This is a genomic window from Nocardioides sp. NPDC023903, from assembly GCF_040639295.1.
Taxonomy (GTDB): domain Bacteria; phylum Actinomycetota; class Actinomycetes; order Propionibacteriales; family Nocardioidaceae; genus Nocardioides.
Window position 1 is genome coordinate 170,033 of the sequence record NZ_JBEZZS010000002.1, and the last position, 56,482, is coordinate 226,514.

A 56,482-nucleotide genomic window follows, 5' to 3' on the forward strand; every position below is an offset into this window, starting at 1 on the left:
TCGATGTGCGCCTGGTCGTAGACGCCGCGCTCCTCCATGACCTCGACGAGGTTCTGGTTGGCCCGCGGCATCTCGCCGGCCGAGGTGGTCTGGTTCCAGACGTTGGCGACGTACGGCTCGATGCCCTGGCTGGTGCCGCCGACGATCACCGCGGTGCTCATCGTCGGGGCGATCGCCATCAGGTGGGAGTTGCGCCGCCCGACGCACCACTCTGGGATGCCCGCGACCGAGCCCATCCACCGCGACGCGGCGTCGGCGTGCGACGAGATCCGCTCGAAGATGTCCTTGTTGAGTGCCGCCGCCTTGTCCGACTCGAACGGCACCCGCTGCTTCTGCAGGTAGTCGTGGTAGCCCATCACGCCCAGGCCCAGGCTGCGGGCCTTCTCGGTGTAGCGCACCGCCCGCTCCAGGCCGCGGATCGTGCGGGCCTTGCGCAGGAACGCCTCGGCGACCGCGTCGAGGAAGACGGTGGCGACGTACGCCGTGTCCTGGTCTTTCCACTCGTCATAGGTCGAGAGGTTCAGCGAGGAGAGCACGCAGGTGTAGGAGTGGTCCTCGTCGCTGAAGAGGGTGATCTCCGAGCACAGGTTGGAGGCCTTGTTGGCCAGCCCGTTGGCCTTGTAGGACTCGGTCTGCGCGGCGTTGACCGTGTCGACCTTCCAGATGTAGCCCTTGCCCAGCACGACCCGGATCTTCAGCACCCGCTGATAGCGCTCCAGGGCGTCCTTGTCGCCGGCCAGCATCCGGTCGATGAACGCCTGGCTGAAGATCCAGCCGATGTTCTTGTTGGCGGGCTCGCGGAAGATCAGGTCGGCGAGCTCGAAGAAGTCCGGGTGGTCCACCGGCAGGTAGCCCGCCCAGGAGCCGCGGCGGGTGGCGCCCTGGCTGATCTGGTTGGTCATCTCCACGAAGTTGCAGAAGACCGGGACCACGCCGTTGGCCTTGCCGTTGTCGCTGAACTTCGCGCCACGGGGCCGGACGTCGCCGAGGTACGCCGAGGTCCCGAACCCGTTCTGGGAGAGGATCGCCGCCTCCTTGAGGGTCTCGTAGAAGCCCCAGACCGAGTCCTCGACGTACGACCCCTCGCACGAGACCGGCAGACCCCGGTCGGTGCCGAGGTTGGACAGCACCGGCGTCGACGGGGAGAGCCAGCCGTTCCAGATGGCCTCGAAGAACCGCTCCGTCCAGGAGACGCCGTCCTCGCGGGGGTACATCTCGTCGGCGAGGTCGCCGGCGGTGCTGGCGATGGTCTCGTAGCGCTCCCGGACGCTCTGCTCGGCGACGGTGTACTTGGCCTTGAACATGGCGTAGCCCGCCGTGGTCATGAAGGCGGGCACGATGCCCTCGGCCTGCAGGGCCTTGCGCTCGGCAGAGAGCGCCTCCCAGTTGCTGTTGCTCATTAGAAGCTGAACTCCGTCTCGCCGATGTTGCGGTTGTATTCGTTGCCGGTGACCTGGAAGAAGTCGTGGAACTGGGTGCCGTTGATGCCGCTGTAGAACCACTCGGCGATCGGGTTGACCTCGACGTTGAACAGCGGCTCCATCCGCATGTTCTCCAGGGTCATGTCGATGCGGGACCTCACGAAGGTCTCCAGGTCGGCCTGATCGATGCCGGCGATCGGCCCGTGGTCGAAGAGCATCTCCACGATCCGGGCCTCGTGGGCGTAGAGGTGCTCGGCGACGCCGCGGACCCGGGCGAAGAGCTCGTCGCGTTCGGCCTCGAACTTGTCGGCCGGGACGGTGGCGGCGTACTCCTCGAGGGTGGTGTTGAACAGCCAGGCGCCGCCGGTGGCGTGCAGGTTCTCGTCGCGGGCGGAGAAGTTGATGCCGCTGATCACGTTCTGCAGCAGGTTCTTCCCACCGGACTGGAAGTGCTTGAGGAAGGCGAAGTTGGAGTAGAGGACGCAGTTCTCCATCAGCGTGAAGACGCTCAGCGCGTAGAGCAGGTCCTCGTCGGCGATCGCGTCCCACACGAACTGGATCCGCTCGGCCAGCACCGGGTCGTTCTTGTAGGAGTCGTAGAACTCCTCGGTGTCGATCATCAGGACCTTGTTGAGCTTCGCGTAGAACGGCGCGTGCATGTTCAGCTCGGCGAACGAGAAGGCGTTGGCCATCATCTGGACCTCCGGACGCGGGAACGCGTGGAAGATCCGGTCGCCCCACACCTCGCCGCCGAGGATCAGCTCGTAGATGGTGAACAGCTTCAGCGTGGTCTTGACCGCGGCCTGCTCGGCGTCGGTCATGTTGACCAGGAAGTCCTGCTTGTCGTTCTCGACCGGGATCTCCTCGGCGGTCCAGAAGATGCTCCGCTGCTTCTTGGCCAGGTCCTCGGCCATCGGGTAGTCGAAGACGTACGCCGACTTCTCGGTGCGGATCGGTAGACCCTCGGTGTCGATCATGTCCGTGCCCTTCTCACGCGGGCCCCCGGCCCGCTGGATGTCTCGTGCATCCGTGCCGGGGCAGGGAGGACGGCGGCAGCGCGCCGGGCGGACCCGGTCACGTGGTGCTCGCTCGATCCCCTGACCTTCCCTCGAGGTCGCGGACCCCACCATGAGGTGGGCACTGGCAGGTCTTCGGACTCGTGGGCGTGATCGTGCTCGGTCCTAGTGGCCGTCGCTTCCCAGGAGCCGGCTTGCTCCCAGTGCTTCGTGACGGCGGTCGTTCCCACTCACCGCTGCGGGGCAGTCCCGGGCTCACACCGGGTTCCCTCTTGCCTCTCCCGCCCCGTCGCCGAGGAGGAAGAACCAGCTGCGAGGACCACTATATGCGGGAATTACACCAATGCAACTTCCTAGATCTTGTGTCTGATCGTGTCGCCGGCAACGCCGCGTACGCGGTCTGGAGCACCGTGCTAGCGTGTCGCCCGAGTCGAACGCATCCTGATGGATGCCAGGGAACTCCGGTGTGAATCCGGGACTGGCGCGCAGCGGTGAGGGCGACGGCGACGCTAGGCGCCACTGGGACGTGAGTTCCTGGGAAGGCAGCGTCGCCGGTTGAACCCGAGTCCGAAAACCTGTCGACTCAGATGTACGTCAACGGGCCTCGCGATCAGGCTCCAGGAGACCTGAGAGGCCGACAGCCGTGCAAGCGTCCTGCCGCGATGCGCACCACCCGCACGCCGGAGGGCCGTCGTGAAACGCGCCGCCGGCGCGAACCGCAGAGTGCCCTTCGTACCGCTGGTCCTCGGCCTGCTGATCGCCTCGGTCCTCAGCGTCGTGGTCTCCCTCGCCTTCGGCTCTGAGCGGATCCCGGTCACCGACGTCGTCGCGGCGGTCCGGGACCGGCTCCAGGGTGCTGCGCCGGGGCAGTGGGACGTGATCGTGTGGGAGCTTCGTCTTCCCCGGGCGCTGATGGCGCTGGTCGTGGGCGCGGGCCTCGCGGTGTCCGGGGCCGGGATGCAGACCCTGGTCCGCAACCCGCTCGCCGACCCGTTCCTCCTCGGGATCAGCTCCGGCGCCTCGGTGGGGGCGACGGCGGCGATCACCACCGGGGCGCTGGCCGGCTTCGGCATCTACGCAGTCTCCACCGGAGCCCTGCTCGGGGCGATCGGCGCGGCGCTGCTGGTCTGGCTCGTGGCGACCGCACAGGGCGGGCTCACCCCGATCCGGCTGGTGCTCTCCGGGGTCGTGCTCTCCTCGGGGCTCTCCGCGATCGCCTCGTTCCTGGTCTTCATGAGCGATGACCCTCGCGCCGCCAACTCGGTGATGTTCTGGATGCTCGGCAGCGTCGGCGGCGCCAGCTGGGAGAAGCTGTGGCTGCCCGCGGCCCTCAGCCTCGTCCTGTGCCTGGCGATGCTGGCGCTGCATCGCTGGCTGGACGCGCTCGCCGCCGGCCCGGAGACCGCCGCCGCCCTCGGCGTGAACGTCGCGGCCCTGCGTACGGCTCTGTTCGTCGGGTTGGCGGTCCTGGTCGGGGTCCTGGTCGCGGTCAGCGGCGGGATCGGGTTCGTCGGGCTGATCGTGCCGCACGCGGCCCGGCTGCTCGTGGGCGCGCGGCACCGGGTCGTCCTCCCGGTCGCGGCACTGGGCGGTGGGCTGTTCCTGCTGTGGGTCGACGTCCTGGCGCGACTGGTGGCGCGACCGCAGGAGATCCCGCTGGGCGTGGTCACCGGTGTCGTCGGGGCGCCGCTGTTCCTCCTGCTGCTGGGTCGCGGCAGGTATCGGTTCGGAGGTGGGGGATGAGCGGTCAGGAGGTCGGCCCGGTGCTGCGGCTACGCGGGGTCGGCGCGCGACTGGGCGAGCGCGAGGTGCTTCGCGACATCGACCTCGACGTGCCCGCGGGCACCAGTCTCGGGATCGTCGGGGTGAACGGAGTCGGGAAGTCGACGCTGCTGCGCATCCTCGCCGGAGTGCTGCGGCCGAGCGCAGGCCACACCTACCTCGCCGACACCTCCGGCGTCCTCCGCGAGACCGGTCAGATCAACTCGCGCGAGCGCGCCCGCCTGCTGGCGTACGTCCCTCAGGAAGAGGTCGCCTCGACCGAGCTGCTCGTCGGCGAGATGGTCGCACTCGGCCGGGTGCCGCGCACCCGGCCATGGTCTCGAGGCGGAACGCAGGAGCGCGAGATCGTCCGCGCGGCGCTCGATGCGGTCGGGCTGGCCGATCGGATCGACGACCCGTGCGACCGTCTCTCCGGCGGCGAGCGGCGCCGGGCGGTGATGGCTCGCGGACTCGCCCAGGAGTGCCCGGTGATGCTACTGGACGAGCCCACCAACCATCTCGACGTCGCCTGGCAGCTGCGGCTGCTGGAGACCGTCGCCGACCGGGCCGAGACCCTGGTCGCGACGATCCACGACCTCGACCTGGCACTCCGCTCCTTCGACCGGCTGGCGGTTCTCGGCAGGCCTCGGGACAGCGACCCCGACACCGGCCCGGCGACCGTCGTGGCGCATGGTCCGCCCGCCGAGGTCCTCGACGCCATCAGCGTCGACCTCCACTTCGGCGTCGGCTCCGTCCAGGTGTCTCATCCACACCTCGCCCAGCACCACCTGCTCATCCATCCCCGGAAGGACCACTCGGCATGACCTCACGCCTTGCCTGCCTCGCTGCGCTCGCGCTCGGCTCCGCGCTCCTCACCGCCTGCGGCGCCGAGGCGACCGGCTCAAGTGCTGTAGGTGACTCCGCGATCACCGTCGAGAACTGTGGCGAGAAGGTGACGGTCGACGAACCGGTCACCGAGCTCTATGCGTACGACGGCGGGATCATCTCGATCGCGCTCGCCGCGGGCGCGCGTGACGAGCTCGTCGCCGTCACCGGGCTGGCGCGCGACAAGCAGCTGCTCGAGCTCGCCTACCCGCAGGACCGTGTCGACGAGCTCCGGGTGGTCGGCGATGACCAGCCGACCCTGGAGACCGTGCTGGCGGTCAAGCCGCAGATGATGTTCGCGGGCTGGGGCTACGGGTTCAGCGAGTCGCGCAACCTGCTGCCCGAGACGCTGCACGAGCAGGACATCGACACCTACCTGCTCAGCGAGACCTGCCGGCAGGAGGACGGCGACCGCGGCACCATGGCGGCCTGGACGGCGCTGCGTACGGACCTGCTCAACATCGGCGAGCTGACCGGGCACGCGGAGACCGCGAATAAGGTCGTGGCCGACATCGAGGAGCGTCGCGAGGCCCTGGAGAGCGCGCCGAAGCCGGAGGAGGCGCCGACCGCGTTCCTCTTCGACTCCGGAAGCGACGCGATCTTCACCTCGGGCTCCTTCGGTGGGCCGCAGGCGATCTTCGACACCGCCGGGGTGACCAATGCGACCGCCGACGTCGAGGACACCTGGACCGAGGTCGGCTGGGAGCGCTTCGCCGCCGCCAAGCCCGACATCATCTACTTCGTGGACTACCCCGGACAGTCGTACGAGGAGAAGGTCAAGATCCTCGAGGCCAACCCCGCCTCCCGCGACCTGCCCGCGGTCAAGGAGAAGCGGTTCGTGAACCTGCCGTACGCGATGTGGGTCTCCGGACCGCTCAACATCGACGCCGCCGAGTGGGTGCGCCGGTCCCTGGAGCACTTCGGTCTCGCGCCCGATTCCGGGATCGATCCGACGCTCGACATCACCGATCTCACCAACCTCGACGGCAACGAGTGGCTCCGCTGAGATCCCGCTATAGTGCAACGCAACGGACATGAGGAAGCCGGTGTAACTCCGGCACAGTCGCGCTACTGTGACACCGCCTCGCGGCGGTGGAGTCAGACCCGAGTGTCCGTCCAACCCCAACGAACAGGGACGCAGGTATCCCTGAGGAGGACATATGTCGCAGCACGCTGTGGCGCCCGTCGCCGGCGCCGATCTGCCCACCATCCCGCTTCGTGAGCTGGCCCCCTGGGCGCTCTTCTTCGGTCTGCTCGGTCTCCTGGTGCTCTTCTTCATCAGCGCCGACCAGGGCGCCGTCTCGATCCCGTCCGGCACCCTGATCCACGAGTGGGTCCACGACGGTCGTCACCTGCTCGGCTACCCCTGCCACTGATGAGCCCGCGTGCATTTCTCGTACGCGGCCTGCTAGCTGGACTCCTCGCCGGCGTCGTCACCTTCCTGGTGGCGTACGCCGTCGGTGAGCCGCAGGTCGGTGCTGCCATCGCGCTGGAAGAGTCGGCCGGTGCCGACGGGCATGCGCACTCGCATGCCGCCGAAGGCGGCGAGGGTGGTGAGGAGGCCGCCGAGGTCTCCCGCACCAACCAGAGCACCTGGGGCCTGCTCACCGGCACCCTGGCTGTCGGCGTCGCGCTCGGGGGCATCCTCGGGCTGGTCGCCGCATTCGCTCTCGGGCGGATCGGGCGGCTCACGCCGGGACAGTCGACGGCGCTCGTCACCCTGATCGGGTTCGTCGCGGTCACGCTGGTGCCCTTCCTCAAGTACCCAGCGACCCCACCGGCGGTCGGCAGCGGCGACACCATCGGCGTCCGCACCGCGGTCTACTTCGCCTTCCAGGCCCTCTCGGTCGTGGCGGCCGTGGTCGTGACGTACGCCGGCGTGCGGCTGCGCGGGCGGTTCGGCACCTATCTCGCCGTGGTCGGCGCGATCGCGGCCTACCTGGTCGTGATGGTCGTCGCCGGAGAGCTGTTCACGACGGTCAACGAGGTCGGGGACTTCCCTGCCGACACGCTGTGGTTCTTCCGCCGGGCCTCGCTGATCACGCTCGCCACCATGTGGGGCGTGATCGGAGTGGCGCTGACCGGCCTGGTGATCAGGCTGCACGCGGCGGAGCGCGCCGTCGCGGAGCGAAAGGCCCTTGCCGCGAGCCTGTGACCGGCCCACGAGAAGGTTCAGCAGCGGGGGAGGCGGTAGGCCTCCACGGGGCGGCCGCCGGCCAGGTGATCACGCACGATCACCCGGGCGGCGGCCGCTTCCACGTTGCCGTACCAGACATCGTCGGGCTGGACGCTGAGCACCGGCGCCTGGTTGCACGGGAACTGGCACCCGGTGTGGGTGATCAACAGGTCGTCGTCCCCGAGACCTGCCTCCATCGCGCCCAGGATCACGGCCCTGGCGGTCTCCTCCGAGCCCTTCGCGGTGCAGCGCGGGCCGCGGCAGATCAGGACCTGGCGTACGTGTTCGGGGACTCGCTCCCAGGCGGGCGAGGTCAGCCCGGGCTCGGTGCCGGTGACCGGTCGGGTCTCGACGAACGCGTCGGCGAGCTCGTCGCGCGTGGTCGCCAGACGGGTCGCGACCTGGATCTCGGGGCGGTGGCCGGCCCGCTCACGCCACCAGTGGGCCGCGATCCGGCGCAGCCAGGAGTGGCCGGGGGCGAGCGGGCCGAGGCTGACCCCGGCCAGCGTGATCGTCCCGGTGCCGGAGTCGGCGATCCGGGTCAGCTCGGCGGAGAGCGACGGACCGCCCATCTGCAGGAACGCGAGGCTCGCGCCGAGCTCGTCGGCCCAGGCGAGCAGGTCCTGGCGCCGGTCGACGTCGGTCACCGACATACCGACGAGGACGCGGACGCTCACCGGAGCCCCTTGACCCAGGCGATCGCGTCGGCGACATCGTTGACCGTCTGGACCTCGCCAGATCCGCCGGGTCGGCGGACGACGACCACCTTCACGCCCAGCTCGGCCGCCGCGTCCATCTTCGGCCTGGTGTAGGTGCCGCCGGAGTCCTTGGTGATGAGGACGTCGGTGCGGTGCTCTCGCATCAGCTCTCGCTCGCCCTCGAGGTGGTAGGGCCCCCGGCTGGTCAGCAGCGTCCACGGCTCAGGCAGGTCGAGGTCGGGCCGGTCGACCACGCGGGCGAGCGCGGCGTGCCCGCCCAGTGCAGGTACGAAGCGCCCGAGCTCTTGGCGGCCGACCGTGATGAACGGTCGATCGCCGAGGCCGGCAGCGAGATCCGCGGCCTGGTCGTGACTGTCGGCGTAGACCCAGGACGGGTCAGGCGTCCAGCCCGGCCGCTCCAGCCGGAGCAGCGGATGGCCGGTCAGCTCGCAGGCCGCGGCCGCGTTGGCCGACATTCCGCGAGCGAAGGGATGGGTCGCGTCCACAACTGCATCGAACTCCGCCAGAGCCGCCTGCAGCCCCTCGACCCCGCCGAACCCACCGATCCGCACCGCGCCAACCGGCAGTCGCGGACGTGCCACCCGGCCGGCCAGCGAGGAGGTGACGTCGACACCCTCGTCCAGCAGCCGCGCCGCCAGGCCCCGCGCCTCCCCGGTCCCGCCCAGGATCAGAAGTTTCATCGTTCGACTCTCCCGCTGGCCGAGCCGCTGCCCTCACCGGTCGAGCCGTCTCCCTCGCTGGTCGAGCCGCCGGAGCCGCTAGGCGGAGGCGTGTCGAGACCAACACGGTTTGCTGCGCGCGAGGGGACTGTGTTGGTCTCGACACGACGTCGCTCGTCCCTCACGACGTCGGCTCGACCAGCGGAGTCAGCGAGGGCGAGGTCGAGCAACGCGTCGATGTCGAGGTGCTCCTCGACGAGGTCGCCGATCAGGTCCAGGCGGCGTTCGCGGGCGGCCGGGAAGGAGACGGTGGACGGCTCGCGGCCCAGCGTCGCGGCGAGGAACGCGCCGCGCAGCGCGTCGCCCTCCAGGCTGCCGTGCCACATCGTCCCGAAGACCTGCCCCGAACGAGCGCCGCCGAGGAACTCCGAAACCCCGTCGCCGCGGGTGATCCGGCCGTGGTGGATCTCGTAGCCGCTCGCCTCGACCCCGAGCGCCGACCCGGTGGGCAGGCGGAGGTTCTTGGCAGGGGTGAAGTCGGTGCGTACGTCGAGCAGGCCCAGCCCCTCGACCTCAGCGACCGACCCCTCGACGCCGTCGGGATCCGCGATCACACCGCCGAGCATCTGGAAGCCGCCGCAGATCCCGAGGAGCGGGCGGCCGCGGCGTACGTGCTCGGTCAGGGCTGCGTCGAGGCCGCGCGAGCGCAGCCAAGCGAGGTCGCTGATCGTGGACCGGGTGCCGGGCAGGACGACCAGGTCGGCATCGGCGACGTCGGCCGGTGAGGAGGCGAAGACGACGTCGAGGTCCGGCTCCAGCCCGAGCGCGTCGACGTCGGTGAAGTTGGAGATGCGGGGGAGGCGTACGACCGCGACCTTGCGGGTGGCGCCGGCTGCCGAACGGCGTCCGTCGAGGTCGAGCGCGTCCTCGGAGTCGAGCCACAGCGACGGCTCCCACGGCAGCACCCCGAAGACCGGGCGCTGGGTGAGCGACTCCAGCGAGTCGAGTCCGGGCTTGAGCAGCCCGGCGTCGCCACGGAACTTGTTGACCACAAAACCGCTGATCAGAGCCTGGTCCTCGGGCTCGAGGAGGGCCAGGGTGCCGTACATCGCCGCGAACACCCCGCCCCGGTCGATGTCGCCGACGACCACGGTCGGCAGCCCGGCATGCCGCGCCAGCCCCATGTTGACGTAGTCCCCGGCCCGCAGGTTGATCTCGGCCGGGCTCCCCGCGCCCTCAGCGACGATGACCTCGAAGCGCGAGGCCAGATCGTCGTACGCAGCATGGGCCGCGGTCGCCAGATGCCGGCGCCCCGCCTCCCAGTCGTGCGAGGACACCTCGCCCGCGGGATGCCCCATCAGGACCACGTGGCTGCGGCGGTCGGAGCCGGGCTTGAGCAGCACCGGGTTCATCGACGGCTCTGGGGTGACTCGAGCCGCCAGCGCCTGCACCCACTGCGCCCGGCCGATCTCGGCGGTCGTCCCGTCGGGCGCCTGGCAGACCATCGAGTTGTTGGACATGTTCTGGGCCTTGTAGGGCGCGACCTTGACGCCGCGACGGGCGAACGCCCGGCACAGCCCGGTCGTCACGACCGACTTGCCGGCGTCCGAGGTGGTGCCGGCGACCAGCAGCCCGCTCATCGGCGGGGTGCTCGCAGGAGGTAGATGTCCATCACCCAGCCGGACTTCTCACGCAGCCGGGTCCGAGCCTCCTCGATCGCGGGGACGACCTCGCCGACCGTGCCGGCGACGAGCTCCTCCTCACGCGTGCCGAGGTTGCCGCCCCACCAGATCCGCCAGTCCTCGAGCCCGGGAAGGTCGACGACTCGGTTGAGCATCACCACGAGGTTGTCGTGCCCGGCCTCGACGGCGTCGAGCACGGCGCGGCCGGTGGTGACGTAGAGCGGACGCCCGACGTCATGGAGCACGAGCCGGTGCCGGGCGGCGAGCAGCTGCACCGAGGAGATCCCGGGGATGACGTCGACCTCGACGTCGAGCTGCTCGGCGATCTGGTCGACGACCCGAATCGTGGAGTCGTAGAAGGCAGGGTCGCCCCAGACCAGGAAGCCGACGTCGCCGGGGTGCTCGGCCAGCACGGCGAGATACCGCTCGACCCGGGCCCGGTGCCAGGCGGCAACCGCCGCCCGGTACTCCGCGTCGGTCCCGGTGAACTCCTCACGCCGCTCACGGGGCGCGTCGGCGACCTTGACCACCCGGGCGGGCTGATCGAGATGGCGGTCGAGCAGTTCCTCGCGGGCCCGCACCAGCGGGTCGGGCATGCCCTGCTTGACCGTGCCCGACTTGTCGGTGACCAGGAAGAAGTCGACCGACCGCATCGCGGCCACGGCCTCGAGGGTGACCTGGTCGGGGTCACCGGGGCCGACGCCGATGATCTTGATCTGACGCGTCACTCTTCCTCCAGGTCACCTTCGATGTCGAGGTAGATCTCCTGCATCTGCGCGACGAGCTCGGGGTCGGGCTCCTCCCACAGGCCGCGCTCGGCCGCCTCGTGCAGCCGCTCGACGATGCCGCGCAGCGCCCACGGGTTCGAGGATCGCATGAACTCCTGGTTGGTCTCGTCCAGGACGTACTCGCGGGCGAGCTTCTCGTACATCCAGTCCTGCACCACACCGGCGGTCGCGTCGAAGCCGAAGAGGTAGTCGACGGTCGCGGCCAGCTCGAACGCGCCCTTGTAGCCGTGGCGCTGCATCGCCGAGATCCAGCGCGGGTTGACCACCCGGGCCCGGAAGACGCGGTTGGTCTCCTCCTGCAGCGTGCGGGTCTTGATGGCGTCGGGGGAGGTGGAGTCGCCGACGTACGCCTTCGGCTCGCTGCCGGTCAGCGCGCGGACGGTCGCGACCATGCCGCCGTGGTACTGGAAGTAGTCGTCGGAGTCGGCGATGTCGTGCTCGGCGGAGTCGACGTTCTTGGCGGCGACCTTGATCCGGCGGTAGTTGGCGCGCATGTCGTCGGCCGCCGGGGCGCCGTCGAGGTCGCGGCCGTAGGCGAAGCCGCCCCACGCCGCATAGACGTCGGCGAGGTCCTGGTCGGAGCGCCAGTTGCCGGCCTCGATGACCTGCAGGATCCCGGCGCCGTACGAACCGGGCTTGGAGCCGAAGATCCGGGACGTCGCGCGGCGCTGGTCGCCGTGATCGGCGAGGTCCTCGAGGGTGTGCGCGCGGACGAAGTTGTCCTCGGCCGGCTCGTCGAGGTCGGCCACCATCCGGACCGCGTCGTCGAGCATCGAGACGACGTGCGGGAACGCGTCGCGGAAGAACCCGGAGATGCGTACGGTCACGTCGATCCGGGGCCTGCCGAGCTCGGCGAGCGGGATGACGTCGAGGTGCGTGATCCGGCGGGAGGCCTCGTCCCACTCGGGGCGCACCCCGAGCAGCGCGAGCACCTCGGCGACATCGTCGCCGGACGTACGCATCGCGGAGGTGCCCCACACGGACAGCCCGACGCTTGTGGGGTAGTCGCCCGTCTCGTCCAGGTAGCGCTGCAGCAGCGAGTCAGCCATCGCCTGCCCGGTCTGCCACGCCAGCCGCGACGGCACCGCGCGCGGGTCGACGGTGTAGAAGTTGCGCCCGGTCGGGAGTACGTTGACGAGCCCTCGCAGCGGCGAGCCCGACGGCCCCGCGGGGACGAAGCCACCGTCCAGCGCGTGCAGGACGGCGGACAGCTCGTCGGTCGTCCCGTTCAACCGCGGCACCACCTGCTCGGCGGCGAAGACGAGCACCTGCCGCACGGCCGGGTCGTCGTGGAGCGTCTCGGCGACCGCCGGGTCCCAGCCGGCTGCGTCCATGCGCTGCACCAGATCCTTCGCCTGGGCCTCGATCTCGTCGACCGCCCGGGTGTCGGCGCCCTCCTTGAGACCGAGCGCAGCCCGTAGCCCGGGCACGGCACCGCCGACGCCGCCCCACACCTGCGCGGCGCGCAGGATCGAGAGCACCAGGTTGACCCGCGCCTCGCCCTCGGGCGCGGCACCCAGGATGTGCAGACCGTCGCGGATCTGGGCGTCCTTGATCTCGCAGAGCCAGCCGTCGATGTGGAGCATGAAGTCGTCGAAGTCGTCGTCCTCGGGCCGCTCCTCCATGCCGAGGTCGCGGTGGAGCTCGGCGGCCTTCATCAGCTGCCAGATCTCGCCGCGGATGGCGGGCAGCTTGGCCGGGTCCATGGAGGAGATCCGGTCGTACTCCTCCATCAGCCCTTCCAGCCGCGCGATGTCGCCGTAGGACTCCGCACGCGCCATCGGCGGCACCAGGTGGTCGATGATCGTGGCGTGCGCACGGCGCTTCGCCTGGGCACCCTCGCCCGGGTCGTTGACCAGGAACGGGTAGATCAGCGGCATGTTGCCAATGGCCGCGTCCGGGCCGCAGGACGCCGAGAGCGCGGCGTTCTTGCCGGGCAGCCACTCCATCGAGCCGTGCTTGCCGAGATGGACGACGGCGTCGGCGCGGAAGCCGTTCTCGAGCCAGCGGTAGGCACCGAGGTAGTGGTGCGACGGTGGCAGGTCCGGGTCGTGGTAGATCGCGACCGGGTTCTCCCCGAACCCGCGCGGCGGCTGGATCAGGATGACGATGTTGCCGGCCTGGAGCGTGGCCAGCACGAGCTCGTTGTTGTCGTTGACGAAGAGCTTGCCCGGCGTCGGTCCCCAGGTCTCGACCATCTGTTCGCGCAGGTCAGCGGGGAGATCCGTGGTCCACTTGTCGTAGTCGGCCTTGGAGATGCGGACGTGGGCGTCGGTGAGCTGGGCGTTGGTCAGCCACTCCTCGTCCTGGCCGCCGGCGGCGATCAGGGCGTGGATCAGCGCGTCACCGGCGGCGGTGTCGCCCTCCTCGGCGGCGACGGAGTCGAGGATGCGTACGACCTCGTTGTCCTGCCCCAGGTCATAGCCCTCCTCGCGGAGCCGGCGCAGCATCCGGATCGCGGAGACCGGGGTGTCCAGGCCGACCGCGTTGCCGATCCGGGAGTGCTTGGTCGGGTAGGCGGAGAGCACCAGCGCGAGGCGCTTGTCCGGGTTGGCCGTGTGCCGCAGGCGCGCGTGGTTGACCGCGATCCGGGCGACCCGCGCGGTGCGCTCGGGGTCGGCGACGTAGTGGGGGAGACCCTGCTCGTCGAGCTCCTTGAAGGAGAACGGGGCGGTGATGATCCGCCCGTCGAACTCGGGGATCGCGATCTGGTTGGCCGAGTCGAGCGGCGTGACGCCGTCGTCGGAGGCCTCCCACTCCGCGCGCGAGCTGGTCAGGCACAGTCCCTGGAGCACCGGGATGTCGAGCGCCGCCATCCGCTCCACGTCCCAGGCCTCGTCCTCGCCGCCGGCGCTGGCCGAGGCGGGCACCGAGCCGCCGGCCGCGAGCACGGTCACGATCAGTGCGTCGAGGGTGCCGAGCGCCTCGTAGAGATCGTCGGGGGCCGAGCGCAGCGAGCCCGCGAAGACGGGTACGCCGGTGGCCGCACCGGTCGCGTCGATGGCATCGGCCAGCGCGTGGGCGAACGCGGTGTTCCCGCTGGTCTCGTGGGCGCGGTAGTAGAGCACCCCGATGCGAGGACGAGTCGCGTCGGCCGGCGCGGGTCGCTCCGCGAAACCCCAGGCGGGGACGGTCGCGGGCGGCTCGAACCCGAAGCCGGTCAGCAGGACCGTGTCGGAGAGGAACGCGTGCAGTTGGGCGAGGTTGCCCGGCCCACCCTCGGCGAGATAGCGGTGCGCCTCGGCGGCGACACCCATCGGGACGGTGGAGTGCTCCATCAGCTCGGCGCTCGGCTGCTGCTCGCCGCCGAGGACGACGACCGGGGTGCCGCGCTCCTTGACGGCGCTCAGGCCGTCCCACAGATCGTTGGGCGAGCCGAGGAGCCGGAAGACGACCAGGTCGGCATCGGCCACGACCTGCTCGAGATCGGTCGCTCGCGACGGGTTCGCCCAGGCGTAGTCGGCGCCGCTGGCACGGGCCGAGAGCAGGTCGGTGTCCGAGGTGGACAGAAGGGCGATGCGTACGCGTGCAGAGTCGGCCATGCCGAGTTCCTCCTAGGGGTTCTCGCCCCGTCGATCGGTCGGATAGCCCGCGGCCAGTGTCTGGCTGTGTCCGTGCCCAGATGCTGTACGGACGTCACAGTGGCGGAACCGCCCCGGACTTGCACCGGGTTCCTGCGCCACGAGCGTGCTCGCAGCCTACCCCGCGCGCCGCTCGAGCCAGGTCTCGCGGGTGATCTCGTACTCGACCTCTCCATCGGCGTGACCGGCGAGCGGTTCCGCGAAGTCCTCGTGGAAGGAGCGTACGAAGGTCATCCCGACCGACACCATCGTTGCTCGGGAGGCCTCGTTGACCGCCATCGTCTGCGCGATCACCCGATCGATCCCGAGCTCCTCGAACCCGTGACGGAGCAGCTCCAGCGAGCCCTCCTTCGCGTAGCCCTTGCGCCAGTGGCGCTGCGGGAGCCGGTAGCCGAGCTCGGCGGCATCGGTGCGCGGCGGGTTGTCGGGTGGCTCGAACATGTAGAGCCCGACGGCCTCACCGGCCGAAAACCCGATCCACTTGCCCAGCGCCTCCGTCTCCTTCGCCATCCGGATCCACTTGTGCATCCGCTCCTCGGTCTCCTCCGGCGTGAGCGCGCGGGTGAACAGATGGCGGAGCACCACCGGGTCCGAGTTGAGCTCGACCAGAAACGGCAGATGCTCCTCGCTGAGCGGGACCAGCTCGAGGCGCTCGGTACGCAGACGGGCTTGCGGCATGGGCCAGACGTTAGCCAGGCCGTACGCCGCCGGCACCTGGTTTCTGGGACGGTCCGGTCAATTGACAAATCCGTTTGTCAATTGCATCCTGGATCTTGTGAGCAACGGCATCATCTACGTCGACGAGCCGGACCGAGTGGCCGCGGCGCTGTCGCCTATTCGTCGGCAGCTGCTCGGACATCTGCAGGAGCCCACGTCGGCGACCCAGCTCGCCGCCGTGCTCGAGCTGCCTCGCCAGCGGGTGAACTACCATCTGCGGGCGCTCGAGTCGGCCGGGTTGGTGGAGCTGGTCGAGGAGCGGAAGCGCCGCGGATTCGTCGAGCGGATCGTCCGTGCGAAGCCGGGTGCGTTCGTGGTCGACCCATCGGTGATGGGCCGCGGACCCGAGTCCGCTGAGAGCGCGGGGCGGATCATGGACCAGTTCGCCGCCGACCACCTTGTCGGGGTCGCCGCAGCCACCGTGCGGGATGTGGCCCGCATGCAGGTCAAGGCAGACGAGCAGGGCAAGCGCCTGCTCACGTTCACGATCGAGGCCGCCGTGCGCTTCGCCGACGCCGCCGACGTGCACAGATTCACCGAGGAGCTGACCGAAGCGCTGCGACGCACGGCAGAGGGCTTCGACAGCCCGACCGGTCGGCAGTACCGCGTCGTCATCGGTGGGCATCCCGCCCCAGCAGCGGTGACCGACCCGTCCGAACAGGAGCAGAGCGATGAATGACAACCAGAGCGGCGAGACGCCGCGGATCGAGGTCACCGCGGCGGCCTCGGCCGAGGCCGCTTGGCAGGCCCTGCGGGACCCGGGCGCCATCCGACAGTGGCACGGCTGGGACGCGGATGAGATCGAGGCCGAGATCGACTCGATCTACTTCACCGATGTCGTCGAGGAGGCCGACCGGCGCACCCTGGTCGCCAACGGCGGCGACAGGTTCGACATCCAGCCGAACGGCGACGGCGTCCAAATCACGCTGACTCGTGCGCCGTTGTCCGGCAACCCGGACTGGGACGCCTACTACGACGACGTCACCGAGGGTTGGACGTCGTTCCTGCATCAGCTTCGATTCGCGCTCGAGCGCCGCCCCGGCATGACACGACGCACGTTGTACTTCGCCGATCGCGGCACCTACTCGGGCACCGTCATCGACCGGCTCGGCCTCGACGCTGTCGCCGGCCAGCCCCGGGGCAGCCGCTACACAGCGACGATCGCCGGTGAGGACGTGGCCGGCGAGGTCTGGTTCCGCTCGGCGCACCAGCTGGGCGTGACGGTCGACGCATGGGGCGAGGGCCTGCTGGTGATCGCCGGCACGGCGCCGTCGGACGCCGACCCGGCCGGCACGTCGATGGCCATCCTCAGCACGTACGGCCTCGAGAACGCCGATTTCGGGCAGCTCGACACGAGGTGGGCCGGCTGGTGGGCCGATCACCGGGCGGGGGAGTGATCCTCCGCGGTTAGGTGGCGGAGAGCTCGATGGGCGGCGTGGTAGCCGCACATGCCGTGGACGCCGGCGCCGGGCGGGGTGGCGGCGGAGCAGAGGAACATCCCGGGGATGCCGGTGTCGTAGCCGGCGAGGGTGGGGCGGACGATGAGCTGGCGAAGAGTGTTGGCGCCGGTGGAGATGTCACCCCCGACGTAGTTGAGGTTGTACGCCGCGTAGTCGGCCGGTGTGGTGACATGCGTCGCCACGATCTGGTCGCGGAAGCCGGGGGCGAAGCGCTCGATCTGGGCCAGCACCGCGTCGGTGGCGTCGCCCTCGTAGGCATGCGGGACATGTGCGTAGGCCCAGACCGGGTTGAGGTCTCCGACCGAGCGGGACGGGTCCGCGACGTACTGCTGCCCGAGCAGTACGAAGGGACGCTCGGGCATCCGGCCCGCCGCCATCTCCCGCTCGCTGGCCGCCACGTCCGCGATCGTCCCGCCGAGATGGACGGTCCCGGCGCGGCCTACCTCCGGGTCACGCCACGGGATCGGACCGCGGACCGCCAGATCGAGCTTGTACGCCGCGGGACCGTGCTGCCAGCGCCGCATCGCCCGGCGCGGCCGCTCGGGGAGGGCGGCGCCGGCGATGTCGGCGAAGCCGCCGGGGCTGGTGTCGAACAAGGTGACATCGGAGTCCGGAAGGTCGGCGAGGTTGCGGACGGTGGTGCCGGTGACGACGGTGCCGCCCAGTTCCTCGAGCAGCTCCGCCATCGCGAGGGTGATCGCGTGGGAACCGCCCTCCGCGACCGGCCATCCGTAGCGATGTCCGCTGGCCACCAGCATGGTGCCCACGGCGGCCGTGCCGGGGCGGTCCAGCGGTTGGAACGCGTGCGCCGCGCACCCGGCGAAGAGCCCCTTCGCCGCCTCCTCGCGGAAGGCTCGCGCGAGCGCGGCGGCCGGTGGGGCGGCGCGCATCCCGAAGCCGGCCAGGCGGAACGGATGCCGGGGGAGTCGCAGCATCGGACCGAGGACGTGGTCCGAGATCGCGTCCCAGCCGCGTACGACCGGGCCGAACACCTGCCGCCAGCGCTGTCCGTCGGCGCCCAACCCCGCGGCTGTCTCATCGACTGAGCGATGCAGGAGCGCGGCCGGGCCCTCGTCGAGCGGATGGGCGAGCTCTAGCTCGGGAAAACGCCAGGTCAGGCCGTACTTCTCCAGCTCGAGGCCACCGAGGAACGGTGAGGCCAGGCCGAGCGGATGGATTGCCGAGCAGATGTCGTGGCGCAGCCCGGGCAGGGTCAGCTCGGCGGTGCGCGTGCCACCGCCGACGGTCTCCGCGGCCTCGAGGACCGTCACCTTCACGCCCTGCTGAGCGAGCACGATCGCAGCCGCCAGCCCGTTGGGGCCGGCGCCGACGACGGTCGCTGAATGCGGCTTCATGGGACCAATCCAACCAGCGGGGCCGGTCAATCGTTCAGGCTCCGTCGTTCAAGACCCGGTTGGCGACGGCGAAGGCGGTGTTCGCGGCGGGTACGCCGACGTAGATCGAGGTCTGCAGGAGCACCTCGATGATCTCCTCGCGGGTCAGCCCGTTGGTGAGCGCGGCGCGGAGGTGGAACTCGAGCTCCTCGAAGTGGCGCCCGGCGACCAAGGCGGTGAGCACGCCGATCGAGCGGTCCCGGCGGGCGAGGCCGGGGCGGGTCCAGATCGTGCCCCAGGCATAGCGCGTGATCAGGTCCTGGTAGTCGCGGTTGACGTCGGTGATCGCAGCGGTGGCCCGGTCGACGTGGGGGTCACCGAGCACCTGGCGGCGTACGTTCATCCCGGCCGCGGAGGCCGGGTCCGACGCGGTCACGTGAGAGGTGATCAGGGTGGAGACGGCGTGCGGCGCCTCGGCGGGAGCGAGGTGACCGACGGCGTCGAGGGCGACGAGCCGCCCGTTGCGCACCCCGACGGCGATCTCCTCGAGCGAGGAGGGCGGGGTCGGGGCGTCGTCGACACCAGCGACCGCCAGAACCGGAGCGGCGACCTCGGCGAGCCGGCCGCGGACGTCGTACGCCGCCAGCGCCTCGCAAACCAGCGCATAGCTCTCCGCGTCGGCGTCGCGCAGCGAGTGGAGCAGCGCGCCGCCCCGAGCGGGCTCGCGCTCGAGGAAGCCGGGGGCGAACCAGCGCTGAGTCGAGCCGGCGATCTGTGAGGCGGTGCCGGCGGCGCGTACGGTCTTCGCGCGGTCGTTCCAGCCCTCGGGCTCGCCGATCTTGGCGCCGGTGTTGGTGAGCACCGCGGCGCTCACCCGGGTGGGTGCGTCGAGCAGGAGCTGGAGGCCGACGGCCCCGCCGACCGAGTCACCGGCGTAGGCGAAGGTGCCGTGACGCTCGCCGCGGTCGGTGAGGACCCGGTCGACGCAGGCGAGCACGCCCGCGGCGAGGTCGGCCATGGAGAACGCGTCGGTGGTGGGGGCGCCGTGGCCGTGGCCCGGGAGCTCCCAGCCGATGACGTGGAAGCTCTCCGCGAGCAACTCGGCGGTGGCGGCCCAGAGCGCGGTCACCGAGGTGCCGAGGGACGGGCCGACGACCAGGAGCGGCTTGCTCGGGTCTCCGGCCAGCTCGACAGGGGTGATCCTCGGCGTCATGAAAGGTCCTTCCAGATTTCGTGGGCGCGGGCGAGCGTGGTGTCGATGAGGGCGTCGGCGGCGCCAAGATAGTCGTCGAGCCCTGCGGCGGCCTTGGTCCTGGCAAGGATCTCGCCACCGACGAACCCGGTCAGCGACCGCTGCTCGGCCAGCAGGTCCGCTCCGGCGGCTTCGGCGGTGGCGCGCATCCGGGCCGCGTCGACGCGGAGCCCGGCGAGAAGCTCGGTGGTCTGCGAGGCGGCGACGACGCTGCGGCGGGCGAGGGTCTGCAGGGTCTCCCACTCGACGTGCCAGGCGCCGTCGGGACGCTCGTCGAGGTAGGTCGCCGCGGCGGTGTGGAGCGTCGCGGCCAGCGGGGGAGCGGCCAGTGCGTGGCGGCGGACGAGGACCGAGAGCACCGGGTTGGACTTGTGCGGCATGGTCGAGGAACCGCCGCGCCCCTCACCGGCCGGCTCGGCGAGCTCGCCGATCTCGGGGCGGGTCAGCAGGGTGATGTCGGCGGCGATCCGGCCCCAGGTGTCGGCCGCGGTGACCAGCGCGTCGGCGGCCGCGTTCAGCGGGGCGCGGTTGGTGTGCCAAGGGGTTCGCGGGGTCAGTCCGAGCGTGGTCGCGGTGGTCGTGGCCGCCTCTTGGGCGGCGGCGACGGGATCGCCGAGACCGCGGAGCCGGGCCAGGCCGACGACCGCCGCCAGGGTGCCGGCCGCGCCACCGATCTGGGCGGGCAGCGACGTACGCGTCCGGCGGAGGGCCTCGGCGGCATCGCTCAGGCCGGAGAGCCAGGTCGCGGCCTTGAGCCCGAAGGTGATCGGCACCGCGTGCTGGGTCAGGGTGCGGCCGGACATCACCGTGGCGCGGTGGTCCCGGGCGAGACCGACCAGCGAAGCGGCCTGCGCGGCGAGCTCGTCCTCGACCCGGTCGAGCACATCGGCGAGGCAGAGCACGAGCGCGGTGTCGACGACGTCCTGGCTGGTCAGGCCCTTGTGGAGCCACCGGGCGGCCTCACCGTCGAGCCGGCCACGCAGCAGGTTCACGAGTCCGATGACCGGGTTGCCTCCGGCCTCCGCACCTTCGGCGAGCGCCGGGACGTCGTCCGCGGAGACCAGAGTGGCCAGCGGCGTACCTGCTTCCTCCGGGGCGATCCCAGAGGAGGCGGTCGCGGCCAGCCAGGCCTCCTCGACCCGCACCATCGCGGCGAGGTAGGCGGCCTCGGAGAAGAGATCCCCGGCGCGCTCCTCGCCTGGCCACAGCAGCGACATTCGACTCCTCAGTCGTAGGTGAGAAAGGTGGTCTCGCGGTCGCCCTGCAGGTGGATGTCGAATCGCAACCCGGTTGCGTCCGCAGTTGCCACCAGCGTCGCACGCTCGTCCTCGGACAGCGACACCAGCAGGGGGTCGCCGGCGTTGGCCGGGTGCTCGGGCAGGTAGATCCGGGTGTGCAGCTTGTCGAGCAGACCACGGGCGAAGACGGTGAGAGCGAGGAACGGCGCCGAGCCCTCCGCGGACGCACCCGGGAGCACCGTCGAGAACGTGTAGTGCCCGTTCAGGTCGGTGTCGGCGCGGCCCCAGCCGGTGAAGGTCCAGCCGTCGCGGTGCAGGGACCCTTCGGCCTGCGGGACGTTGCCCTCGGCATCGGTCTGCCAGATCTCGAGGAGCGCGTCGGGGATCGGGTTCCCGGCGCCGTCGTAGACCCGGCCGTGCAGCCGGATCGAGCCGGGGCTGCCCGGCGGGACCAGGTCGGCGTCGCCCTCGTAGGGGAGCGCATAGCCGAAGAAGGGGCCGATCGTCTGGCCTGGAGTGGGAAGTGGGGTGCTCACAGGTCGCCCTCCTCGGGCTCGGTCCAGGTGCGGCTCGGGCCGGTCAGGACGATGTCCCAGTTGTAGCCCATCGAGTATTCGGGGGTGGAGAGGTCGTGGTCGTACGTCGCCACCAGGGCGTCACGAGCCTTCTGGTCCGTGATCGACTGGTAAATCGGGTCGAGCGCGAAGAGCGGGTCGCTGGGGAAGTACATCTGCGTGATCAGCCGCTGCGTGAACGCGCGGCCGAAGAGCGAGAAGTGGATGTGCGCCGGCCGCCAGGCGTTGATGTGGTTGCCCCACGGGTAGGGGCCGGGCTTGATCGTCTGGAACCGGTAGCGCCCCTCGGCGTCGGTGATGCAGCGGCCGACGCCGGTGAAGTTGGGGTCGAGCGGCGCCGGGTGCTGCTCGCGCTTGTGGATGTAGCGGCCCGCGGAGTTGGCCTGCCAGATCTCGACGAGCTGGTTGCGTACGGGGCGCCCGTCGCCATCGGTCACGCGGCCGCTGACGGTGATCCGCTCGCCGATCGGCTCGTTGCTGCCGCCGATGGTCAGGTCCGCCTCGAGCGGGTCCACGTCGGAGTTCCCGAAGCACGGGGCCCACAGCTCGATGGTCTCGGGGTCAGCATGGCGCGGGTCCTTGGTGGGGTGGCGCAGGATGCTGGACCGGTAGGGCGGGTAGTTCAGCAGGGGCTGACGTACGTTCTGACCCGCGGAGTCGGCCTCAATGCTGAGCTTCTCGAGCTGGGCGATCTCGGCCGAGAGGTCCGCCTGGGTCTCGACTGGCTTCTTGGTGGGCGCTGTCACGGTCCGAACGCTAGGTCTCGGAGGCGTACGATGAAAGCACGGACTTCCGCTGAGCGAAAGAGGTGGACGAGATGGCAGGAGGCAGCGGAGGCCGTACGGTCGCCTCCCGCGTGCTCGGGCTCATCGGCGCCTTCGACGCCGGTCATCGCCGGCTGACGCTGAGCGAGCTCGCCGCCCGCGCGGACCTCTCCCTCCCGACCGCCCACCGGCTGGTCGCCGAGCTGGTCGAGTGGGGTGCGTTGGTGCGGGACGAGGAAGGGACGTACGCCGTCGGCCGCCGGCTCTGGGACGCCGGCCTGCTCGCCCCGGTCGCCACGGACCTGCGCTCGGTCGCGTCCCCGTTCCTCCACGACCTCTACGGCGCGACGCTGGAGACAGTCCACCTGGCCGTACGCGAGGACGACCACGTGCTCTACCTCGAGACGCTCCGTGGCACCCGCAACGTACCCATCGTCTCCTCGGTCGGCTCGCGCCTGCCGATGTACTCCACCGGCGTCGGCAAGGTGCTCCTGGCCCATGCGCCCGAGGACGTACGCAACCGGGTGCTGGCCGGCCCGCTCAGACCGTTTACCCGCCACACCATCACCACCCCCGGCCTGCTGCGGCGCCAGCTAGACCGGGTGATCACCGAGGGCTATGCGACCACCGCCGAGGAGATGACCCTCGGCGCCTGCTCGGTCGCGGTCCCGATCACCACCGGCTCCGGCGTCGTCGGCTCCCTCGGCATCGTCGTCTCCGACCTCCGCCGCAACCGCCTCCGCCTCGTCTCTGCGCTCAAGGTCGCCGCCCAGGGCGTCTCCCGCGCCCTTCCATAGCCGCCCGCTGGTCGAGCCGTCGGAGCCGCTAGGCGGAGACGTGTCGAGACCACCACAGTCGACTCGAGCGCCGCCGGAACCGTGTTGGTTTCGACACGCTCGCTGGCGCTCGCGGCTCAACCAGCGGGATCGGACGGCGACCGCGTGGGGTACCTTGCGCGGGTGACGATCCAGACCCCGAACGAAGACGTACGCCTCGCTGCCGCCGAGCGGCTGGGAGCCCTGGCCACGCCGCCGGGTGCCCTGGGCCGCCTGGGAGAGCTGGGGGTCTGGGTGGCCGCGTGCCAGGGCGAGGTGCCGCCGCGGCCGATCGAGAACGTACGACTGGTGATCTTCGCCGGTGACCACGGCGTCGCGCAGCATGGGGTCTCGGCGTTCCCGCCGGCGATCACGGGCGCGATGGTGCGTACGTTCCTGGGCGGCCGGGCCGGGGTCAGCGCGCTCGCGAAGGCGCACGGCGTCCAGGTCCGGGTGCTCGACCTCGGCGTCGACGAGGAGTTCCCAGACCTCGACGAGGTTACTCGGGAGGCGCTGACCCAGCAAAAGATCCGGCGGGGGAGCGGTGCGATCCACCTCGAGGATGCGCTGAGCGCCGAGGAGACCCGGGCCGCGCTGGAGGCAGGTGCCGCGGTGGCCCGCGAGGAGATCGCCGCCGGTGCGCAGCTGCTGATCAGCGGCGACATGGGCATCGGCAACACCACGCCCGCGGCCGCGATGGTGGCCGCGGGGCTCGGGCTGCCCGCGAGCGAGGTCACCGGTCGTGGCACCGGCATTGGTGACGACGCGCTGCGTACCAAGACCGATGTCATCACCGCGGCCCTCGACCGTGCCGGCGAGCGTGCCGGCGACCCGATCGAGACCCTCGCCGCGCTCGGCAGCGCCGACCTGGCCGCGACGACCGGCTACCTCCTCGAAGCCGCTCGCAGCGGCACCCCGGTCCTTCTCGACGGCCTGATGAGCGTCGCCTGTGCCCTCACCGCCGACCGGATCGAGCCCGGCGCCGCGACGTGGTACGCCGCCGGCCACCGCTCCACCGAGCCCGCCCAGTCGATGGCGCTGGAGAAGCTCGGCCTCGAGCCGCTGCTCGACCTCGACCTGCGCCTCGGCGAAGGCTCCGGCGCAGTCGCCGCCGTGCCGATCGTACGCAGCGCCGTCGCGCTCCTCCGCGACGTCGCCCTGCTCTCCGAGCTCGCTCCAGGAGACCCTGCCTGATGCTCATGCGGGACGCCTGGCGTCTCGCGGTCGGCACGCTGACCGCGATGCCCGTGCCTCCTCCCGAGCACGTCGATCGCCGTCGCGCCGCGGTGGCGATGGCGGCCGCGCCGTTGGCTGCGTTGCCGCTCGCACTGGGGGCTGCCGCTATCGCACTCCTGGGGCAGTTGCTCGGGCTACCGCACCTGGTCACCGCCCTGCTCGCCATCGGCGTCGTGGTGGTCGGCAACCGGGCGCTCCATATCGACGGTCTGGCCGACACGGTCGACGGCATGGCGGCCTCCTACGATCGTGAGCGCTCCCTGGCGGTCATGAAGTCCGGCACCTCCGGCCCGGCCGGTGTCACCGCGATCGTCCTCATCCTCGGTATCCAGGTGGCGGCGCTCGCCTCGCTGCTGGAAGGGGAGGTCGTACGCACCTCGGTGCTCGCAGCTGTCGCCGTCTGCGCCTCGCGCGCGGCCTTGGCGCTGTGCTGCACTCGCGGTATCAGGCCGGCACGCGAGGACGGGTTAGGGCGTACGTTCACCCAGACCCTGTCCCCCTTCGTCACTGTCCTCGTCTGGGCCGTCATCGCGGCCGTCCTCGCGGGCGCCTGCGCCTGGGCTGGACTGCCTTGGTGGCGAGGAGTCCTCGCCGCTGCCGTTGCCGCAGCCGTCGTCGGCGCGATCATCCTGCGGGCGATCCGGCGGTTCGGGGGAGTGACCGGCGACGTCTTCGGCGCGGCCGTCGAGGCCGCACTGGCGACCATCCTGGTCACCTTGAGCACCGGCTAGAGCTTCAGGACCCGTCCGGCGATGACGAGGTGCACCTCGTCGCAGGCCGCGGCCAACCGCTGGTTGACCAGCCCGAGCAGATCGCGGAACAGTCGCCCCGAGCGATGGGCCGGCACGACCCCGAGCCCGACCTCGTTGGTCACCAGCACCACGTCGCCGTTCTGCTGCTCCAGCACCGCAGCCGCGTCCTCAACGAGCGCCGAGACCGCCGCGGTCGCCTCCTCCGAGGTGGCCTCCCACAGTTGGCGGGAATCCATGACGGCCGTGAGCCAGGTACCCAAACAGTCGACCATCACCGCGTCGCCGTTGGCCAACCCTTCAGCCAGCGCCCCCGCGAGATCCTGAGACTCGACCGTACGCCACCCCTCCGGCCGCCGAGCCCGATGCGACGCCAATCGCGCAGCCCAGTCAGGATCCGGCTCCTCCTCGACCGTCGGTCCCGGAGCGACGTACGCCACCGAAGGCGCGGCCGCGAGCAGCGACTCCGCATGCCGCGACTTCCCCGAGCGCACGCCGCCTGTCACCAAGATCCTCACCGGCACAGCCTAAGCGGCTCGTTTTTCGGGGCTGGTGGCCGTCGGTGGTTGATGGCCGCCGACCCGATACGGATGGTGTTCTCGCCGAATCCCGGAGTAAAGGACGGCCTTCGGCCGCCGGCTGACGCCGGTCGCCTTCGGCGATCCTTGACACCGGGCTCCGTCGAGAATTTTGGCTGGTTATCGGGTCGGCGGCGGGGTTTGGCGCGGATCCTTTGGTTGCGTACGGGCTTGGGATTTCGGCCGGGCGGCTCGTGGCGCCAGAGGGATTCGTGGCGCTTTTACAAGACGATGACACTTTGTGAACGCTTCACAAGCCGGGCCTCGAGGCGGACTACGACAGCCCGGTTGGCATCCATGGGCCGGGATCCAGCGAGTGTGCGTTTTGTCCTGACTGGCGATGTGGCGCGGCTGCTCGCCGCGCCCTGCTCGGGACTGGGCCTGAGATGCGACGGCGGTCTACCCATGGACGCCCCACGCAGCGCTCCGTGGACTCCGCGCATTCTCAAGCTGACCTGCAAGGTGGAGCAGGGTCATCAGCCAACGTCCTGTACCCCGAAGGACTGCGGAGCGACCAGATGCACAGGCGAGGTCGGCCTGGCCCCGCTAAGAAGCAGCACGGCGCGAGGGGATGTTGAGCGACGACATGGATCGGTGAGCGTCCCATGGCGGGTGGATGCAGGGCCACCTGCGCCAGCTACCCGGCAGGATCAACCGGATCGAGTGCGTCGGGTGAACCGGATCCGCCCATCCGGAAGGCGCTCATACCCGTAGTTGGGATCGTGGATTCGGCGATGGTCGCTCGCACACAGCAGAACCATGTTGGCCAGATTCGTGAGTCCGCCTTCAGACCAGGGTTTGAGGTGATGAGCCTCGGTCCACGCTGCCGGTGCATCACAGTCTTCGGCTTGGCAACACTTATCGCGTAACCGGAGTGCACGGTGTTGGATCGGATACGCCAACCTCGCGGTGCGACCGAAGTCGAGGATCTCGGAGTCGGCGCCCAACACCACCGGGACCAGGTCTGCGTTGCAGGCCATCCGCCGGGCCTCGGCGGCGGTGATCTTCTCGCCATCGAACCCGAGGGCGGCGGTGCCGAGGTCGTTGCGGAGGTCGTCGACGCTCATGGTGATGAACACGGTGGTGCCATGGCCACCGTGGCGGGGCAGTTGGTCGGCGTCGTAGGTCTCGATGACCCGGGCGAACGCCTGGCCGAGGAGCCGGTCGTAGGGGGTTTTGCGGCCACGGTTCTCGGCTGAGAGCTTTCTGGGCTGGGCCAGGGAGTCCAACTGGGTGCGGAGCCGCAGCCCGATTGCGCGGGAGACGCGGGCGTGGATGTCGATGGTGCCGTCACCGTTGTCATGTGAGGAGAAGAAGGTGCGCCGTTGGGCGTGCTCCTCCTCCCGATGGAGGGCTTTGGCTTCGGCGGCTTCGAATCGTTCGGGGTCGATCTCGGCGAGGATCCGGCGTCCGACGATCTTCAGCTCGTTCGCGGTCAGGCGGGTCGCATGGTCGACGAGCAGCTTCTCGGCGAGGACCAGGTCCTCGGCGCTGGCGGTCGGGTCGTTCTCGATGGCATCGAGGGCCTGGGTGATCGCCCGCGCCTTGTCTTGCGACACCACACCCTCGGCCAGGCCAGCGGCAACGAGGCCGTACTTCGCGACACCAGTCGCGAGCTTGATCTGGGAGCGGGCCACGGCCTTGTCGACGAGGAGTTCGGTCCGCATCCATCCGGAGGCGTCTTTGGCACCGGTCTCCTCAGCAATGTCGCCAGCAGAGGCGAGCACCCTCAGTTTCAACGCGGCTTGTTGGGCCTGGAGCTTCTCCACTCGTTCGAGGAACTCCTTCTTCTGCCCGGTGCGCCAATAGGCAGGATCGGTCGCGAGGAGCTCTTGGAGGGCGATCTCAATGGCCGTCAAGGCAGCGTCGATCGCGTCGCCGGGGTTGGTGCCCCAGTGGTCGATGTCGCGGCCGAGACTCATCGTTCCGTCCCTTCAAATGGGTGTTGTGACGAGTCTGATTCTACGCCTCAGGCTCGTTCCTGACCATCTGTTTGTGCAGGTCAGCAACTATTTTCGCGGTCAGCGAACGACCTCGACCCTGTGGATGGTAAGTGGCCCGAAGGGCCACCCTCCACTCCCATCAACATCACCCGTCCCAAACAAGAACCCGCTGCGCCACACCCCGGCCGCCGCCCCGATAGCCAGCCAAATCTTTTCTCGATCTGGTCCGGAGTCCAGGACCGCGAAGCGGCCGGCGAAGCCGGCGGGCCGAAGGCCCGTCCTTGACGCCGGCCCAGATCGAGAAGACCCTCCAAGAAAGGGTCGGCGGCCCACCCCAACCCCGAAACAACAGTCCAAAACAACGAACCCGAAAACCTCGACCACCCCAGAACCAGCACGATCATTTAACCTGCGCCCATGACCCCAGAGCGCATAGCGCTGATCTCGGACGTACACGGCAACCTGACCGCCCTAGAAGCCGTCCTCGCAGACATCGACGCAAGAGGAATCACCCGGATCTTCAACCTGGGCGACTACGTCGGCAAGGGCCCGCGAGGCCGAGAGGTAGCAGAGATCTGCCGAGAGCGATGCGAGGTCAACATCCTCGGCAACTGGGAGGACTTCCTGCTCACCCCCGAGCCCGACTTCGGCCGCGAGTCGGTCGGGCTGAGGTGGTGGCGGCTGCAGGCGTGGGAACAGGCCGAGTGGCTGCGTACGCTCCCGTTCTCCCACGATTTCACGATGAGCGGCCGGCGGATCAGGCTCTTCCACGCCTCCGAGGAGACGGTCCACCGCCGGGTCAGGTTCGACCATGACGAGCAGGAGTTCCTGGGCCTGTTCCAGAACACCGAGGCCACAGGCTTCGACGTCCCGGAGCCGGACATGGTCGGCTACGCCGACACCCATGACCCCTACTACGAGACCGACCGCGACCGGCGCACCGTCTTCAACACCGGCAGCGTCGGCAACTGCATGAGCGACCCGACCCCGGTCTACGTCATCCTCGAGGGCGTGATGGACAGCGACCAGGAGGCGCCGTTCGGCATCCAATGGGTCCGGGTTCCCTACGACGCGGAGGCCGAGATCGCGTACGCCGCCGACGTAGGGATGCCCGAGCTCGACGAATACACCTACGAGCTGCGTACGGGCTTCTACCGCGGCAACCTCAGGAACGACGAGCAGCCGACCTACCACCGAAGGGGGTAGATCGGCTCTTCGCCATCCTTGAAGCGTTCAACTGATCTTGCGCCGGTAGACAGCCATGGCGGCGACGTACGAGACGACCAGGATGCCCACGCACCAGGCCAGTGCGACCCAGATGTCGTCACCGACCGGCTGTCCCGCGAAGAGCGCCTGGATGGTGTTGACGATCGAGGTGACCGGCTGGTTCTCGGCGAAGGCGCGCACCGGACCGGGCATCGTCTCCGTCGGCGCGAACGCCGAGCTGATGAACGGCAGGAAGATCAGCGGGTAGGAGAACCCGGTGGCCCCCTCCATGGTCTGTGCCGCCAGCCCGGGGATGACCGCGAGCCAGGTCAGCGCCAGGGTGAGTAGCGCCAGGATCCCGGCGACCGCGAGCCAGGCGCCCAGGTCCGCCGAGGTGCGGAACCCCATCACGAATGCGACGCCCAGGATGATCACCATGGTCAGCATGTTGGCCACCATCGAGGTCCCGACATGCGCCCACAGCACCGCCGAGCGGGCGATCGGCATCGATTGGAACCGCTCGAAGATACCGCTCTTCATGTCGGTGAAGAGTCGAAGGGCGGTGTACGCGATGCCCGAGGCGATCGCCATGACCATGATCCCGGGGAGCACATAGTTGACGTAGTTGTCTGTGCCGGTCCGGATTGCGCCGCCCAGCACGTAGACGAAGAGCAGCATCATCGCGATCGGCGTGAGCGCGGTGGTGATGATCGTGTCCGGGCTGCGGGTGATGTGCCGCAGCGAGCGGCCCAACAGGGTGCCGGCATCGGCGAAAGCGTGCTTGGTCATGACTGTGCTCCTCGATTGGTAGAGCCGGTGAGTGAAAGGAAGATCTCTTCGAGCGACGGCTGCTTCTCGACGTACTCGACCTTCGCCGGCGGCAGCATCGCCTTGAGCTCGGCGAGGGTGCCGTTGGCGATGATCGTCCCGCCGTGCAGGATCGCGATCCGGTCGGCGAGCTGCTCGGCCTCCTCCAGGTACTGCGTGGTGAGCAGGACGGTGGTGCCCTGCGCGGTCAACTCGCGAACGACCCGCCACACCTCCAGGCGTGCCTCCGGGTCCAGCCCGGTGGTCGGTTCGTCCAGGAAGATCACCGACGGTGAGCCGATCAGCGACATGGCGATGTCCAGCCGCCGCCGCATGCCGCCGGAGTACGTCGCGACCTTCCGGGCGCCCGCCTCGACCAGGTCGAAGCGCTTCAGCAGCCCGTCGGCGATGTCGCCGGGGGAGGGGAGATGCCTCAGCTTCGCGACCAGGATCAGGTTCTCCCGCCCGGTCAGGATCTCGTCGACCGCCGCGAACTGACCGGTCAGCGAGATCGCCTCCCGCACCCGCTGTGCCTCGTCGACGACCGATGCGCCCTCGACCAACGCGGCGCCGGCATCAGGTTTCAGGAGCGTCGAGAGGATACGTACGGCCGTGGTCTTTCCGGCCCCGTTGGACCCGAGCAGCGCGAAGATCGTGCCCCGCGCCACCTCGAAGTCGACGCCCCGCAGAACCTGGTTGTCCTTGTAGGACTTCTCCAGCCCCCGTACGGAGATGGCAGCTGTCGTGCTCATGACTCGTCCTCCTTGGTGATGTCTTCGATGGCCTCGTTGAGCCGGGCGCGTTCCTTCTTGATCCAGGCGCCCTCGGAGTAGTTCCTGGCGAACTCCTCGGCGAACTCGACCGGGTTGTCGCCGACGATCGCGCTGACCGGGGTGCCGTCGGCGGCGGCCTGCTCGAAGAGCTCGAGGAGGTCCTCGGCCATCGCCGTCACGATCGCGCCGTCGGCGATGCCGGCGGAGTACATCAGGTAGCGCTCGACCGCGTCGTGCGCCTTGCGGTGGTTCTCGGGGAGCTGCTGCTTGCGGGCCTTGAGCTGCCGCCAGCGCTTCTTCAGCTCGAGCTCGCCGACGACGGCCTCGAACATTGATCGGATCGACATGCCTTACTTCCCTTCCGTACGGAGGTTCTCCAGCCGTTCGGCCAAGAACCCCCAGGTGGTCCAGAACTCTTCGAGGTACTTCTCGCCGCTTGTGTTGAGCGAGTAGACCTTCCGCGGCGGCCCCTTCTCGGACGGCCGCTTCTCGACGTCCACCAGTCCGTTCTTCTCGATCCGGACCAGCAGCGCGTAGACCGTGCCCTCGGCGATCTCGGTGAACCCCTGGCTCCGAAGCCAGGTCGTGATCTCGTATCCGTACGCCGGGTTGCCGGTCAGGAACGCCAACACGATCCCCTCCAGCGTCCCCTTGAGCATCTCGGTCATCTGCTTGCCCATCGGGCACCTCCTTCCACTACTCAGTGTTGCTGACTACCAGTACATAGTAGCGCTGAGTAGTGGCGCCGGGTCAAGTCCTAATCGCAGGCAGAAATGCCAGCGGCGCTGGTACGACGGTTGTGGCCGTCGCACCAGCGCCGCTGGTCATGTCTCGAGATGGACTCAGCTCTTGCCGTCCACCTCGGCGGCTCGCTCAAGCGCCGTCGAGAGCAGGTCCGCGACATCAACGGATGCCTCACCACTCCCGCTGTGCGTCACTCCAACGCCGACGAGGCGTCCATCATCCGTCTCCGCGAACGCAATGCTGCCGACTTCAACAGGGCTGGACGACGTACTTGTGAACGTGAATCCCACGGCCCCGTCGGGGAGGCCGCTGATCGGCTCCGAGGTGGCCTCCCCGTAGTCGCCGTTGTCGGCATCTGCCGAGCACTCGTCGACAGCCTCCTTGATGGCAGTGAGCATCGACGCGGCATCGGGGTAGTCCCCGCCCCCGGGAACGAACACGGTGGCGCCGACGACATCCCCGTTCTCGAGCGCGTACTGGTCGCCGGTGGTCCCGTCTGCGGCGTTTGACAGCTTCGTCTCTAGATGTCCAAGGTCGTCGCACCAGCCGGTTCCCGGCGCCCCCCTGGTTCCATCAGTGGTCTCCTCGACCTGGGGGAGCGCGTCGGTGTCCAGTAGTGTCGTGTCGCCACCGCAGGCGGTCATCAGGAACGGTGTTGCACATAGCGCGGCAGCCAGGCGGAACCTACTCCTCCCGAGGATGCGGGGACTCATTTAGTCCGCTGAGACGTCGGGAGCGCGGTCGGCCGCAAGCTCGAGCAGGCGCTCGATGGAGACCGGCGAGCTGTCTCCCGTGGCGTATTCCGTTCCTACGACCAGCAGCCGATCGTCGCTTGTGACTGCGTACGCGTACTCGCTGGTGGAATTGTTCTCCGAGCCGTGGAAGCCGGTGGCATCCAAAGGCAAGTCGCTGAGTGCTTCAACCTTGCGGGACGGATCGCCGGCGATCTCCTTGATGCACTCCTCGACGTTTCCGGGGACGTCGGCGACGACTTCGGTCGCTGACGGAGGTGTCGCGGTCGGCGAGAACACTACGGCGAAGACGGAGCCGCCGCCTTCGATCCCGACGGTGGTTCCGGTCACCTTCCCCGATGCCGCGAGGTTGAGATCTTGATTGAACTCGCGAAGGGCGCGGCACGGCGGCATCCCGACGATTCCGCTGCCAGCGTCGTGCGCCTCACCTTTGGCCGCCTCGAAGTCGTCCGGCTCGATCAGTGTGGTCGGCGACTCTTCACCGCACGACGTCAGCGCAACCGCGCCGAGCGCCATGACAGCGAGAGCGCAGGTCAGCCGGTGGAGCTTTCCACGGTCAGATTCTGAAGCTCGCCGATTACTCATAGAACTCACGGAAGGCCGCGCCGTATGCGTTCTCGTAATCAATGCTGCCCATCCCATACTCGTTGAGGTACCTGTTGGAGGCGAGGTTCGCGAGGTCGCCGAGCTCCTCGTCGCTGAGCTTCGAGAGGTCGACAGGCTGTCCCTCGGGAAAGAAGCGTTCGCGGTGTTCCGGAGTGAGTTCGACGACACCGCTCTTCACCAGAGCATCCAGGGCGTTCACCTTCGACTCGTTCAGGGACGCCGCCGCCCGATCGTTGGCGTGCTCGGTTGCGGCCTCTTCGAAGTTGGCGAAGTGCCCGTCGGCCTTGTCAGTGGCAAGGTCGATCGCCTGTCCGACACCGAACTCGACCACCGTCCCAACGGCCCCCGTCCCGGGCAGCGGAACCATCCCAGCGACATCGCCGACAAGGCTGGTGAACGTCTGAATTTGCTTGTCGGTGTTCGCAGCGCCCTCGATCTCGACGCTGCCGATCGCGTGCTCTACGGCGCCGTTCAGGTAGGCAGAGTGCTTCATGACATCGCTGAGCACGTTGCCTTCGCGGTAGTCGTCCGGGTTCTGCTGAAGCTGGTACGCAGCGTTGTTGATCTGGGACTGCTGGTAGGTGCCCACGCCTTCGGCGAGGTTGACGAGCCCTTCCTGGCTGCTCGCTCCGACCTTGAGCAAGGACTCGATGTCGCTCGCGAAGAACCTCGGGCTGTTGGCGATGTCACCGAGGGCGACAGGGGTCGACGTGTAGACACCGGCTTCCCCATCTTCTCCTCGCGCATGCAGCGCGTCGTCGACCGAGTGCATGTAGTTCTTGAGGATCTCGGAGACGTACGGGGAAGCAGGTTTCGCGTCCTCAGCGTTGAACCCCTCGCTGTTCGCGACGTAGTCCACGAACCGGGAGGCGATCATCGCGGTGCCTTCAGGGTGTTGCTTGACTAGGTCGGGATCGGTGCTGATGCCGGCAGCTGCCTGCGAGATGCCCGCGTAGCCGTCCGCCTGCCAGGTCCTGTCGTTGAAGTAGAACTTCTGACGCTCCGCGTCTTCGGTGAAGAACTGGTAGCCCTGCTCCGGGTGGTCGCCGAGGTTGCCCATGATGGCGGCCATCGGGTCATCGCCCCAGCCGCCGTCGTTCCCGGTGTCGAGAGGGCTGTGGCCGGTGTGCCCGTACCAGTTCTGCGCGCCCATTGGGCCATCGGCACGCTCGAAACGGTCGAGCTCCTCGGCAGCCCCGAGCACGAGGTTGCCGTTGAGGTCGTGGTCCTTCATTAGGTAGGTGAGGACCGAGGCGCCACCGGTGCCGCCCCAGTTCGGGTAGCGGTCCCGGAGGGCATCCTGCTCATCGTCGGAGAGGTAGACCCCTGAGGGGCCGGCGTACTTCACGATGTCGTGGCCGAACTGCTCGGCGGGGAAGCCTGGGCTGTTCGAGGCCGAGGCGAGGCCGTTCCGGAGGTTGGAGGCAAGCGTGTTGAGCGAGTCCCCGTCCGGGGACTGCATGCGCAGGTATTCCTCGATCCTCGCCATGCTGGCGACGGTGCCGTCGGCGCCGAGGTCCTTGTAGAGACCGGCGGCGACGGTGTCGTCGTCGGTGTAGGCGCTCAGCATGGAGTTGAGGCGGTCGGCCTCTTCCTTGCTGAGCTTGTAGTCGTCGTCGTTGAGCGTGCTGTCGAGGCGGTCGCTGATCTCCTTGCCGAGCCGTGTCTGAGCATCCGGCGGCAGCGCGTCGATATAGCCGTCGTACTTGCCCGGATCGCTGAGCATCTTGTTGATGAGCTCTTCTTCGGGCAGGTTGCGCAGCTCGGGCGGCAGGCTGGCCTGCTCGATCGTGCCATCGCCACCGTCGTAATCGCCCTTGGTCGCGTGATTGAGGACAGCCGTCAGGTCCGCGTCAGCGGAGGCGGCGTCGGTCAGCGCATCCTGGATGGTCTGGGCGAGCTGCTGCATGGTGCCCTTGTCCTTGTCCGGGTCCTTCTCGTCCGGGCTCGGATCGGTGATCTGTACGCCGCCGGAGAAGGTGACCTTCCAGCCTCGGCCGGTGGCGTCGTCGTGGGCGTGCTTGGCGTTGTCCTTGGCCTTCTTGATGGAGGCGGCGGCCTCGTCGAGGGCGTTGATGACCTGAGACAGCGGAGCCGCCATGTCGTTGAGATCAGCGATCAGCCGGCGATGACGGTTCTCGGCACGAGTGGATGCCTCGCCGACCCAGGTGTCGGGGACCTTGCCGGCGTCCATCTCGTCCTGTTGGTCCTGGAAGCTCTTGCGGGCGGTGTTGAGCTGGTCCGCGGCGGTGTCGAGCTCTTCGGGCTTCCAGCTCTGCAGCTGCTCATAAGTGACGGCCATCAGTCTCTTCCGATCATTGCTTCGCGGTAGCGCGCCTGCTGCGCCGTGATGGTGTCGGCCTCCACGATCGCGTCGGCATCGGCGACGGTGGTCGTCTTGTGATCGCGGGCGTCCTTGACCCACTTGTCCTTGTCGCTCTTCCACTCGGTCTTGAGGCCGTTCGCGGCGCCCGCTGACGTGCTCCCCGGCAGTGCGGAGGCGACCTTGGCCATCGGGCCTTCGAGATCGAGACCGGCGACGGCTTCGGCCGCGGTCCCGATGGAACGGGCCGCGGTCTTCACCTGCGGCGCCACGATTTCGACGTTCACGAGAGGGTCCCCCAAGACGTTCGGAGCGATTGGTAACTCTCTCCTACCCCAAATTCCGGGTTTCAAACACAAATCGTCGAGAAATCTTGTACCGAGCAGCTTCCGCATCTCGACGCGTTCGCACGGGCGGATCTGCCCGTGGGGGCCAGACCTTTGGGATAACGTCTCGGGCCATATGAGGCCGTCCAGCACCGGCAGGGCGGGCGCGATCCAACTTGATGGAAAAGGGCGCGATGTCACAACCGAACGAGGCTGCAGGGACGGGACCGGTCTGGTCCGCGACGAGCGCTCCGGCATCTGCTGGTGCTCCGCGAAGCGGCGTAGGGCTCGGGCTTGCCGGGCTGGGGCTCGGGGCGGGAACGCTGGTGATCGTCGCCCTGGTGCGGGTGATCGTCGGCATCCCAGATGTTGCTCAGAGCTACTACAACGCCATTTACAGCATGGAGGATCGCCCGATCGTCTGGCTGATCCTCGGGCTGCTGATGATCGCCTCGATCATCCCGATCGCCGCCGCGGTGGTGCTGGGGCATCTCGGCCTGACCCGGGCGAAGGCAGCCGGAACGAGCGCCGCGGCCGCTGGGATCGCGCTCGGGATCGGCTACACCTTGGCGGTCTTCTGGGGCGTACGCATCATCAACGCGATCACGAACACGGCAGAGTTCAATGGCGGCATCAGGATGGTCATCGAGTACGTCGGCATCTGGGCATAGAGCGTTGGCGGGCATCACGCGATGCAGGTCGTGCCCGTCTCGTTGATGGTGAAGAAGGGCCATGTTCGATCCCCGGCGGCTGAAGAGACGGGTCCGTGTACCGCGACAAGGTTGCTGCCCATAGATGTCGTCTGGATCTCCAATTTCGACGCCCTCGCGGGCGGCCAGAGTGCGAAGTGCGTCGGGGTTGGAGATCTTGCCCTACGCGTCCCACTTCGCGACCTTGCCGAAGGTGGGCATCAGCCGATCGCACTCGGCCTGGGCGAGCGGACCCATTCGTCGATAACGAGGATGATCGCGAGCAGCATCACGAGATACGTATGCCCCGAGCCGGAGACACACGCGCACGCGGCGAACGAAAATTCGTTCGCCCGGAACGGCGCCAGCTGCGATCGGGCCGCAGCAGCGGCGTACGGCCCTTAAGGTCTACGGCGTGGTCGGGAATGAGGATCTGGGGTCGCCGTGGATGGCGACGGTGCGCCGGGTTGCTTGGACGGTGACGGGGGTGGTCAACGCCCTGATCGGGCTGGCCATCGGTGTCGGGTCGGTGGTGGCGGACGGTGGTGCGTACGGGCTCTATCTGCTGGGGGCCGGCTTCGGGATCCTGCTGTTCCTGACGGGTGTGCATGGACTGATCACCAAGGGCGTACGTCCGGCCGGGAGCGCCGCGCGCCGGATCAGGCGGCTGGGTGTGGCCGCCGGTGACGGGATCGTGATCCGGCTGAGGCGAGCGCCGGGCATCTGCGGAGAGCTGATGTTGGTGTGCTTCGTGGCGATGCTGTGCCTGGCGGCGGGGATCGCCTTTCGGGCCGACAATCTGTTCATCGGGCTGCTGTTCACACTCCTCGCGGTCTTCTTCGCCGTCGTCGTGGCCGAGCATGCGACGACGCTGGGACTGCGACGAGCAGTGCTGATCACGCCTGAGGTGCTGATCGTGGAGCTCGGCCCCGAGACGGTCTCGGTGGCGTGGGCGGACCTCCGCGTCGACCTGTTCGAGCAGGTCATGAGCCCGGAAGGGATCACTGTGAGGAACCGTTTCCTCGAGATCACGGCGCGGGGCGATGCGCCGTCGTGGACGGTGACGCGGCGTCATCGGATCCGGCTGATCCCGAAGCGCTGGCGCAAGGGCGTCGTCCGCGTCGGCTACCCGCTCCTCGACCGCCCGGAGCAGGTGCTCACGACGTTGAGGTCGCTGCAGCGGCGTACGGACGAAGGTCGCCGGGTGGTGCTGTCCAACGACACGACGCTGGCCTACCTGACCGGGGACCTCGAGATCTCGCCGTTGTCGGTGACGGGCGCAGATCAGGCGCTGTAGTGCCAGAGCTGTGACCAGGGCTGGTTCGGGGTGTCGCAGAGGTGGATCGGGGCGCCGTTCTCCTCGTTGTCGGCGCCTTCGCGGTTGTGGAGCGAGGCGACCTGCCGGCAGCCGTCGAAGAAGCGGTCGGGGTCGTCGAACCCGACCACGACGATCGGCGTCGCGTCCTGCGGCGGCTGCTCCCAGAAGCGCCACCCGTTGTGCCCGCTGTGGACGGGAGCCCCCGCGCCGTACCACTCCAGAGCCCCGGCTTCTCCGTAGTTGGTCGTGAAGACCATGGCCGTACGCCGCTGGGCCGGCGTCAGGTCGTCGACGACGGCACGGACCTGGGCGGCGTACTGGGGCCAGCCGATCGTCTCCAGCTGGTCTTCGCCGGCGGCGGTGTAGAAGGAGTTGGCGTATGTCTTGGCCGGGAGCACCGGGAGGTTGATCGGCCAGGCGGGGATGGTCAGTAGGGCCAGGCCGGCGCCGAGAAGGCCGACGGTGCGCGGTCGCAGTCGCTCGGCGATCACCACGGAGCCAGCCGCGACCAGCGGTGGGAAGAGTCCGGTCAGGTAGTAGCCCTTGCCGCCGGCAACGAGGAAGAAGCCCGCGACCAGCACGAACGCGACGGCGACCGGTTGGAAGAGCGCCCACTCGCGTCGCCGGAAGAGCGCTACCAGGCCGATGATCCAGATCGGCGTGATCACCGGGCTCAGCAGGATCAGCGCCTGGGTGACGTACCCGATCCGTCCGGACAGCCCGCCGTACTCCTCCCGGATGTCCTCGGAGAGGTCGAGCACCGGCCAGTCGTGCTCGAGCTGCCAGAGGAGGTTGGGGGTCCACAGTGCCAGGGCGATGAGTCCGGCCAACCAGGGCCATGGCGTGGTCAGGCTGCGCCGGGTCGCCGGAACGAGCGCGATGCCGAGCAGGATCGCGCCGAGGAGAAAGACCACCGAGTGCTTGTTCTCCAGTCCGATCCCGGCGACGACCCCGGCGGCCAGCCAGAACAGCCCCCGCTGCCGCCAGCCGTCGGCGATCAGCGCCCGGGCCACCAGCACCAGGATCGCGGTCCAGGCCAGCGCGTCGAACGTGGCGGTCGAGTGCCAGTGCCCGAACGTCATCGTGACCACTCCGACGGCCACGAGTCCCGCGGTCAGCACCTGCGCCGTACGTCCGCCGCCGAGCAGCCGCGCGAACTCCGCCGCCAGCAGGACCAGCCCGACCATCGCCAGCAGACTCCACAACCGCAGCACGACGAGGTTGTACGGCGCGATCTCGGTCGCGACCCGCGCCAGGAACGGTGTCAGTGCCGGCTGGTCGGGATATCCCCAAGCCAGCCGCTGACCTGCGGAGACGAAGTAGAGCTCGTCTCGATGCGGCCCATAGAACGGGCTCATCGCCAGCAGCACCACAGCCTGCGCGGCGACCACGAGCCCGACAGCGGGGGAGTACCGCGGACGGGTCACGCGAATGAGCGTAGGGGCCTCGCAGGTCACCTCGCAGGCTGTTGTCACAACTCGGGGTACCGAAGAAGCCCTACGCCTCGACCAGACCCGGCTTGCCCGACTCGGTGACGAAGCGGCCACCGACGGTGAGCGGCGCGCCGGGGGTGCTGACCTGGGCGACGTTCTTGTACGTGATCTCGGCGCCGGCAGCGTCGAGGGAGATCGTGGTGTAGCCGCGGAGGCCGTTGTAGAACTTCATGTGCGGGTTGCGCTCGAGGTACGCGGCCCAGTTGGCCGGGTGCTCGGCGCCGTTGCCGCCGGAGGTGATGGAGCTGGTGACGATCTCGGTGCCCATGATCCGCGAGGACGGGTCGTCGAAGTCGTCGTGGATGTTCAGCCCGTAGTGGACGTGTACGTCGCCGGTCAGCACCATCAGGTTCGACTGCTCGGACGCCTTCCAGCCGTCGAGGATCCGGCGCCGGGAGGCGGGGTAGCCGTCCCAGGAGTCCATCGACCGGGTGCCGTCGCCGGACGGGTTGTCGCGGCGGGAGAAGGTGACCTGCTGCGGGACGATGTTCCAGAGAGCCGAGGAGCGGCGCCAGCCGTCGATCAGCCACTGCTCCTGCTCGTTCCCGGGGAGCGTCATCGACTCGGCCTCGGACGCCGCCGACGGCACCTTCCAACCGTCGCCGTTGGCCTGGTTGGTGCGGTACTGGCGGGTGTCGAGGATGTCGAACTGCGCCAGCCGGCCCCACTGCAGCCGCCGGTAGAGCTTCAGGTCGGGACCGGACGGCTGCTGCGGGAGCCGCAGCGGCTGGTTCTCCCAGTAGGCGCGGTAGGCGGCGGCGCGGCGCACCAGGAGCTCCTCCGGCGGCACCGAGTTCTCCGGGATGTCGGCGGCGTAGTTGTTCTCGGTCTCGTGGTCGTCCCAGGTGACGATGAACGGGTGCGTCAGGTGGGCGGCGATCTGGTCCGGGTCGGACTTGTAGAGCCCGTAGCGTGCCCGGTAGTCGTCCAGCGTGACGGTCTCGTGGTTGAGGTGCGCCGGCAGCGGCTCGGTGTAGGCGCGCGTCCCGGCGGAGGCGTTCACGGCGTACTCGTAGAGATAGTCGCCCAGGTGGAAGACCGCGTCCACGTCCTCGCCGGCAAGGTGGTTGTACGCCGTGTAGTAGCCCTGGTCGTAGCGCTGGCAGGAGGCGAGGGCGAAGGTCAGCGACGTCACCGCGGCCCCCACTGCCGGAGCGGTCAGGGTCCGGCCGACCGGGCTGATCCACTGGCCGACCCTGAAGCGGTAGAAGTACTCGGTCGCCGCGTCCAGGCCGCGGACCTCGGCGTGCACGGAGTGGTTGAACTCGGTGTGCGCGGCAGCGGTGCCGCGGCGTACGACGCGGGTGAAGGCGGCGTCGCGGGCCACCTCCCAGCCGACATCGAAGCGAGCGGGCGGCATCCCGCCGGTCGGCTCCAGCGCGAGCGGCGCGAGCCGGGTCCACAGCAGCACCGAGTCGGGCAGCGGGTCGCCGGAGGCGACGGCGAGGGTGAACGGGTCCGAGGTGATGTCGGCAGGGGAGCCGGCCGGAGCGGCGAAGGCGCCCGTACGCGGCAGGCCGGTCGTGAAGGCCAACGCGGTCGCGGCGGCCGAGACGGTCAGGAAGCGGCGGCGGTCGAGGCCTCGCAGGGCACCGCGGAGATCAGGAGTGTTGCTGGGGGCAGGCATGGACGTGCTCCTGTCGATATGGGGGTTATCGACATCAGCGAAGCGGTGCCCGGTGAAGGCCCCGTGAAGTGTGGGGGAGGGGTGGGCTACGGCTTGGTGCCGGCGACGGGTTCAGAGACGGGCCGGTGCACCGGACAGCCCGGCGCGAAGGTGCCGAGGTCCTCGGTGTTGAACCCGTGGGGATAGCTCTTGACGCGGGGCATGTCCCGGACGTACGCAGGCTTCCTCCGTGCCGGCAGCAGCGCGACGACGCGCGCCCGGGCCTTCAGCGCCCCGCGCGACAGCGTCCGGGCGAGCCGCCCGGGCTCGGGGTAGTCGAACGCCTCGAGCAGGTGCGGCTCCATCAGGGACAGCGAGAAGATGCGGATGATCGGCGCCAACGGACGCGGGTAGAAGGTCGTCAGCAGCTCGAGGGTCGAGTCGGCGACGGCACGGCCGCCCTCGTCGTACGCGAAGTGCTCGGCCTCGTAGGAGTCGAGGAGCTGCTCGAACTCCTCATAGGTCGCCGGAATGTCCTTGATCCCCATCCGCTTGCCGAGCGCCTGGTAGTAGCGCAGGGCGGCGAGCTGCTCGTCGGGGGTCGACTGCCGCCAGCCGAACTCCTGGTTCCAGCGCCGCGGGATCACCACGAAGGTCGACAGGACGTAGCGCATGTCGTCGTTGGAGATGTCGTACATCTTGTGCATCTGGTTGATGCGTCGCACCGCGGCCCGGCCGCGAGGGCTGTCCAGGTCCTCGATCACCGCGTCCTCCAGCAGCAGCGCGGTGTCGTCGTAGCGCCTCTGGGTGTCCTCGGTGAACTGGTGCGTGTCGGCGAGCAACCGGCCGATCGAGGGCACCGCATAGGTCCGGAACAGGGCGAAGCTGAGCGCCTGGGTCGTGTCCCACGGGAACTCGTAGAGCCCCAGGATCCTCGACATCTCCTGGAACTCGGTCTCCGGATCAAGCCCTGCTGTGCGCGACTTCTTGGCCATGGCGCCTCCTCGCTCGATACATAACTGTATCGTGATCTGGGTCACCTGTCGTGGCTCTCACCGTAATGTCTTCGGCATGGAGAAGTCGGGAACGCAGACGCCCCTGTCCCTCGCTGCCGCCGAGGCGGTCCGAACGTACGCCGCCACCACCCGCTCCGCTCTCGGCTCCGCCGAGTCCCCGGTGATCTCTTACGCAGGTCTGTGGCTGCTCCTCGCCTCGCTGGCGCCCGCGGCGGAGACCGAGACCGACGAGATCCTGGGGCTGAACCGGGCCGACGCGCGAGCCGCCGCGTTGGCGCTGCTGGAGGCGCCGCACCCCACGATCGGGGCCGCGGTCGCCGGCTGGCTGCGCCCGGGTGTCGAGCTGACGAAGGGCCTGCCGATCGTGCTCGACCCGCTCCCGGACCAGGCCGGGCTCGACACGTGGGCCGATGAGCACACCCGCGGGCTGATCAAGGAGTTCCCGCTCGAGATCGACGCCCAGACGCTGCTCGTGCTCGCCTCCGCGCTGGTGGTCACGCCGCGCTGGAGCGAGCAACTGGAGGAGGGTGACGACGGGCTGCTGCTGCTCGAGGACGGCTTCCAGGCGGTGGTGGCCACGGAGGCCGCCGGCCCGGTCGCGGTCGCCAGCCCGCCGAGCGATGACGGCATCTCGGTCTACTCCGTGATCGCCGAAGAAGGCGTGTCCGCCGACGACGTGTGGCGGGCCGCCGACGAGGTCGTCCGGAGGATCGACGCGGGCGAGCTCCATGACCGCACGTTCGACGCCGGCCAGGAGGACGGACACGCCTGGACGGTCCGGGAGGTCACGGTCTTCGGCAACGCCCGGTCCGACCGCTGGCGCAGCCACCTGCCGGAGTGGAGCGCGGAGGACCGTCACGACCTGTCGGCCGCGCCGGGGGTCGCCGAGATCGCCCGCGGCGTGATGGCCGCGGTCGCGGAGGAGACGGAGGCCGTCTGCATCCAGAAGGCGGTCGCGTCCTACGACCGCGAGGGCTTCAAGGCGGCCGCGGTGACCGGGATGATGGTCCGTGCCGCCGCAGCGGTGCCGCGCGAGACGACGGTGCGGCAGATCGACCTGAGGTTCGACCGGCCGCACGCAGTGGTGGCGGTCGCACGCGGGGGAGCCTGGGAGGGCATCCCGCTCTTCAGCTCCTGGGTGACCCCGGCATAATTTCCGGCATGGACGAGCTTCCCCCGATCGCCGGCCGCTACCGGCTCCTCACTCTGCTCGGAGCCGGCGGCATGGGCGAGGTCTGGCGGGCGCGTGACACCGTCCTCGACCGCGATGTCGCGGTGAAGCTGATGCGGGATGTGGACGACCCCACGATGGCCGAGCGGTTTCGCCGTGAGTCGCTCTCGACCGCCCGTGTCGTCCACGACGACGTGGTCAAGATCTTCGACGCCGGCAGCGACGACAACGACGTCTTCCTGGTGATGGAGCTGCTGCCCGGTCCGACCCTGGCCGAGCCGCTGCAGCAGCGCGGCCCGATGCCGGTCGACATGGCCGTCGAATACACCCGCCAGGTCGCCGGCGCGCTCGGCGCCGCCCACCGGGCCGGCGTGGTGCACCGCGACATCAAGCCGGCCAACCTCATGTTCGACGGTGACGGCCGGCTGACCGTGCTCGACTTCGGCATCGCGTACGCCATGACCGGGGTCGACTCCGGGCTGACCCAGACGGGCCATGTGATCGGCAGCCCGTCCTATCTCTCGCCCGAGCAGGCCGCCGGCGACCCGGTCGGGCCGCCCGCGGACGTCTACTCGCTGGGCTGCGTGCTCTTCGAGATGCTCACCGGCAAGGTGCCCTACTCCGCGCCGCACCCGGTCAAGGTCCTGCACATGCACCTCAGCGACCCGGTGCCGCGCATCACCGACTTCCGGGCGCTGCCCGCGCCGCTGGCGCGGCTGGTCACCCGGATGCTCGACAAGAACCCGGCCGCCCGGCCCTCGATGGACCAGGTCGCGCACGAGCTCGGCTACGTACTCAGCGGTGCCGACCCCGACGCCACCGACCTGCTCTCCGCGGGTCAGGCCCCGCGCCCGACCCAGGCGATGGCGCCGCGCCCGCTCGACGAGCCGATGGCGCTGGCCAACTCCCGCACCGGCGTCCTGCCCAGTCCCGGCAACCCGCCTCCTGTCCGCGGGCCGCGCCCGGGATCGCTGCGGAAGTTCCCGACCGGCCGCCTCCTCGGCGCGGTGGCGATCGTGATCGCCTGCGTCTTCGCCGCCTCCTGGCTGGCCGCCTACGAGTCCGCGCCCGCCGAGGCCCAGACGTCCCAGAGCTCCGACAACACGGACAACAACGCCGACAACAACGACACCAGCGACAACGCCGACGACTCCGCTGACGAGCCCATCGACAAGTCGGACAACAAGACCCTCAACCGCCTCGACCGGCTCGACCGCTGGCGCGAGAACCTGGAGGGCTGGAACGTCATCGACGAGGGCCAGTCCCAGGAGTGGGAGGACCAGATCCAGCAGATCCGCGACCTCGTCGAGAAGGGCGAGAGTGCCAAGCGCGAGATGGAGCAGCTCCGCGAGGAGTTCAAGAGCATCAGCGAGGGCGACGGCAAGGACGGCGAGAAGATCCTCGATGGCCTGCTGAAGGGCAACTGACCCCTCGACCAACGGGGCGTGAGGGTGCAGACTTCGCGTCCATGACCCGACTCCAGCTGGCCCGGATGGCGGTCTTCGTCGCCTTCGCGGTCCAGGGACTGACCTTCGCCTCGCTGATCACCAGGCTCGAGTCGATCGCGACGAAGCTCGACCTCAGCGCCGGCGACGTCTTCGTCGTGCTGGGCGTCACCACCGCGGTCGGGGCGGTCGGCAGCGTCGTCGCAGGTCACCTCGCCACCAGGATCGGCAGCGCCGCGACCCTCTCGCTGATGCTCGGCGGGGCCTCGCTGGCCGCGGTCGCGCCCGCCTTCGCGCCGACGATGGTGACCCTGCTGGTCCTCAACGGCGTCTACGGCTTCTTCCTCGGCGGCGTCGACGCCTCCATGAACATGCAGGGCACGGCCACCCAGGACGCGTACGCCCGGCCGTTGATGAACGGCTTCCACGCGATGTGGAGCGCGGCGGCCGTCCTCGGCGCGGTCTATGCGACCGTGACGATCGCCCTCGGCGTACCTCTGGGTCTGGACATGATCCCGATCGCCGTCATCGGCCTGGCCGCCAACCTCGCCACGTTCCGGCTCCTGCTGCCGCCGGAGGCGGTCGACGCGGCCGAGAAGCGGCCCAGTACGCAGCGCAAGAAGCCCCCGCTGCCGTGGCTGCCCCTCCTCCTGGTCGCGGTGCCGACGTTCGCGATGTGGTTCATCGACTCCGCGGCCTCGGCCTGGGGCGGGATCTACGTCGTCGACGGCCTCGGCGCCGCGGCCGCGGTCGCGCCGGCGATCTATGCCGCCTACCAGCTGGTGCTCCTGGCCGTACGTCTCCCCGGCGACCGCCTCGTCGCCCACTTCGGCGCCGAGCGGGTGATCCGCACCGGCGGCATCGTCGGCGTCGGTGCCCTGGTGCTGATCGTCGTCGCCCCGCACTGGAGTGTCGCGGCCGTCGGCTTCGCCGTCCTCGGCGGCAGCCTGGCGATGGTCCCGCCGCAGTCCTTCGTCGCCGCCGCCCACATCTCCCCGGACAACGCCGAGGACGCGATCGCGCGGGTCAACCTCGCCAACTACGCTGGCTACCTCGCTGCCGCCTCCCTGATCGCCGGGGTCGCCGAGCTCTTCGGTGAGCGCTCGATGTTCCTCATTCCGCTGGCCATCTCCGTCCTGATCCCACTGATGGCCGGCCGTTTCGCGACCCGCCCCGCACCGGAGTGTCCGGAGACCGTGAAACTGGGTTGATTCACTCCAGAAATTTCCCCGCCGTTTCTTGACTCATTCAAGAATTGGCGTAGTGTCTGGGTTGTGGGGAACGCGGACTACGAACAGCTGCTGAGAGGTGCCTCCCTGCGCGTCACTCGCCCGCGAGTGGCCGTTCTGGGGGCCGTCACCGAGAACGCGCACGCCGACACCGAGACGATTCTCGGAGCGGTGCGCGAGCGGCTTCCGGACGTCTCCCATCAAGCCGTCTACGACTCCCTCGCCGCCCTCTCGGCGGCCGGGATCGTACGCCGCATCCAGCCGTCCGGCTCGGTGGCTCGTTATGAGACCCGGGTCGGGGACAACCACCACCACGTGGTCTGCCGCTCCTGCGGGGCGATCGCCGACGTCGACTGCGCTGTCGGCCATGCGCCCTGCCTGACGGCATCTGATGACAACGGCTTCACGGTCGATGAGGCCGAGGTCATCTACTGGGGCACCTGCGCGGACTGCAGCCTGTCCCAGGGGTAGAGCCCGCGCCGGCGGCGTTTGTCATCGGCCGGCGCAACACATGTGAATCACAGCGTCTGGCAGCAGCCAGTCCGATCAGAAACGGATAGGAATCTCATGTCTGAAGAGGCCGTGAGCAAGTGCCCGGTGATGAACGCAGGCCGCGTTCACCCCACCGCCGGCAGTGCCAACCAGGAGTGGTGGCCGAACAAGCTCAACCTGAAGATTCTCGCCAAGGACGCCCCTGTGAGCGACCCGATGGGCGAGGACTTCGACTATGCGAAGGCTTTCGAGTCCCTGGACCTGCCTGCCGTCAAGGCGGACATCGCCGCGGTCATGACCGACTCCAAGGACTGGTGGCCGGCTGACTTCGGTAGCTACGCCGGGCTCTTCGTCCGGATGGCGTGGCACGCCGCCGGCACCTACCGCAGCCACGACGGTCGCGGTGGCGCCGGCCGTGGCCAGCAGCGTTTCGCGCCGCTCAACTCCTGGCCGGACAACGTCTCCCTCGACAAGGCCCGTCGTCTGCTGTGGCCGGTCAAGAAGAAGTACGGCAAGAACCTCTCCTGGGCCGATCTGATGGTCCTGGCGGGCAACGTGGCGATGGAGGAGGGCGGCTTCAAGACCTTCGGCTTCTCGGGCGGTCGCGCGGACGTCTGGGAGTCCGACGATGACATCTACTGGGGCCCGGAGAAGGTCTGGCTGGACGACGAGCGCTACACCGGCGACCGCGACCTGCAGGCGCCGCTGGCCGCTGTCCAGATGGGTCTGATCTACGTCAACCCGGAGGGCCCTAACGGCGAGCCCGACCCGATGAAGTCCGCGGTGGACATCAAGGAGACCTTCCGCCGCATGGGGATGAACTCCGAGGAGACCGTCGCCCTCATCGCCGGTGGCCACACCTTCGGCAAGACCCACGGTGCCCACCCCGACGATCTGGTCGGCCCCGACCCGGAGGCCGCGCCGCTGGAGAACCAGGGCATCGGCTGGAAGAACGGCCACGGCACCGGTGTCGGCGCGGACGCACTCACCTCGGGCCTCGAGGTCACCTGGACCTACCACCCGACCCGTTGGGACAACGAGTTCTTCCACATCCTCTACGCCTACGAGTGGGAGCTGTTCGAGTCGCCGGCCGGCGCCAAGCAGTGGAAGCCGAAGAACGGCGCGGGCTCCGACATGGTCCCCGAGGCGCACGGTGAGGGCAAGCGCGAGCCGCGCATGCTCACCTCCGACCTGGCGCTGCGCATGGACCCGGAGTTCGACGAGATCTCCCGCCGGTTCAGGGACGACCAGGAGGCTTTCTCTGACGCGTACGCCCGTGCCTGGTTCAAGCTGACCCACCGCGACATGGGTCCGAAGAGCCGCTACGTCGGCTCCGAGGTCCCGGCCGAGGACCTGCTCTGGCAGGACCCGCTCCCCGCTGAGGGTGGTGCGACCGACGAGGCCGCGATCTCCGCCGCCAAGGCCGCGATCGCTGCGTCCGGTCTGAGCGTGCAGCAGCTGGTCTCCACCGCGTGGAAGGCGGCGGCCACGCACCGTACGTCCGACCACCGCGGTGGCGCCAACGGCGGTCGCATCCGTCTCGAGCCGCAGGTCTCGTGGAAGGTCAACCAGCCCGAGGAGCTCAAGCCGGTCATCGCGAAGTACGAGGAGATCGCGGCCGCGACCGGTGTCTCCTTCGCCGACGTGCTCGTCCTCGCCGGTGGCGTGGGCATCGAGCTGGCCGCCAAGGCCGCGGGCCAGGACGTCACGGTCCCGTTCTCCGCCGGCCGCGTCGACGCGACCCAGGAGCAGACCGATGCCGAGAACTTCGCCTGGCTCGAGCCGGTCGCCGACGGCTTCCGCAACTACGACTCCGGGTTCCTCAACCTCCCGACCGAGTTCCTGTTCCTCGACCGGGCGAGCCTCCTCGGCCTCTCGGCCCCCGAGGCCACGGTTCTGGTCGGCGGCCTGCGCGTGCTCGGCAACAACTGGGACGGCTCCGACCTCGGTGTCTTCACCAAGACTCCGGGCGTGCTGACGAACGACTTCTTCGTCAACCTGCTCGACTACGACCAGCAGTGGACCCCGTCCGCCGACGAGGCGACCTACACCAGCTCCAACGGCTGGACCGGTTCCCGCGTCGACCTGGTCTTCGGTGCCAACTCCGAGCTCCGCGCCCTGGCGGAGGTCTACGGTGCCGACGACGCCAAGGAGAAGTTCGTCAACGACTTCGTCAAGGCGTGGGTCAAGGTCATGGAGAACGACCGCTTCGACCTGAAGAAGTGACCTGAAGCGGTACGCCGCGGCGTACCGCCTGACAGTGGAGGCCGGCCCCTTTCGGGGTCGGCCTCCGTTGTCATACCCACCCGGGTAGGATCAACGGCCGCCGCAGTCAGTCGCCTAGGTCAGGTGGAGCAATGGAACACCGGAGCGCCGAGCCTCCGAAGGGTCCGACCGGTCCGCCGCCGTCCTGGCGACCGCCTCCACCGCCCGCCCCTCGGCCCGCCCCTCGGATCGCGGCCGAGCCACCTCGGGCCACGCCCAGCAGGCCGGGTGCGCGTCGCGCGGCACCCAAGCCGTCCTCGGCCAGTGCCTGGCTCGCGAAGGCCGAGCCCGCCAAGATCTGGGCAGCCGAGAAGTGGGCGGCGGCCAGGAGCTCGACGCCCACGGGTTCGACACCCCGGACGCCGACGAGCTGGCGACGCTGGGGGAAGGCCGCCGCGAAGGTGGCGCTGGTCGGGTTCCTGGCCATCGCCCTGATCGGCTCGGTGACCGCGATCGTGGCCTACAACCGGATCAAGGTGCCGGACCCCAACGCCGCGTTCGAGGTCGAGACCTCCTTCGTCTACTACGGCAACGGCAAGACCGAGCTCGGCCGCTACCAGGACGGCGACCAGAACCGGATCAAGCTCGACGCAGACGAGATCCCGGAGACCGTCAAGCACGCCGTGGTGGCCGCCGAGGACCGTACGTTCTACGAGAACAGCGGCGTCGACGTGAAGGGCATCGTGCGGGCCGCGTTCTCCAACACCACCGAGGGCACCTCTGGCGGCGCCTCCACGATCACCCAGCAGTACGTCAAGAACTACTACCTCAGCGCCGAGCGCTCCTACTCCCGCAAGCTGAAGGAAGCGGTCATCGCCCTGAAGCTGACCAGGCAGAAGAGCAAGGACCAGATCCTCACCGACTACCTCAACACGATCTACTTCAACCGCGGCGCCTACGGCATCGAGGCGGCCGCGAAGGCCTACTTCGCGAAGTCCACCAAGGACCTGTCGCTGCAGGAGACGGCGGCGCTCGCGGCCATCCTCAACAACCCGGCCGGCTTCGACCCCGCCAGCAGCACCTTCCGCGGGCAGGAGAAGCTGCTCGGCCGCTACCAGTACGTCCTCTCCGGCATGGTCGACCTCGGCTACCTGAAGCAGGCCGACGCCGACAAGGTGAAGGACGCGCTGCCGAAGTTCCCCGCGAAGACGGTGCCGAGCCGGCTCGGCGGCCAGCGCGGCCACGCGCTCACCATGATCAAGGCCGAGCTGCTCGGCCTCACCGACGCGCAGGGCAAGCCGCTGTTCACCGAGGAGAAGATCGACAGCGGCGGGCTTCGGATCACCGCGACACTCTCGCCCAAGGTCATGAAGGCCTCGGCGACTGCGGCCAAGACCGTGAAGCCGAAGAACCGAAAGGCGTACGTCAAGGGCGACCCCGAGCAGAAGAACGCCCTGCACGTGGCGACCGCCTCGGTGGACGTCGAGTCCGGTGCACTGCTCGGCTTCTACGGCGGCCAGGACTACCTCGACAGCCAGCACAACTGGGCCGCGACCGGTGGTCACGCCGGGTCGACGATGAAGGCCTTCGCCACCGCGGCGGCGATCGCGAAGGGCTACTCGCTGAACTCGACGTGGGCGGGCGACTCGCCGTTCACGACCTATGCCGGCTCCGAGGTGGTCAACGAGGGTGAGCAGGCCGGGATCGCCGACGGGATGGACTACGGCCAGTACATCACCATGCTCAAGGCGATGGAGCAGTCGGTGAACACGGCCTACATCGACATGACCGAGTCGATGGGTGGTCCCGAGGCGGGCCGCAAGGCGATCTACGACACCGCGGTCGCCGCGGGGGTCGCCCCGGCGAAGGCGGACCCGAAGTTTCCCGGGATCCCCAGCACCACCACTGACTTCGACCACAAGACCGACGACCGGATCGCCCTCGGCCGCGCCAACGTCAGCCCGATCAACATGGCCAATGCCTACGCCACGATCGCCAACGGCGGCTACCGCCACGACGTACACGTGGTGAAGAAGGTCCGCGACCGCGCCGGCAACGTCCTCTACAGCTGGAACGGCCGGAAGAACGCCCGGCACGCGATCTCCGAGGACATCGCCGCTGACGTGACGTACGCGATGCAGGGCGTGGTGCAGAGCGGCTCGGGCCAGAAGGCCCAGAGCATCGGCCGCCCGGTGGCCGGCAAGACCGGCACCGGCACCTGCACCAACGAGCAGTACGTCTGCTCCTCGTGGTTCGTCGGGTTCACCCCGCAGATCGCCACCGCCGTGCGCTATTCGCGCGGCAACGGCGAGGGGAAGCTCGACGGCGGCTGGATGCCGTCCTACTTCGGCGCCGACTATCCAACCGAGACCTGGGCGGCCATCATGGCGAAGGCCATGGAGGGCAAGGAGGTCGAGAACTTCCCCGAGCCCGTCTACGTCGACGGCCAGGACCCCGAGACCGGTCACGAGGAGGAGCTGATCGCTCCGCCCGCTCCGCCGGAAGAAGAGGACGACGGCGAGGATTGTGACCCGGTCTCGGAGTTCTTCGGCACCTGCGACGGCGAGGGTGATGGCGAGGACGGCTGGGGAGGCGGCGGCAACCCCTGGGAAGGCCGTCCGTGACCTGAGCTGAGGCGTACGCCTTCGCTGTTTCACGACACTTGTACATTAATCAACACGTGTCTATGATCTCGAACATGGAGTTCGAGCTGGCTGCGGCCACCCCTGCCAAGGATCGCCGCGTCCGGCGTTCGCGTGCGGCGCTGATCCAGGCCGCGATCGCGCTGGTCACCGAACGGGGCACGGCCGCGATTCCGATCTCCGACATCGCGGCGGCGGCCGACGTGAGTCGGCAGCTGGTGTACCAGCACTTCGGCGATCGTGACGCCCTGCTGCTCGAAGCCGCGCTCGACCTGGCCAGGACCGAGCTGCTGCCGCGTTTCGCGGAAGTGGCGTCGCCGGAAGGGTCGGAGCGGGCGCGTGCCCTGACTCGGCACTTCGCCGAGCATCGCGCCTTCTACCGGGCGATGCTGAACAGCTCCGGCGCCTACGCGCTGACCAAGGCGCTCAGCGGTCTGATCGCTCCGATCAACCGGCGTGCCATCGAGGCGCAGTTCGCCGAGGACGATGACTCGCAGCAGCTCGATGACCTGGCGGCCTTCGTCACCGGCGGCGGCGCCGCCGTCATCAACGCCTGGGTGACCGACGGGGAGGACCCGCTCGACCCCGACGACCTCGCCGACCGGCTCGTCGGGCTGCTCGGCATCATCACCGCCGCAGTGCGCCCGACCACTGCCTCCGACGTGCTTGAGCAGAAGACGGAGACCGACCGATGAGCCTCATGAGTCACATCATCCAGCGTCAGATGAAGCTCTCCGAGCCGCTGACGCGGAAGGTCGTCGTCGACCGCGACCTGCGCGTGCCGATGCGCGACGGCGTGGAGCTGCTGGCCGATCGCTGGACGCCGAAGGGTGGCGCGCAGGGCCTGCCGACCGCGCTCATCCGAAGCCCGTACGGCCGTTCTGGCGTCTTCGGTGCGATCATGGCCCGCCCGCTCGCCGAGCGCGGCTACCAGGTGCTGATCCAGAGCGTCCGTGGAGGCTTCGGCTCCGGTGGCGTCATGGACCCCATGCTCCAGGAGCGTGAGGACGGCCTGGACACGTTGGACTGGGTGATCGAGCAGCCCTGGTTCGGCGACTCCATGGTGCTGGTCGGCCTGAGCTACCTGGGCTATGTGCAATGGGCGGTCGCCGACAGCCTGCCACCGCAGGTCAAGGCCATGATCCCCGTGGTCACCGAGTCGGCGCTGACGAGCGAGTTCATGCGCGCCGACGGTCGTTCGTTGGAGCTGCCGGTCGAATGGGGTGCCATGGTCGCCACCCAGGAGCGCCCCTTCGCGGCGTTCCGCAGGAACGCCCAGACCAAGAAGACCGCCGGCGCCCTGCGCGTGCTGCCGCTGCGGGATGCGGACCTCGAGGCCACCGGCCGGCGCTCGCAGTACATCCAGGACGTTCTCGCTCATGGCGCCGACGATCCGCACTGGGATGGCCTCGATCATCGCCACCGGGTCGCAGGCACGAGCGTCCCGGTCAGCGCCATCGGGGGCTGGTACGACATCTTCCTGCCGGGTCAGCTGCGGGACTTCGCGACTCTTCACGAGGCCGGTAAACCCGCCCGGCTCACGGTCGGGCCCTGGACTCATACGGACACCACGATTCCTGGCGTCGCCGAAGCGGTCGACTTCGGCTTGGCACATGCGCGCGGCGAGGAGCCGGCCGAGCGGGCACCGGTGCGGTTGTTTGTGATGGGTGCGGACGCCTGGCGCGACTTCGAGTCCTGGCCGCCGAAGGGCTACGAGCCGCAGCACTTCCACCTCCAGGGTGACGGCGGTCTGTCGGTGAGCGTCCCGGGCGACTCGGATCCCGATCGCTATCGCTACGACCCAGCCGATCCGACCCCGGCGGCCGGGGGCATCAGCATCAGCAGCGGCGGCCGCGTCGACAACGGCGCCGTGGAGGCCCGGGACGACGTGCTGACCTACACCACCACGGTGCTCGATGAGGACGTCGAGGTCGTCGGCGAGGTGAGTGCCGAGATCTGGTTCCGGTCGAGCCTGGCGTACGCCGACGTCTTCGTGCGGCTCTGCGATGTCGATGAAGAGGGCCGCTCCCACAACGTCTGCGACGGGCTCACCAGTCTGACGGGCGCCGATGAGCTCACTTGCGCCACCGTGCGGCTCTGGCCCACGGCGTACCTGTTCAAGCGCGGCCATCGGATCCGCGTGCAGGTCTCCAGCGGTGCCTTCCCGCGCTATGCCCGTAATCCCGGGACCGGGGAGCCGCTCGCCACCGCCACGACGCTCCTGGCTGCCGACCAGACGGTCCATCACGATCCCGAGCATCCTTCGGCGCTGATCCTGCCGGTTCGCGCCGTTTCGACCACCTAGGCGGCGGCGCGTCCAATATATAGGACGCGCGTCCATAGTCCGAGACGTAGGCCTTGCGAGGCACCCTCCGTCTCCGGCACCATCTTCGGCGAAGGTCACGACTGTCAGCGCGAAGCCCCGGCTTGCTGGCGGGCAACCCTCCCACGCGGTGGGGTGCTCCGGGTGACGACCAGGCCCTCGCCGAGGTGGCGCGGGCAAGCGCGTGCTTCGCCGGGCGGTCCTGGGGGAGCCATGACCCGAAGGGTGCCCCCATGTCCCTGCTTCCGCTCGTCGGCTCGAACACGCAGGTCCCGCTGCTGGACGGAACGACCACGACGTACGCCAACCTCGATGTGGCCGCGTCTGCGCCGGCGCTGCAGAGCGTGGCCGACCGGGTGGCCGAGGTCCTGCCCTGGTACGCCTCGGTGCATCGCGGCGCCGGCTACCTGTCCCAGGTCTCGACCGCCCTCTACGAGGAGTCGCGGGCGACCATCGGCGCCTATGTCGGCGCCCGCGAGGATGACGTCACCGTCATCACCCGCAACACCACCGACTCGGTGAACCTGCTGGCCGGCTGTGTACCCGGCCGGGTGCTCGTCCTCGACATCGAGCACCACGCCAACCTGCTTCCGTGGCGCCGTGTCGAGGCCGGTGTGACCGTGGTCGCCGGCCGGGACACCCTCGCCGGCACCATCGACGTCCTCGCCGGTGAGCTGGCCCGGGACAGCTTCGCCCTGGTCGCGATCACCGGCGCGTCCAACGTCACCGGCGAGGCGCTGCCTGTCGGCGAGATCGTCACCCTGGCCCACGCCCACGGCGCCCGGGTCCTCGTCGACGGCGCCCAACTGCTCGCCCACCGCCACTTCTCGCTGGCCGCGACCGGCGCCGACTACGTCGTCCTCTCCGGCCACAAGCTCTACGCCCCCTACGGCGCCGGCGCCCTGGTCGGGCGCCGCGACTGGCTCGACGTCGGCACCCCCTACCTCGCCGGGGGAGGGGCCGTCGATGACGTTGAGGTGGGGGAGACCACCTGGCAGCCCGCCCCCGCGCGTCACGAGGGCGGCTCGCCCAACGTCATCGGCGCCGCGGCACTGGCCGCTGCCTGTACGACTCTCGGCGGCCTCGAGCCCGCCGAGCTGGACCGCCACGAGGCGTCACTGAGGGGGCGCCTCGTGGCCGGCCTGTCTGCGCTGGAGGGCGTCGACGTTCTGCGGCTCTGGCCCGACTCCGAGGAGCCTGTCGGCGTGGTGACGTTCACGGTCGACGGCATCGAGCCCGGCCGGGTCGCGGCCTACCTCTCCGCCGAGCACGGCTTGGGCGTACGCGACGGCCGCTTCTGCGCCCAGCCGCTCCTCAAGCGCCTCGGACTCACCGGCGGCGCGGTCCGCGCGAGCATCGGGATCGGCACCTCGGTCGCCGACGTGGACCGGCTGGTGGCCGGCGTACGTTCTCTTCTGGAGGGTGACGTCCGGGGCGACTACGTCCTCGTGGACGGGGCCTGGACGCTCGCCGAGGACCCGCGCCCGCTCGTCGGACCGGTCGGTCTGACTCGCCTGGCCGACACCGCCGGCTCGTGCGGAGCGGCCGTCTAGCCGGGATGATTCGGGGCGCTCACGGTGTTGAGAAATCGTGAGCGAAAGAGTGCATGGCGAGCGGAAGGTACGCGGCGGCAAGCTGGTCGTCGTCGACGCGACAGTCTCCGCTGACACGATCATCGACGTCGTCCTCTCGGGCGACTTCTTCCTGGAACCCGACGAGGCGTTGGGCTGGCTGACCGAGGCGTTGGAGGGGCAGCCGGTCGACGTCTCCCTCGACCAGCTGACCGCGGTGCTCGACACCGCTGCCCGTGATGCCGAGCTGGTCGGTTTCGTCACCCGCGACGTCGCCCTGACGGTGATGCGGGCGCTGGGCCGGGCCACGACCTGGGACGACCTCGAGCTCGAGATCGTCGAGACCGGGCCGCTGTCGCCGCGGATGCAGATGGCGCTCGACGAGGTCATCGTCCGCCAGGTCGCCGAGGGGCGCCGCGCCCCCAACCTGAGGTTCTGGGACTGGGCCAGCAGCGCGGTCGTGATCGGCAGTTACCAGTCGCTCTCCAACGAGGTCGACGAGGCCGCCGCCGAGCGTCACGGCATCGAGGTCGTACGCCGCATCTCAGGCGGCGGCGCCATGTTCATCGAGCCGGGCAACACGATCACCTACAGCCTCGCCGTCCCCGACACGCTCGTGGCCGGCATGTCCTTCCAGGAGTCGTACGCCTTCCTCGACGAGTGGGTGCTGCGCGGCCTGCGCAGCGTCGGCATCGAGGCCGCCTACGCCGGTCTGAACGACATCGCCTCGCCGGTCGGCAAGATCGCCGGCGCCGCGCAGAAGCGGATCCCGGGCGGCGTCCTGCACCACGTCACGATGGCTTACGACATCGACGCCGACAAGATGCTCGAGGTGCTCCGCATCGGTCGCGAGAAGATGTCCGACAAGGGCACCAGGAGCGCGGCCAAGCGGGTCGACCCGATCCGTTCCCAGACCGGGCTGAGCCGCGAGAAGGTCATCGCCGCCCTGCTGGCTGAGTTCGAGCAGAGCTTCGGGGCGGCGTACGTCGGCCTCGACCAGGCCACGATCGACGAGGCCGCGGCGCTGGTCGAGAGCAAGCACGGCACCCCGGCCTGGCGCGCGCGAGTGCCGTAGGGGCTGGTCAGCGGTCGATGAAGGCCAGCAGGTCGGCGTGGAGCCGGTCGCGATCGGTGTCCGGAAGGGCATGGCTGGAACCCTCGTAGACCTTCAGCTCCGCGCCGTCGATCAGCTCGCTCGAGCGGCGGCCACCGACCTCGATCGGCACGATCTGGTCGTCGTCGCCGTGCACGACCAGCGTCGGCACGTCGATCTTGGCCAGGTCGGGCCGGAAGTCGGTGGCGGAGAAGGCCGCGATGCACTCGTAGGCGCCACGGTGCCCCGACGCCATGCCCTGGAGCCAGAAGGCGTCACGGAAGCCCTGCGGAACATCGCCGTTCCGGTTGTTCCCGAAGAACGGCCCGTCGGCCAGGTCGCGGTAGAGCTGGGCCCGGTTGGCCAGCTCCCCGGCACGGATCTCGTCGAAGACCTCGAGGGGTAGCCCGTCGGGGTTGTCCTCGGTCCGCAGCATGAGCGGCGGCACCGCCGAGACCAGGACCAGCTTGGCGACGCGGGCGGTGCCGTGCCGCCCGACGTACCGGACGATCTCACCGCCTCCGGTCGAGTGCCCGACGAGGGTGAGGTCGTGCAGGTCGAGCGCGTCGATCAGACCGGCGAGGTCGTCGGCGTAGGTGTCCATCTCGTTGCCCGACCAGGTCTGGCTGGAGCGGCCGTGGCCCCGGCGGTCGTGGGCAATGGCTCGGTGGCCGTGCTCTGCGAGGAAGAGGGCGGTGGCCTCCCAGGCGTCGGCGTTGAGCGGCCAGCCGTGGCTGAGCAGCACGGGGCTTCCGGTGTCGCCCCAGTCCTTGTAGAAGATCTGGGCGCCGTCGTCGGCGGTGATGTAAGGCATCGGCTTCCTCCCACGGTCGGTTGGGTTCTGTCCCGACGAGCCTCGCGCGGCCACCCGCCTCCACGGACCACGTGGACCGCGTAGTCCCGGGACTACGTGTCGTACGTGGTCCGGAGGCATCGCGACCGGATGGACGATCGGAGCGTCTCAGCCCCCAGCACAGGAGCCAGATCATGTCCTTCAAACATCGAGCGGGCGGATTGCTCGCCGTTCTCGTGGCAGCGGTGCTCGCGTTCGCTCCGGCGGCCGACGCCCTCACCACGCGCGGGGTCGCCCCGGCGCCGAAGCCGACCATCGTGCTCGTGCACGGTGCCTTCGCCGACTCCTCGGGTTGGGCCGACGTCGCCGGCAAGCTGACCGGCCGCGGCTACCCGGTGCTCGCCTTCTCCAACCCGCTGCGCGGCCCGTTGTCCGATGCCGAGTACCTGCGGCTGTTCCTGGACACGGTCGACGGCCCCGTCGTGCTCGTCGGCCACTCCTACGGTGGCG

At 69.3% G+C, this 56,482-nt stretch carries 51 protein-coding genes and 5 riboswitches (2 of these 56 cut by a window edge); of the genes, 24 read left to right on the forward strand and 27 right to left on the reverse strand.

From position 1 onward, the window contains the following. Together AB0F44_RS04300 and AB0F44_RS04305 are read right to left on the reverse strand one after the other, a co-directional pair. On the reverse strand, nt 1-1,400 hold the 5' portion of the coding sequence (locus tag AB0F44_RS04300; protein ID WP_357353006.1) for a ribonucleotide reductase N-terminal alpha domain-containing protein. The gene continues 298 nt to the left of window position 1, outside the view; 1,400 of the gene's 1,698 nt are visible here — the first part of the coding sequence; it begins with the start codon at nt 1,398-1,400; its stop codon lies off the left edge, out of view. Then, nucleotides 1,400-2,398 (reverse strand): ribonucleotide-diphosphate reductase subunit beta, encoded by a 999-nt coding sequence (locus tag AB0F44_RS04305; protein ID WP_357353008.1) that lies wholly within the window; start codon nt 2,396-2,398, stop codon nt 1,400-1,402. The genes AB0F44_RS04300 and AB0F44_RS04305 overlap by 1 nt, the downstream gene beginning before the upstream one ends. A 147-nt stretch (nt 2,399-2,545) precedes the next feature. After that, nucleotides 2,546-2,763: riboswitch (cobalamin riboswitch) on the reverse strand. 88 nt (nt 2,764-2,851) lie between these two features. Beyond that, nucleotides 2,852-3,035, forward strand: a riboswitch (cobalamin riboswitch). A 95-nt stretch (nt 3,036-3,130) separates the two neighbouring features. Here AB0F44_RS04305 and AB0F44_RS04310 point away from each other — a divergent pair. From AB0F44_RS04310 to AB0F44_RS04330, 5 genes are all read left to right on the forward strand, one after another. After that, nucleotides 3,131-4,180 carry an iron ABC transporter permease gene (locus AB0F44_RS04310; protein ID WP_357353010.1) on the forward strand — a complete coding sequence of 350 codons (1,050 nt, stop codon included), beginning with the start codon at nt 3,131-3,133 and terminating at the stop codon, nt 4,178-4,180. Further along, on the forward strand, nt 4,177-5,022 hold the full coding sequence (locus tag AB0F44_RS04315) for an ABC transporter ATP-binding protein (protein ID WP_357353012.1): 846 nt from the start codon (nt 4,177-4,179) through the stop codon (nt 5,020-5,022). The genes AB0F44_RS04310 and AB0F44_RS04315 overlap by 4 nt, the downstream gene beginning before the upstream one ends. Further along, a complete protein-coding gene (locus AB0F44_RS04320; protein WP_357353014.1) occupies nt 5,019-6,089 on the forward strand; it encodes an ABC transporter substrate-binding protein in 1,071 nt (356 codons plus the stop codon). Before AB0F44_RS04315 ends, AB0F44_RS04320 begins: the two co-directional genes overlap by 4 nt. 32 nt (nt 6,090-6,121) lie before the next feature. Further along, a riboswitch (cobalamin riboswitch) is annotated at nt 6,122-6,187 on the forward strand. A 56-nt stretch (nt 6,188-6,243) separates the two neighbouring features. Then, nucleotides 6,244-6,459, forward strand: a complete 216-nt coding sequence (locus AB0F44_RS04325) for a CbtB-domain containing protein (protein ID WP_160028078.1) — start codon at nt 6,244-6,246, stop codon at nt 6,457-6,459. Then, the gene (locus AB0F44_RS04330; RefSeq protein ID WP_357353016.1) at nt 6,459-7,238 is read left to right on the forward strand and encodes a CbtA family protein; all 780 of its coding nucleotides are present in this window, start codon (nt 6,459-6,461) and stop codon (nt 7,236-7,238) included. The genes AB0F44_RS04325 and AB0F44_RS04330 overlap by 1 nt, the downstream gene beginning before the upstream one ends. 17 nt (nt 7,239-7,255) lie before the next feature. Here the strand turns inward: AB0F44_RS04330 and AB0F44_RS04335 are convergent, their stop codons facing one another. The 6 genes from AB0F44_RS04335 to AB0F44_RS04360 all read right to left on the reverse strand — a co-directional run bounded on the left by AB0F44_RS04335 (nt 7,256) and on the right by AB0F44_RS04360 (nt 15,366). Beyond that, on the reverse strand, nt 7,256-7,936 hold the full coding sequence (locus AB0F44_RS04335; RefSeq protein ID WP_357353018.1) for a (2Fe-2S) ferredoxin domain-containing protein: 681 nt from the start codon (nt 7,934-7,936) through the stop codon (nt 7,256-7,258). Further along, a complete protein-coding gene (locus AB0F44_RS04340) occupies nt 7,933-8,658 on the reverse strand; it encodes a cobalt-precorrin-6A reductase (protein WP_357353020.1) in 726 nt (241 codons plus the stop codon). The genes AB0F44_RS04335 and AB0F44_RS04340 overlap by 4 nt, the downstream gene beginning before the upstream one ends. Further along, the gene (locus AB0F44_RS04345) at nt 8,655-10,277 is read right to left on the reverse strand and encodes a cobyric acid synthase (RefSeq protein WP_357353022.1); all 1,623 of its coding nucleotides are present in this window, start codon (nt 10,275-10,277) and stop codon (nt 8,655-8,657) included. Before AB0F44_RS04345 ends, AB0F44_RS04340 begins: the two co-directional genes overlap by 4 nt. After that, nucleotides 10,274-11,047 (reverse strand): precorrin-6A synthase (deacetylating), encoded by a 774-nt coding sequence (gene cobF, locus AB0F44_RS04350; protein WP_357353024.1) that lies wholly within the window; start codon nt 11,045-11,047, stop codon nt 10,274-10,276. Before cobF ends, AB0F44_RS04345 begins: the two co-directional genes overlap by 4 nt. Continuing rightward, complete coding sequence (gene cobN, locus AB0F44_RS04355; protein ID WP_357353026.1) at nt 11,044-14,649, reverse strand: cobaltochelatase subunit CobN; 3,606 nt, start codon at nt 14,647-14,649, stop codon at nt 11,044-11,046. The genes cobF and cobN overlap by 4 nt, the downstream gene beginning before the upstream one ends. Before the next feature lie 33 nt (nt 14,650-14,682). Beyond that, nucleotides 14,683-14,828: riboswitch (cobalamin riboswitch) on the reverse strand. Continuing rightward, on the reverse strand, nt 14,806-15,366 hold the full coding sequence (locus AB0F44_RS04360; RefSeq protein WP_357353028.1) for a GNAT family N-acetyltransferase: 561 nt from the start codon (nt 15,364-15,366) through the stop codon (nt 14,806-14,808). (Overlaps the previous riboswitch by 23 nt.) A gap of 97 nt (nt 15,367-15,463) precedes the next feature. Here AB0F44_RS04360 and AB0F44_RS04365 point away from each other — a divergent pair, with 97 nt between their 5' ends. After that, on the forward strand, nt 15,464-16,084 hold the full coding sequence (locus AB0F44_RS04365; protein WP_357353030.1) for a helix-turn-helix domain-containing protein: 621 nt from the start codon (nt 15,464-15,466) through the stop codon (nt 16,082-16,084). After that, nucleotides 16,077-16,802 (forward strand): hypothetical protein, encoded by a 726-nt coding sequence (locus tag AB0F44_RS04370; RefSeq protein ID WP_357353032.1) that lies wholly within the window; start codon nt 16,077-16,079, stop codon nt 16,800-16,802. The genes AB0F44_RS04365 and AB0F44_RS04370 overlap by 8 nt, the downstream gene beginning before the upstream one ends. Here the strand turns inward: AB0F44_RS04370 and AB0F44_RS04375 are convergent. Genes AB0F44_RS04375 through pcaH form a run of 5 tightly spaced genes read right to left on the reverse strand, consistent with a single transcriptional unit; the run spans nt 16,784 to nt 22,010 of the window. Further along, entirely contained in the window at nt 16,784-18,220 is a 1,437-nt protein-coding gene (locus tag AB0F44_RS04375) for an NAD(P)/FAD-dependent oxidoreductase (protein WP_357353034.1), read from the reverse strand. The two genes, AB0F44_RS04370 and AB0F44_RS04375, sit on opposite strands and share 19 nt — an antisense overlap. Nucleotides 18,221-18,254: 34 nt before the next feature. Next, the gene (locus AB0F44_RS04380; protein ID WP_357353036.1) at nt 18,255-19,412 is read right to left on the reverse strand and encodes an alpha/beta fold hydrolase; all 1,158 of its coding nucleotides are present in this window, start codon (nt 19,410-19,412) and stop codon (nt 18,255-18,257) included. Beyond that, nucleotides 19,409-20,668 carry a lyase family protein gene (locus AB0F44_RS04385; RefSeq protein ID WP_357353038.1) on the reverse strand — a complete coding sequence of 420 codons (1,260 nt, stop codon included), beginning with the start codon at nt 20,666-20,668 and terminating at the stop codon, nt 19,409-19,411. Before AB0F44_RS04385 ends, AB0F44_RS04380 begins: the two co-directional genes overlap by 4 nt. An 8-nt stretch (nt 20,669-20,676) precedes the next feature. Continuing rightward, nucleotides 20,677-21,225 (reverse strand): protocatechuate 3,4-dioxygenase subunit alpha, encoded by a 549-nt coding sequence (gene pcaG / locus AB0F44_RS04390; RefSeq protein WP_357353040.1) that lies wholly within the window; start codon nt 21,223-21,225, stop codon nt 20,677-20,679. After that, nucleotides 21,222-22,010, reverse strand: a complete 789-nt coding sequence (gene pcaH, locus AB0F44_RS04395; RefSeq protein ID WP_357353042.1) for a protocatechuate 3,4-dioxygenase subunit beta — start codon at nt 22,008-22,010, stop codon at nt 21,222-21,224. Before pcaH ends, pcaG begins: the two co-directional genes overlap by 4 nt. A gap of 71 nt (nt 22,011-22,081) precedes the next feature. Here pcaH and AB0F44_RS04400 point away from each other — a divergent pair, with 71 nt between their 5' ends. From AB0F44_RS04400 to cobS, 3 genes are all read left to right on the forward strand, one after another. Further along, a complete protein-coding gene (locus tag AB0F44_RS04400; protein WP_357353044.1) occupies nt 22,082-22,825 on the forward strand; it encodes an IclR family transcriptional regulator in 744 nt (247 codons plus the stop codon). Nucleotides 22,826-22,987: 162 nt separating this feature from the next. Further along, entirely contained in the window at nt 22,988-24,037 is a 1,050-nt protein-coding gene (gene cobT, locus AB0F44_RS04405) for a nicotinate-nucleotide--dimethylbenzimidazole phosphoribosyltransferase (protein WP_357353046.1), read from the forward strand. After that, nucleotides 24,037-24,810: an adenosylcobinamide-GDP ribazoletransferase gene (gene cobS / locus AB0F44_RS04410; protein ID WP_357353048.1), complete on the forward strand. Its 774-nt coding sequence runs from the start codon at nt 24,037-24,039 to the stop codon at nt 24,808-24,810. Before cobT ends, cobS begins: the two co-directional genes overlap by 1 nt. Here the strand turns inward: cobS and cobU are convergent. Continuing rightward, complete coding sequence (gene cobU, locus AB0F44_RS04415) at nt 24,807-25,346, reverse strand: bifunctional adenosylcobinamide kinase/adenosylcobinamide-phosphate guanylyltransferase (RefSeq protein ID WP_357353050.1); 540 nt, start codon at nt 25,344-25,346, stop codon at nt 24,807-24,809. The genes cobS and cobU overlap by 4 nt on opposite strands. Before the next feature lie 710 nt (nt 25,347-26,056). After that, complete coding sequence (locus AB0F44_RS04420) at nt 26,057-27,328, reverse strand: DUF222 domain-containing protein (protein ID WP_357353052.1); 1,272 nt, start codon at nt 27,326-27,328, stop codon at nt 26,057-26,059. Nucleotides 27,329-27,766: 438 nt separating this feature from the next. Here AB0F44_RS04420 and AB0F44_RS04425 point away from each other — a divergent pair, with 438 nt between their 5' ends. Continuing rightward, nucleotides 27,767-28,555, forward strand: a complete 789-nt coding sequence (locus tag AB0F44_RS04425) for a metallophosphoesterase family protein (protein ID WP_357353054.1) — start codon at nt 27,767-27,769, stop codon at nt 28,553-28,555. Nucleotides 28,556-28,582: 27 nt separating this feature from the next. Here AB0F44_RS04425 and AB0F44_RS04430 read toward each other — a convergent pair whose 3' ends face one another. The 8 genes from AB0F44_RS04430 to AB0F44_RS04465 form a co-directional block, all read right to left on the reverse strand. Next, complete coding sequence (locus tag AB0F44_RS04430) at nt 28,583-29,344, reverse strand: ABC transporter permease (RefSeq protein WP_183548551.1); 762 nt, start codon at nt 29,342-29,344, stop codon at nt 28,583-28,585. Then, a complete protein-coding gene (locus tag AB0F44_RS04435; protein ID WP_357353057.1) occupies nt 29,341-30,114 on the reverse strand; it encodes an ATP-binding cassette domain-containing protein in 774 nt (257 codons plus the stop codon). The genes AB0F44_RS04430 and AB0F44_RS04435 overlap by 4 nt, the downstream gene beginning before the upstream one ends. Then, on the reverse strand, nt 30,111-30,482 hold the full coding sequence (locus AB0F44_RS04440) for a DUF1048 domain-containing protein (RefSeq protein ID WP_357353059.1): 372 nt from the start codon (nt 30,480-30,482) through the stop codon (nt 30,111-30,113). The genes AB0F44_RS04435 and AB0F44_RS04440 overlap by 4 nt, the downstream gene beginning before the upstream one ends. A gap of 3 nt (nt 30,483-30,485) precedes the next feature. After that, nucleotides 30,486-30,815, reverse strand: a complete 330-nt coding sequence (locus AB0F44_RS04445; RefSeq protein WP_357353061.1) for a PadR family transcriptional regulator — start codon at nt 30,813-30,815, stop codon at nt 30,486-30,488. Nucleotides 30,816-30,977: 162 nt separating this feature from the next. Then, complete coding sequence (locus AB0F44_RS04450) at nt 30,978-31,592, reverse strand: hypothetical protein (RefSeq protein WP_357353063.1); 615 nt, start codon at nt 31,590-31,592, stop codon at nt 30,978-30,980. Continuing rightward, nucleotides 31,593-32,147 (reverse strand): hypothetical protein, encoded by a 555-nt coding sequence (locus AB0F44_RS04455; RefSeq protein WP_357353065.1) that lies wholly within the window; start codon nt 32,145-32,147, stop codon nt 31,593-31,595. 61 nt (nt 32,148-32,208) lie between these two features. After that, a complete protein-coding gene (locus tag AB0F44_RS04460; RefSeq protein ID WP_357353067.1) occupies nt 32,209-34,539 on the reverse strand; it encodes a WXG100 family type VII secretion target in 2,331 nt (776 codons plus the stop codon). After that, nucleotides 34,539-34,847, reverse strand: a complete 309-nt coding sequence (locus tag AB0F44_RS04465; RefSeq protein ID WP_357353069.1) for a hypothetical protein — start codon at nt 34,845-34,847, stop codon at nt 34,539-34,541. Before AB0F44_RS04465 ends, AB0F44_RS04460 begins: the two co-directional genes overlap by 1 nt. A gap of 233 nt (nt 34,848-35,080) precedes the next feature. On the opposite strand from AB0F44_RS04465, the gene AB0F44_RS04470 reads away from it, so the two are divergent. Next, nucleotides 35,081-35,557 carry a hypothetical protein gene (locus AB0F44_RS04470; RefSeq protein WP_357353071.1) on the forward strand — a complete coding sequence of 159 codons (477 nt, stop codon included), beginning with the start codon at nt 35,081-35,083 and terminating at the stop codon, nt 35,555-35,557. Nucleotides 35,558-35,990: 433 nt separating this feature from the next. Continuing rightward, on the forward strand, nt 35,991-36,872 hold the full coding sequence (locus tag AB0F44_RS04475; RefSeq protein WP_357353073.1) for a hypothetical protein: 882 nt from the start codon (nt 35,991-35,993) through the stop codon (nt 36,870-36,872). Here AB0F44_RS04475 and AB0F44_RS04480 read toward each other — a convergent pair. The 3 genes from AB0F44_RS04480 to AB0F44_RS04490 form a co-directional block, all read right to left on the reverse strand. After that, nucleotides 36,860-38,320: a glycosyltransferase family 39 protein gene (locus AB0F44_RS04480; RefSeq protein ID WP_357353074.1), complete on the reverse strand. Its 1,461-nt coding sequence runs from the start codon at nt 38,318-38,320 to the stop codon at nt 36,860-36,862. The two genes, AB0F44_RS04475 and AB0F44_RS04480, sit on opposite strands and share 13 nt — an antisense overlap. Nucleotides 38,321-38,390: 70 nt before the next feature. After that, nucleotides 38,391-40,013, reverse strand: a complete 1,623-nt coding sequence (locus AB0F44_RS04485) for an alkaline phosphatase D family protein (protein WP_357353076.1) — start codon at nt 40,011-40,013, stop codon at nt 38,391-38,393. 86 nt (nt 40,014-40,099) lie between these two features. Continuing rightward, entirely contained in the window at nt 40,100-40,987 is an 888-nt protein-coding gene (locus AB0F44_RS04490) for an oxygenase MpaB family protein (RefSeq protein WP_357353078.1), read from the reverse strand. 76 nt (nt 40,988-41,063) lie between these two features. Between AB0F44_RS04490 and AB0F44_RS04495 the strand changes: the two genes are divergently transcribed. From AB0F44_RS04495 to AB0F44_RS04540, 10 genes are all read left to right on the forward strand, one after another. Next, a complete protein-coding gene (locus tag AB0F44_RS04495) occupies nt 41,064-42,161 on the forward strand; it encodes a hypothetical protein (protein ID WP_357353080.1) in 1,098 nt (365 codons plus the stop codon). Between the two features lie 8 nt (nt 42,162-42,169). Then, nucleotides 42,170-43,606, forward strand: a complete 1,437-nt coding sequence (locus AB0F44_RS04500) for a protein kinase (RefSeq protein ID WP_357353082.1) — start codon at nt 42,170-42,172, stop codon at nt 43,604-43,606. Between the two features lie 41 nt (nt 43,607-43,647). Continuing rightward, complete coding sequence (locus AB0F44_RS04505; protein ID WP_357353084.1) at nt 43,648-44,835, forward strand: MFS transporter; 1,188 nt, start codon at nt 43,648-43,650, stop codon at nt 44,833-44,835. A 63-nt stretch (nt 44,836-44,898) separates the two neighbouring features. Further along, entirely contained in the window at nt 44,899-45,324 is a 426-nt protein-coding gene (locus tag AB0F44_RS04510; RefSeq protein WP_160028146.1) for a Fur family transcriptional regulator, read from the forward strand. A 96-nt stretch (nt 45,325-45,420) separates the two neighbouring features. Next, on the forward strand, nt 45,421-47,571 hold the full coding sequence (gene katG / locus AB0F44_RS04515; RefSeq protein WP_357353086.1) for a catalase/peroxidase HPI: 2,151 nt from the start codon (nt 45,421-45,423) through the stop codon (nt 47,569-47,571). Between the two features lie 131 nt (nt 47,572-47,702). Then, nucleotides 47,703-50,174 carry a transglycosylase domain-containing protein gene (locus AB0F44_RS04520; RefSeq protein ID WP_357353088.1) on the forward strand — a complete coding sequence of 824 codons (2,472 nt, stop codon included), beginning with the start codon at nt 47,703-47,705 and terminating at the stop codon, nt 50,172-50,174. Nucleotides 50,175-50,248: 74 nt separating this feature from the next. Further along, nucleotides 50,249-50,887: a TetR-like C-terminal domain-containing protein gene (locus tag AB0F44_RS04525; protein WP_357353090.1), complete on the forward strand. Its 639-nt coding sequence runs from the start codon at nt 50,249-50,251 to the stop codon at nt 50,885-50,887. After that, the gene (locus AB0F44_RS04530) at nt 50,884-52,497 is read left to right on the forward strand and encodes a CocE/NonD family hydrolase (protein ID WP_357353092.1); all 1,614 of its coding nucleotides are present in this window, start codon (nt 50,884-50,886) and stop codon (nt 52,495-52,497) included. The genes AB0F44_RS04525 and AB0F44_RS04530 overlap by 4 nt, the downstream gene beginning before the upstream one ends. Nucleotides 52,498-52,590: 93 nt before the next feature. After that, nucleotides 52,591-52,704, forward strand: a riboswitch (SAM riboswitch). Between the two features lie 44 nt (nt 52,705-52,748). Beyond that, nucleotides 52,749-54,068: an aminotransferase class V-fold PLP-dependent enzyme gene (locus AB0F44_RS04535; protein WP_357353094.1), complete on the forward strand. Its 1,320-nt coding sequence runs from the start codon at nt 52,749-52,751 to the stop codon at nt 54,066-54,068. A 37-nt stretch (nt 54,069-54,105) separates the two neighbouring features. Next, nucleotides 54,106-55,161, forward strand: coding sequence for a biotin/lipoate A/B protein ligase family protein (locus AB0F44_RS04540; RefSeq protein WP_357353096.1), 1,056 nt, complete (start codon nt 54,106-54,108; stop codon nt 55,159-55,161). A gap of 7 nt (nt 55,162-55,168) precedes the next feature. Here the strand turns inward: AB0F44_RS04540 and AB0F44_RS04545 are convergent, their stop codons facing one another. Further along, complete coding sequence (locus tag AB0F44_RS04545) at nt 55,169-55,993, reverse strand: alpha/beta hydrolase (RefSeq protein WP_357353098.1); 825 nt, start codon at nt 55,991-55,993, stop codon at nt 55,169-55,171. Between the two features lie 173 nt (nt 55,994-56,166). Between AB0F44_RS04545 and AB0F44_RS04550 the strand changes: the two genes are divergently transcribed. After that, on the forward strand, nt 56,167-56,482 hold the 5' end (the start) of the coding sequence (locus AB0F44_RS04550; RefSeq protein ID WP_357353100.1) for an alpha/beta hydrolase. It continues 506 nt past the right edge of the window; 316 of the gene's 822 nt are visible here — the first part of the coding sequence; it begins with the start codon at nt 56,167-56,169; the stop codon falls past the right edge of the window.

Coding starts and splice junctions, on each gene's coding strand:
- AB0F44_RS04450 (WP_357353063.1), bottom strand. CDS start 31,592: ATGAGTCCCCGCATCCTCGGGAGGAGTAGGTTCCGCCTGGCTGCCGCG.
- AB0F44_RS04445 (WP_357353061.1), bottom strand. CDS start 30,815: ATGGGCAAGCAGATGACCGAGATGCTCAAGGGGACGCTGGAGGGGATC.
- AB0F44_RS04490 (WP_357353078.1), bottom strand. CDS start 40,987: ATGGCCAAGAAGTCGCGCACAGCAGGGCTTGATCCGGAGACCGAGTTC.
- AB0F44_RS04305 (WP_357353008.1), bottom strand. CDS start 2,398: ATGATCGACACCGAGGGTCTACCGATCCGCACCGAGAAGTCGGCGTAC.
- cobS (WP_357353048.1), top strand. CDS start 24,037: ATGCTCATGCGGGACGCCTGGCGTCTCGCGGTCGGCACGCTGACCGCG.
- AB0F44_RS04320 (WP_357353014.1), top strand. CDS start 5,019: ATGACCTCACGCCTTGCCTGCCTCGCTGCGCTCGCGCTCGGCTCCGCG.
- AB0F44_RS04345 (WP_357353022.1), bottom strand. CDS start 10,277: ATGAGCGGGCTGCTGGTCGCCGGCACCACCTCGGACGCCGGCAAGTCG.
- AB0F44_RS04495 (WP_357353080.1), top strand. CDS start 41,064: ATGGAGAAGTCGGGAACGCAGACGCCCCTGTCCCTCGCTGCCGCCGAG.
- AB0F44_RS04455 (WP_357353065.1), bottom strand. CDS start 32,147: ATGGCGCTCGGCGCGGTTGCGCTGACGTCGTGCGGTGAAGAGTCGCCG.
- AB0F44_RS04525 (WP_357353090.1), top strand. CDS start 50,249: ATGGAGTTCGAGCTGGCTGCGGCCACCCCTGCCAAGGATCGCCGCGTC.
- AB0F44_RS04470 (WP_357353071.1), top strand. CDS start 35,081: ATGTCACAACCGAACGAGGCTGCAGGGACGGGACCGGTCTGGTCCGCG.
- AB0F44_RS04530 (WP_357353092.1), top strand. CDS start 50,884: ATGAGCCTCATGAGTCACATCATCCAGCGTCAGATGAAGCTCTCCGAG.
- AB0F44_RS04370 (WP_357353032.1), top strand. CDS start 16,077: ATGAATGACAACCAGAGCGGCGAGACGCCGCGGATCGAGGTCACCGCG.
- AB0F44_RS04385 (WP_357353038.1), bottom strand. CDS start 20,668: ATGTCGCTGCTGTGGCCAGGCGAGGAGCGCGCCGGGGATCTCTTCTCC.
- AB0F44_RS04485 (WP_357353076.1), bottom strand. CDS start 40,013: ATGCCTGCCCCCAGCAACACTCCTGATCTCCGCGGTGCCCTGCGAGGC.
- katG (WP_357353086.1), top strand. CDS start 45,421: ATGTCTGAAGAGGCCGTGAGCAAGTGCCCGGTGATGAACGCAGGCCGC.
- AB0F44_RS04500 (WP_357353082.1), top strand. CDS start 42,170: ATGGACGAGCTTCCCCCGATCGCCGGCCGCTACCGGCTCCTCACTCTG.
- AB0F44_RS04435 (WP_357353057.1), bottom strand. CDS start 30,114: ATGAGCACGACAGCTGCCATCTCCGTACGGGGGCTGGAGAAGTCCTAC.
- AB0F44_RS04315 (WP_357353012.1), top strand. CDS start 4,177: ATGAGCGGTCAGGAGGTCGGCCCGGTGCTGCGGCTACGCGGGGTCGGC.
- AB0F44_RS04330 (WP_357353016.1), top strand. CDS start 6,459: ATGAGCCCGCGTGCATTTCTCGTACGCGGCCTGCTAGCTGGACTCCTC.
- AB0F44_RS04400 (WP_357353044.1), top strand. CDS start 22,082: ATGGCAGGAGGCAGCGGAGGCCGTACGGTCGCCTCCCGCGTGCTCGGG.
- AB0F44_RS04460 (WP_357353067.1), bottom strand. CDS start 34,539: ATGGCCGTCACTTATGAGCAGCTGCAGAGCTGGAAGCCCGAAGAGCTC.
- AB0F44_RS04340 (WP_357353020.1), bottom strand. CDS start 8,658: ATGAAACTTCTGATCCTGGGCGGGACCGGGGAGGCGCGGGGCCTGGCG.
- AB0F44_RS04430 (WP_183548551.1), bottom strand. CDS start 29,344: ATGACCAAGCACGCTTTCGCCGATGCCGGCACCCTGTTGGGCCGCTCG.
- AB0F44_RS04440 (WP_357353059.1), bottom strand. CDS start 30,482: ATGTCGATCCGATCAATGTTCGAGGCCGTCGTCGGCGAGCTCGAGCTG.
- AB0F44_RS04520 (WP_357353088.1), top strand. CDS start 47,703: ATGGAACACCGGAGCGCCGAGCCTCCGAAGGGTCCGACCGGTCCGCCG.
- AB0F44_RS04325 (WP_160028078.1), top strand. CDS start 6,244: ATGTCGCAGCACGCTGTGGCGCCCGTCGCCGGCGCCGATCTGCCCACC.
- AB0F44_RS04425 (WP_357353054.1), top strand. CDS start 27,767: ATGACCCCAGAGCGCATAGCGCTGATCTCGGACGTACACGGCAACCTG.
- cobN (WP_357353026.1), bottom strand. CDS start 14,649: ATGGCCGACTCTGCACGCGTACGCATCGCCCTTCTGTCCACCTCGGAC.
- AB0F44_RS04545 (WP_357353098.1), bottom strand. CDS start 55,993: ATGCCTTACATCACCGCCGACGACGGCGCCCAGATCTTCTACAAGGAC.
- AB0F44_RS04380 (WP_357353036.1), bottom strand. CDS start 19,412: ATGACGCCGAGGATCACCCCTGTCGAGCTGGCCGGAGACCCGAGCAAG.
- AB0F44_RS04505 (WP_357353084.1), top strand. CDS start 43,648: ATGACCCGACTCCAGCTGGCCCGGATGGCGGTCTTCGTCGCCTTCGCG.
- AB0F44_RS04535 (WP_357353094.1), top strand. CDS start 52,749: ATGTCCCTGCTTCCGCTCGTCGGCTCGAACACGCAGGTCCCGCTGCTG.
- AB0F44_RS04375 (WP_357353034.1), bottom strand. CDS start 18,220: ATGAAGCCGCATTCAGCGACCGTCGTCGGCGCCGGCCCCAACGGGCTG.
- AB0F44_RS04360 (WP_357353028.1), bottom strand. CDS start 15,366: ATGCCGCAAGCCCGTCTGCGTACCGAGCGCCTCGAGCTGGTCCCGCTC.
- AB0F44_RS04420 (WP_357353052.1), bottom strand. CDS start 27,328: ATGAGTCTCGGCCGCGACATCGACCACTGGGGCACCAACCCCGGCGAC.